The organism is Meridianimarinicoccus aquatilis (assembly GCF_004358675.1).
In the GTDB taxonomy this organism is placed as follows: Bacteria; Pseudomonadota; Alphaproteobacteria; order Rhodobacterales; family Rhodobacteraceae; genus Meridianimarinicoccus; species Meridianimarinicoccus aquatilis.
Map to the genome: position 1 here is coordinate 112,774 of NZ_SMZO01000002.1, position 55,440 is coordinate 168,213.

At 57.0% G+C, this 55,440-nt stretch carries 56 protein-coding genes and 2 tRNA genes (1 of these 58 only partly in view); 38 read left to right on the forward strand and 20 right to left on the reverse strand.

Going from position 1 to position 55,440, the window contains the following annotated elements:
* Window positions 1-85 precede the first annotated feature (85 nt).
* The 3 genes from E2L05_RS01455 to E2L05_RS01465 all read left to right on the forward strand — a co-directional run bounded on the left by E2L05_RS01455 (window position 86) and on the right by E2L05_RS01465 (window position 1,710).
* Window positions 86-679 (forward strand): uracil-DNA glycosylase family protein, encoded by a 594-nt coding sequence (locus E2L05_RS01455; RefSeq protein WP_208016206.1) that lies wholly within the window; start codon window positions 86-88, stop codon window positions 677-679.
* A gap of 32 nt (window positions 680-711) precedes the next feature.
* Complete coding sequence (kdsA, locus tag E2L05_RS01460; RefSeq protein ID WP_133341113.1) at window positions 712-1,545, forward strand: 3-deoxy-8-phosphooctulonate synthase; 834 nt, start codon at window positions 712-714, stop codon at window positions 1,543-1,545.
* Window positions 1,546-1,635: 90 nt separating this feature from the next.
* A tRNA-Gln gene (locus E2L05_RS01465) sits at window positions 1,636-1,710 on the forward strand.
* A gap of 463 nt (window positions 1,711-2,173) precedes the next feature.
* On the opposite strand, the gene E2L05_RS01470 is transcribed toward E2L05_RS01465, so the two are convergent.
* A complete protein-coding gene (locus E2L05_RS01470; RefSeq protein WP_133341114.1) occupies window positions 2,174-2,599 on the reverse strand; it encodes an Lrp/AsnC family transcriptional regulator in 426 nt (141 codons plus the stop codon).
* 128 nt (window positions 2,600-2,727) lie between these two features.
* Between E2L05_RS01470 and ctlX the strand changes: the two genes are divergently transcribed.
* Window positions 2,728-3,666, forward strand: a complete 939-nt coding sequence (gene ctlX / locus E2L05_RS01475) for a citrulline utilization hydrolase CtlX (RefSeq protein WP_133341115.1) — start codon at window positions 2,728-2,730, stop codon at window positions 3,664-3,666.
* A 10-nt stretch (window positions 3,667-3,676) separates the two neighbouring features.
* The gene (locus tag E2L05_RS01480; RefSeq protein WP_133341116.1) at window positions 3,677-4,726 is read left to right on the forward strand and encodes an ornithine cyclodeaminase; all 1,050 of its coding nucleotides are present in this window, start codon (window positions 3,677-3,679) and stop codon (window positions 4,724-4,726) included.
* 489 nt (window positions 4,727-5,215) lie between these two features.
* On the opposite strand, the gene E2L05_RS20665 is transcribed toward E2L05_RS01480, so the two are convergent.
* From E2L05_RS20665 to E2L05_RS01490, 3 genes are all read right to left on the reverse strand, one after another.
* Window positions 5,216-5,368 (reverse strand): hypothetical protein, encoded by a 153-nt coding sequence (locus tag E2L05_RS20665; protein WP_165971662.1) that lies wholly within the window; start codon window positions 5,366-5,368, stop codon window positions 5,216-5,218.
* A 417-nt stretch (window positions 5,369-5,785) separates the two neighbouring features.
* Window positions 5,786-5,860: transfer RNA gene (locus tag E2L05_RS01485), tRNA-Asn, on the reverse strand.
* A gap of 26 nt (window positions 5,861-5,886) precedes the next feature.
* Window positions 5,887-6,837, reverse strand: coding sequence for an MBL fold metallo-hydrolase (locus tag E2L05_RS01490; protein ID WP_133341117.1), 951 nt, complete (start codon window positions 6,835-6,837; stop codon window positions 5,887-5,889).
* Window positions 6,838-6,879: 42 nt separating this feature from the next.
* Between E2L05_RS01490 and E2L05_RS01495 the strand changes: the two genes are divergently transcribed.
* Window positions 6,880-8,199, forward strand: a complete 1,320-nt coding sequence (locus E2L05_RS01495) for an ATP-binding protein (protein ID WP_133341118.1) — start codon at window positions 6,880-6,882, stop codon at window positions 8,197-8,199.
* Between the two features lie 37 nt (window positions 8,200-8,236).
* Here the strand turns inward: E2L05_RS01495 and E2L05_RS01500 are convergent, their stop codons facing one another.
* On the reverse strand, window positions 8,237-8,815 hold the full coding sequence (locus tag E2L05_RS01500; protein WP_133341119.1) for a YcbK family protein: 579 nt from the start codon (window positions 8,813-8,815) through the stop codon (window positions 8,237-8,239).
* Window positions 8,816-9,123: 308 nt separating this feature from the next.
* Here E2L05_RS01500 and E2L05_RS01505 point away from each other — a divergent pair, with 308 nt between their 5' ends.
* From E2L05_RS01505 to E2L05_RS01520, 4 genes are read left to right on the forward strand one after another with little or no spacing between them, the layout of a single operon-like run.
* Window positions 9,124-10,725: a L,D-transpeptidase family protein gene (locus E2L05_RS01505; protein ID WP_133341120.1), complete on the forward strand. Its 1,602-nt coding sequence runs from the start codon at window positions 9,124-9,126 to the stop codon at window positions 10,723-10,725.
* 34 nt (window positions 10,726-10,759) lie between these two features.
* On the forward strand, window positions 10,760-11,851 hold the full coding sequence (lpxD, locus tag E2L05_RS01510; RefSeq protein ID WP_133341121.1) for a UDP-3-O-(3-hydroxymyristoyl)glucosamine N-acyltransferase: 1,092 nt from the start codon (window positions 10,760-10,762) through the stop codon (window positions 11,849-11,851).
* A gap of 31 nt (window positions 11,852-11,882) precedes the next feature.
* Window positions 11,883-12,143, forward strand: a complete 261-nt coding sequence (locus E2L05_RS01515; RefSeq protein ID WP_133341122.1) for an acyl carrier protein — start codon at window positions 11,883-11,885, stop codon at window positions 12,141-12,143.
* Complete coding sequence (locus E2L05_RS01520) at window positions 12,140-13,348, forward strand: beta-ketoacyl-[acyl-carrier-protein] synthase family protein (protein ID WP_133341123.1); 1,209 nt, start codon at window positions 12,140-12,142, stop codon at window positions 13,346-13,348. Before E2L05_RS01515 ends, E2L05_RS01520 begins: the two co-directional genes overlap by 4 nt.
* A gap of 23 nt (window positions 13,349-13,371) precedes the next feature.
* Here the strand turns inward: E2L05_RS01520 and E2L05_RS01525 are convergent, their stop codons facing one another.
* Both E2L05_RS01525 and E2L05_RS01530 read right to left on the reverse strand, forming a co-directional pair.
* Window positions 13,372-13,962 carry an invasion associated locus B family protein gene (locus E2L05_RS01525; protein ID WP_133341124.1) on the reverse strand — a complete coding sequence of 197 codons (591 nt, stop codon included), beginning with the start codon at window positions 13,960-13,962 and terminating at the stop codon, window positions 13,372-13,374.
* A gap of 340 nt (window positions 13,963-14,302) precedes the next feature.
* Window positions 14,303-15,619: an HlyC/CorC family transporter gene (locus E2L05_RS01530; protein WP_133341125.1), complete on the reverse strand. Its 1,317-nt coding sequence runs from the start codon at window positions 15,617-15,619 to the stop codon at window positions 14,303-14,305.
* Window positions 15,620-15,910: 291 nt separating this feature from the next.
* On the opposite strand from E2L05_RS01530, the gene E2L05_RS01535 reads away from it, so the two are divergent.
* The 3 genes from E2L05_RS01535 to E2L05_RS01545 are packed head-to-tail and all read left to right on the forward strand — an operon-like array spanning window position 15,911 to window position 20,328.
* On the forward strand, window positions 15,911-16,999 hold the full coding sequence (locus tag E2L05_RS01535; RefSeq protein ID WP_133341126.1) for a TRAP transporter substrate-binding protein: 1,089 nt from the start codon (window positions 15,911-15,913) through the stop codon (window positions 16,997-16,999).
* Between the two features lie 58 nt (window positions 17,000-17,057).
* Complete coding sequence (locus E2L05_RS01540; RefSeq protein WP_133341127.1) at window positions 17,058-17,954, forward strand: TRAP transporter small permease subunit; 897 nt, start codon at window positions 17,058-17,060, stop codon at window positions 17,952-17,954.
* Window positions 17,955-17,970: 16 nt separating this feature from the next.
* Window positions 17,971-20,328: a TRAP transporter large permease gene (locus tag E2L05_RS01545; protein ID WP_133341128.1), complete on the forward strand. Its 2,358-nt coding sequence runs from the start codon at window positions 17,971-17,973 to the stop codon at window positions 20,326-20,328.
* Window positions 20,329-20,484: 156 nt separating this feature from the next.
* Here the strand turns inward: E2L05_RS01545 and E2L05_RS01550 are convergent, their stop codons facing one another.
* The 3 genes from E2L05_RS01550 to E2L05_RS01560 form a co-directional block, all read right to left on the reverse strand.
* Entirely contained in the window at window positions 20,485-21,321 is an 837-nt protein-coding gene (locus tag E2L05_RS01550; protein ID WP_133341129.1) for an arginyltransferase, read from the reverse strand.
* A gap of 92 nt (window positions 21,322-21,413) precedes the next feature.
* On the reverse strand, window positions 21,414-21,869 hold the full coding sequence (locus E2L05_RS01555; RefSeq protein WP_133341130.1) for an RDD family protein: 456 nt from the start codon (window positions 21,867-21,869) through the stop codon (window positions 21,414-21,416).
* A gap of 57 nt (window positions 21,870-21,926) precedes the next feature.
* The gene (locus E2L05_RS01560) at window positions 21,927-22,310 is read right to left on the reverse strand and encodes a DUF2852 domain-containing protein (protein ID WP_133341131.1); all 384 of its coding nucleotides are present in this window, start codon (window positions 22,308-22,310) and stop codon (window positions 21,927-21,929) included.
* Between the two features lie 178 nt (window positions 22,311-22,488).
* Here E2L05_RS01560 and E2L05_RS01565 point away from each other — a divergent pair, with 178 nt between their 5' ends.
* On the forward strand, window positions 22,489-25,284 hold the full coding sequence (locus E2L05_RS01565; protein WP_133341132.1) for a [protein-PII] uridylyltransferase family protein: 2,796 nt from the start codon (window positions 22,489-22,491) through the stop codon (window positions 25,282-25,284).
* A gap of 1 nt (window position 25,285) precedes the next feature.
* Window positions 25,286-25,561, forward strand: coding sequence for a hypothetical protein (locus E2L05_RS01570; protein ID WP_133341133.1), 276 nt, complete (start codon window positions 25,286-25,288; stop codon window positions 25,559-25,561).
* A gap of 6 nt (window positions 25,562-25,567) precedes the next feature.
* Here the strand turns inward: E2L05_RS01570 and eda are convergent, their stop codons facing one another.
* Together eda and edd are read right to left on the reverse strand one after the other, a co-directional pair.
* Window positions 25,568-26,212, reverse strand: a complete 645-nt coding sequence (eda, locus tag E2L05_RS01575) for a bifunctional 4-hydroxy-2-oxoglutarate aldolase/2-dehydro-3-deoxy-phosphogluconate aldolase (RefSeq protein WP_133341134.1) — start codon at window positions 26,210-26,212, stop codon at window positions 25,568-25,570.
* A gap of 16 nt (window positions 26,213-26,228) precedes the next feature.
* Window positions 26,229-28,058: a phosphogluconate dehydratase gene (edd, locus tag E2L05_RS01580; RefSeq protein ID WP_133341135.1), complete on the reverse strand. Its 1,830-nt coding sequence runs from the start codon at window positions 28,056-28,058 to the stop codon at window positions 26,229-26,231.
* Window positions 28,059-28,222: 164 nt separating this feature from the next.
* On the opposite strand from edd, the gene E2L05_RS01585 reads away from it, so the two are divergent.
* Together E2L05_RS01585 and E2L05_RS20670 are read left to right on the forward strand one after the other, a co-directional pair.
* Window positions 28,223-28,759, forward strand: coding sequence for an RSP_2648 family PIN domain-containing protein (locus tag E2L05_RS01585; RefSeq protein WP_133341136.1), 537 nt, complete (start codon window positions 28,223-28,225; stop codon window positions 28,757-28,759).
* Window positions 28,760-28,926: 167 nt separating this feature from the next.
* The gene (locus tag E2L05_RS20670; RefSeq protein ID WP_164686272.1) at window positions 28,927-29,091 is read left to right on the forward strand and encodes a hypothetical protein; all 165 of its coding nucleotides are present in this window, start codon (window positions 28,927-28,929) and stop codon (window positions 29,089-29,091) included.
* A 79-nt stretch (window positions 29,092-29,170) separates the two neighbouring features.
* On the opposite strand, the gene coaD is transcribed toward E2L05_RS20670, so the two are convergent.
* Together coaD and E2L05_RS01595 are read right to left on the reverse strand one after the other, a co-directional pair.
* Entirely contained in the window at window positions 29,171-29,674 is a 504-nt protein-coding gene (gene coaD, locus E2L05_RS01590) for a pantetheine-phosphate adenylyltransferase (protein WP_133341137.1), read from the reverse strand.
* A 109-nt stretch (window positions 29,675-29,783) separates the two neighbouring features.
* A complete protein-coding gene (locus E2L05_RS01595; protein WP_133341138.1) occupies window positions 29,784-30,221 on the reverse strand; it encodes a CBS domain-containing protein in 438 nt (145 codons plus the stop codon).
* A 174-nt stretch (window positions 30,222-30,395) separates the two neighbouring features.
* On the opposite strand from E2L05_RS01595, the gene E2L05_RS01600 reads away from it, so the two are divergent.
* Window positions 30,396-31,892, forward strand: a complete 1,497-nt coding sequence (locus E2L05_RS01600) for a CoA-acylating methylmalonate-semialdehyde dehydrogenase (protein ID WP_133341139.1) — start codon at window positions 30,396-30,398, stop codon at window positions 31,890-31,892.
* A gap of 63 nt (window positions 31,893-31,955) precedes the next feature.
* Here the strand turns inward: E2L05_RS01600 and E2L05_RS01605 are convergent, their stop codons facing one another.
* Window positions 31,956-32,549: a lytic transglycosylase domain-containing protein gene (locus E2L05_RS01605; RefSeq protein WP_133341140.1), complete on the reverse strand. Its 594-nt coding sequence runs from the start codon at window positions 32,547-32,549 to the stop codon at window positions 31,956-31,958.
* 330 nt (window positions 32,550-32,879) lie between these two features.
* On the opposite strand from E2L05_RS01605, the gene E2L05_RS21305 reads away from it, so the two are divergent.
* The gene (locus tag E2L05_RS21305) at window positions 32,880-33,017 is read left to right on the forward strand and encodes an AraC family transcriptional regulator (protein ID WP_133341141.1); all 138 of its coding nucleotides are present in this window, start codon (window positions 32,880-32,882) and stop codon (window positions 33,015-33,017) included.
* A gap of 404 nt (window positions 33,018-33,421) precedes the next feature.
* Here E2L05_RS21305 and E2L05_RS01615 read toward each other — a convergent pair whose 3' ends face one another.
* Window positions 33,422-34,261, reverse strand: a complete 840-nt coding sequence (locus E2L05_RS01615) for a Rossmann-like and DUF2520 domain-containing protein (RefSeq protein WP_133341142.1) — start codon at window positions 34,259-34,261, stop codon at window positions 33,422-33,424.
* A 183-nt stretch (window positions 34,262-34,444) separates the two neighbouring features.
* On the opposite strand from E2L05_RS01615, the gene ltnD reads away from it, so the two are divergent.
* The 7 genes from ltnD to E2L05_RS01650 are packed head-to-tail and all read left to right on the forward strand — an operon-like array spanning window position 34,445 to window position 40,698.
* Window positions 34,445-35,350 (forward strand): L-threonate dehydrogenase, encoded by a 906-nt coding sequence (ltnD, locus tag E2L05_RS01620; RefSeq protein WP_133341143.1) that lies wholly within the window; start codon window positions 34,445-34,447, stop codon window positions 35,348-35,350.
* A gap of 1 nt (window position 35,351) precedes the next feature.
* Entirely contained in the window at window positions 35,352-36,614 is a 1,263-nt protein-coding gene (gene otnK, locus E2L05_RS01625) for a 3-oxo-tetronate kinase (protein WP_133341144.1), read from the forward strand.
* Window positions 36,611-37,261, forward strand: a complete 651-nt coding sequence (otnC, locus tag E2L05_RS01630) for a 3-oxo-tetronate 4-phosphate decarboxylase (RefSeq protein WP_133341145.1) — start codon at window positions 36,611-36,613, stop codon at window positions 37,259-37,261. Before otnK ends, otnC begins: the two co-directional genes overlap by 4 nt.
* A complete protein-coding gene (locus E2L05_RS01635) occupies window positions 37,261-38,022 on the forward strand; it encodes a hydroxypyruvate isomerase family protein (RefSeq protein WP_133341177.1) in 762 nt (253 codons plus the stop codon). The genes otnC and E2L05_RS01635 overlap by 1 nt, the downstream gene beginning before the upstream one ends.
* Window positions 38,023-38,069: 47 nt before the next feature.
* The gene (locus tag E2L05_RS01640; protein ID WP_133341146.1) at window positions 38,070-38,909 is read left to right on the forward strand and encodes a transketolase; all 840 of its coding nucleotides are present in this window, start codon (window positions 38,070-38,072) and stop codon (window positions 38,907-38,909) included.
* Complete coding sequence (locus tag E2L05_RS01645; protein WP_133341147.1) at window positions 38,906-39,943, forward strand: transketolase family protein; 1,038 nt, start codon at window positions 38,906-38,908, stop codon at window positions 39,941-39,943. The genes E2L05_RS01640 and E2L05_RS01645 overlap by 4 nt, the downstream gene beginning before the upstream one ends.
* The gene (locus tag E2L05_RS01650; protein WP_133341148.1) at window positions 39,943-40,698 is read left to right on the forward strand and encodes an SDR family NAD(P)-dependent oxidoreductase; all 756 of its coding nucleotides are present in this window, start codon (window positions 39,943-39,945) and stop codon (window positions 40,696-40,698) included. Before E2L05_RS01645 ends, E2L05_RS01650 begins: the two co-directional genes overlap by 1 nt.
* Here E2L05_RS01650 and E2L05_RS01655 read toward each other — a convergent pair.
* Window positions 40,688-41,386, reverse strand: coding sequence for a GntR family transcriptional regulator (locus tag E2L05_RS01655; protein WP_133341149.1), 699 nt, complete (start codon window positions 41,384-41,386; stop codon window positions 40,688-40,690). The two genes, E2L05_RS01650 and E2L05_RS01655, sit on opposite strands and share 11 nt — an antisense overlap.
* Before the next feature lie 221 nt (window positions 41,387-41,607).
* Between E2L05_RS01655 and E2L05_RS01660 the strand changes: the two genes are divergently transcribed.
* From E2L05_RS01660 to E2L05_RS01680, 5 genes are all read left to right on the forward strand, one after another.
* Entirely contained in the window at window positions 41,608-42,624 is a 1,017-nt protein-coding gene (locus E2L05_RS01660) for a TRAP transporter substrate-binding protein (protein ID WP_133341150.1), read from the forward strand.
* A gap of 109 nt (window positions 42,625-42,733) precedes the next feature.
* Window positions 42,734-43,546 carry a TRAP transporter small permease subunit gene (locus tag E2L05_RS01665; RefSeq protein ID WP_133341151.1) on the forward strand — a complete coding sequence of 271 codons (813 nt, stop codon included), beginning with the start codon at window positions 42,734-42,736 and terminating at the stop codon, window positions 43,544-43,546.
* A complete protein-coding gene (locus E2L05_RS01670; protein WP_133341152.1) occupies window positions 43,546-45,141 on the forward strand; it encodes a TRAP transporter large permease in 1,596 nt (531 codons plus the stop codon). Before E2L05_RS01665 ends, E2L05_RS01670 begins: the two co-directional genes overlap by 1 nt.
* Before the next feature lie 13 nt (window positions 45,142-45,154).
* Window positions 45,155-46,195, forward strand: coding sequence for a Gfo/Idh/MocA family protein (locus E2L05_RS01675; RefSeq protein ID WP_208016208.1), 1,041 nt, complete (start codon window positions 45,155-45,157; stop codon window positions 46,193-46,195).
* Window positions 46,192-47,112 (forward strand): DMT family transporter, encoded by a 921-nt coding sequence (locus E2L05_RS01680; protein ID WP_133341153.1) that lies wholly within the window; start codon window positions 46,192-46,194, stop codon window positions 47,110-47,112. The genes E2L05_RS01675 and E2L05_RS01680 overlap by 4 nt, the downstream gene beginning before the upstream one ends.
* A 30-nt stretch (window positions 47,113-47,142) precedes the next feature.
* Here E2L05_RS01680 and denD read toward each other — a convergent pair whose 3' ends face one another.
* Both denD and E2L05_RS01690 read right to left on the reverse strand, forming a co-directional pair.
* A complete protein-coding gene (gene denD / locus E2L05_RS01685) occupies window positions 47,143-48,108 on the reverse strand; it encodes a D-erythronate dehydrogenase (protein ID WP_133341154.1) in 966 nt (321 codons plus the stop codon).
* 22 nt (window positions 48,109-48,130) lie between these two features.
* Window positions 48,131-48,730, reverse strand: coding sequence for a LysE family translocator (locus E2L05_RS01690; protein WP_133341155.1), 600 nt, complete (start codon window positions 48,728-48,730; stop codon window positions 48,131-48,133).
* Window positions 48,731-48,996: 266 nt separating this feature from the next.
* Here E2L05_RS01690 and E2L05_RS01695 point away from each other — a divergent pair, with 266 nt between their 5' ends.
* The 6 genes from E2L05_RS01695 to E2L05_RS01720 all read left to right on the forward strand — a co-directional run bounded on the left by E2L05_RS01695 (window position 48,997) and on the right by E2L05_RS01720 (window position 54,156).
* The gene (locus E2L05_RS01695) at window positions 48,997-49,755 is read left to right on the forward strand and encodes an SDR family oxidoreductase (protein WP_133341156.1); all 759 of its coding nucleotides are present in this window, start codon (window positions 48,997-48,999) and stop codon (window positions 49,753-49,755) included.
* 11 nt (window positions 49,756-49,766) lie between these two features.
* A complete protein-coding gene (locus E2L05_RS01700; protein ID WP_208016209.1) occupies window positions 49,767-50,684 on the forward strand; it encodes an NAD(P)-dependent oxidoreductase in 918 nt (305 codons plus the stop codon).
* A gap of 115 nt (window positions 50,685-50,799) precedes the next feature.
* Window positions 50,800-51,534 (forward strand): SDR family oxidoreductase, encoded by a 735-nt coding sequence (locus E2L05_RS01705; RefSeq protein WP_133341157.1) that lies wholly within the window; start codon window positions 50,800-50,802, stop codon window positions 51,532-51,534.
* A 4-nt stretch (window positions 51,535-51,538) separates the two neighbouring features.
* Window positions 51,539-52,267, forward strand: coding sequence for an SDR family NAD(P)-dependent oxidoreductase (locus E2L05_RS01710; RefSeq protein ID WP_133341158.1), 729 nt, complete (start codon window positions 51,539-51,541; stop codon window positions 52,265-52,267).
* Between the two features lie 49 nt (window positions 52,268-52,316).
* A complete protein-coding gene (locus E2L05_RS01715; RefSeq protein WP_133341159.1) occupies window positions 52,317-53,060 on the forward strand; it encodes an SDR family oxidoreductase in 744 nt (247 codons plus the stop codon).
* A 136-nt stretch (window positions 53,061-53,196) separates the two neighbouring features.
* Window positions 53,197-54,156 carry a 2-hydroxyacid dehydrogenase gene (locus E2L05_RS01720; protein WP_133341160.1) on the forward strand — a complete coding sequence of 320 codons (960 nt, stop codon included), beginning with the start codon at window positions 53,197-53,199 and terminating at the stop codon, window positions 54,154-54,156.
* Window positions 54,157-54,326: 170 nt separating this feature from the next.
* Here the strand turns inward: E2L05_RS01720 and E2L05_RS01725 are convergent, their stop codons facing one another.
* Window positions 54,327-54,890 carry a tetratricopeptide repeat protein gene (locus E2L05_RS01725; RefSeq protein ID WP_243721829.1) on the reverse strand — a complete coding sequence of 188 codons (564 nt, stop codon included), beginning with the start codon at window positions 54,888-54,890 and terminating at the stop codon, window positions 54,327-54,329.
* Between the two features lie 447 nt (window positions 54,891-55,337).
* Between E2L05_RS01725 and E2L05_RS01730 the strand changes: the two genes are divergently transcribed.
* A protein-coding gene (locus E2L05_RS01730) for an NAD(P)/FAD-dependent oxidoreductase (protein WP_133341161.1) crosses the window boundary here: on the forward strand, window positions 55,338-55,440 show its 5' end (the start). It continues 1,163 nt past the right edge of the window; the window shows 103 of its 1,266 coding nt (coding positions 1-103); it begins with the start codon at window positions 55,338-55,340; the stop codon falls past the right edge of the window.

Here is a 55,440-nt window from a genome sequence, read left to right on the forward strand (position 1 = left end):
GGTTCCGTTTGGGGGTGCGTAGCCTTGGCGCACACGGCTGGCAAGAGTGTGGAAGGGCCTGCGACGGCGCGCTATGTATCGCAACATGAATACGCCGCTTGCCTACCGCATCCGTGCTTGCAGTCTGTGCGCAGACCGTTTTGCTGCCACCGCAACCCGCCACTCGCCAAACCCAGTGGTCTGGTTTCAACCCGGCGCGCGCATTTTGATCATCAGCCAAGCTCCCGGTTTGCGGGTGCACGAATCTAACACGCCATTCTGGGACCGCTCTGGCGCGCGACTGCGCGATTGGATGGGGATCGAAGAACCGGCGTTTTATGATCGGTCAAAGGTCGCGATTCTCCCTTCGGCTTTTTGCTTTCCGGGGTATGATGCGGGCGGCAGCGATCTACCTCCGCCGCCCATCTGTGCGCAAACATGGCACCAAGCTGCGCTGGACGAGATCGGCCCAGTTCCCTTGCGCTTTCTGGTTGGCGGATACGCGCATCGCCGATACCTGGGCGGACGCAAAGGCGTGACGGACACCGTTCGCGATTGGCGTGCCCATGCGCCTGATACATTTGTGTTGCCGCACCCGTCGTGGCGCAACACAGCGTGGCTCAAGCGCAACCCATGGTTTGACAGTGACGTGTTGCCAAGCCTGCGGGAGCGGGTGGCACAGGTGTTGTCAGGATGCTAACCATTGGCAAGAAACAGCAAGGATCGCGGGCGATGAAAGACGTTGAAATCGGCAACATAACGGTTGGCAATGACCGTCCTCTCACGGTGATTGCAGGGCCATGTCAGTTGGAAAGCTACGATCATGCCATGATGATCGCGCGCGCCATGAAGACGGCCTGTGCCGCTGCTGGTGCAAGCTTCATCTTCAAAGGCAGCTTTGACAAAGCCAACCGGACTTCGCTTTCAGGCAAGCGCGGGCTTGGGATAGAAGCAGGGCTGGAAGTGCTCGCGGCCGTAAAGGCCGAGTTGGGCGTTCCGGTCCTGACCGACATCCATTCGGCCGAGCAATGCGCGCAAGTTGCGGCATCTGTTGATGTTATGCAGATACCTGCCTTTCTGTGCCGTCAGACGGACCTTCTGATTGCTGCTGGCGAGACGGGCGCAGCAATCAACATCAAGAAGGGCCAGTTTCTTGCCCCATGGGACATGGCGAATGTCGCTGCAAAGGTTGAATCGACTGGAAACCAACGTTTGCTGCTGACTGAACGCGGTGTGAGTTTTGGCTACAATACGCTTGTAGCTGACATGCGCAGCCTGCCGACAATGGCCCGAACGGGCTGGCCGGTTGTGATGGATGCGACCCATTCGGTGCAACAACCCGGTGGGCAGGGCGGGTCTTCGGGCGGCCAGCGCGAGTTCGCGCCGGTTATGGCCCGCGCGGCAGTCAGTCTTGGCATTGCAGCTGTATTTATAGAAACGCACGAAGCGCCGGATACTGCGCCGTCTGATGGTCCGAACATGATTCCTTTGGATCAGATGCCCGCATTGGTTGAATCCTTGATGTCGTTTGACCGTCTGGCGAAGGCAGATCCGCTGCGCGTGTGAAGTCCAGAGAGCGTGGTTGAGAAAACATGACAAAAATCGCGTTCGGCCCCTTGCGCTCGTTCGGTTGGGGCCGTAATACCGCCCGCACGTTGGGGTGTAGCCAAGCGGTAAGGCATCGGTTTTTGGTACCGTGTATCGTAGGTTCGAATCCTACCACCCCAGCCACTTATTTCCGTCGTTGTGATGTTCGGTCAAAATTGGAACCTAACCGGTCCAACTTGCAACCTTGATCGGGATAGACTGGGTCTGGGGTCAAAATTCCCACGTTCTGAATTCAAGCGACCGCGCGCTCAGCATAAATTGCGCAGCCTTACGAAAATCACAAACCTCTACCGCCCTGAGCCCTTCAAGCAACCAATTGAACCTGCAGAGGCGCTCCCACACCACATAAATCGCTAAGTCTATCATCGGTACGTCACTCGCGGCCCTAAGTCGCCATTGGTCGCTTCGATCGCCGCTGCATTGCAGCTTTCCCGAAGCAGACATTGACCCGTTGGCGCAGCATTTCGACGTACTGGATGGCGGCTTTGCGGACAAAGTGCCACTTCGCTGCAGCTGCGCCAATGACGGCTTACACTCGAATCTGTCGAAGAACTGAGCAAAAATCACATTCAAGGCCTGCTGATTGTCATACCGAGCTAAGAAGTATCGAAGTCTCACTGTTTGTGATCCCTGGAATTCCCCGCACTTCGCGGAGCACTCGATCGAAATCACTGAGGCTTTCTGCGCTAAGCTGCGCAACCAAATCCCAGTTTCCGTTGGTTGAATGCAATTGATGAAGCGCTGCTATACCGCGCAAGCTGCGTATCACTTGGGTTGTCGATTGACCTGACACCTCGATCATCATGATGGCTTGAACCCCATTTGGCCCGCTATCTTCGCGGGCGCGAATGGTAAATCCCAACACCGCGCCGCTATCCAATAATCTGTCCAGACGTGTCTGCACGGTAGCACGCGACACCTGCAGCAGTGTTGCGAGTTTCGAGATGGGTGCCCGGCCATCTTCGCGCAGGATCGCGATCAGTTTGCGGTCAAGGTCATCGTAGATATGCATGGCAAAATTTGTAATCAAACATAGCAGAATGCTCAATATGAATATAAATATCGAATGTATTGAGTCTGCAAACTGCCATCACGGCAGTCTATGTTTTCTGTGCAACCCGCAGCACAAGGCTCGTTTCCATGCCCCGTTCCTCTGTTCAGGCACCATCGTCGGTCGCCATGATCCGCCCGCATCATTTCACGCCCAACACGTTGACGGCGCGGGACAACCACTTTCAAACCGACGGTGGCGCAGACGCCTCAAGTGTCGCCCGAACCGCGCTGGACGAAGTGACCCGCGCCGCCGAGGCACTAAAGAATGCGGGGGTGCGGGTGCATCTGTTCGAAGACGAAGGCACGGCGACACCGGATTCTGTCTTTCCGAACAACTGGTTTTCGACCCATTCCGGCGGGCATGTGGCCATTTATCCAATGTATGCGCCCAACCGCCGCGCTGAACGGCGGCAGGATGTGCTGGAGATGTTGAAACATACCTACCGTGTCCAAGATATCATTGATTATTCCGGCCTGGAGCAAGACGATCTGTTCCTCGAAGGGACCGGAGCCATGGTGATAGACCATTTGGAACGGGTCGCCTATGCAGCACGATCCAAACGCACCAGTGAAATACTGCTGGAACGCTTTTGCACTCACTTCAACTACGAACCCGTGGTGTTCGACGCTGTGGATGCCCAAGGCCAGCCAATTTATCACACCAACGTTTTAATGTGCATCGGGACCGATTTTGCAATGGTCGGGCTGAGCGCGCTTCCCGATACCGTTCGTCGCCGCGATGTGGCCGAGCGGCTACGCAGGGGCGAGCGGGACATTGTGGATCTGACCCACGCGCAAATCGCTAATTTCGCAGGCAATGCCATCGAATTGCAGGGACGGGATGGGCTGATTTTGGCCTTGTCGTCCCGGGCTTTGCGCTCGCTGGAGCCTGCGCAGATCAAAACGCTGGAACGCCATGTCTCGCTGCTGCCGCTGGACATTCCAACCATCGAACACGCCGGCGGCTCTGTCCGCTGCATGATTGCCGGGCTGCATCTGAGCGCGCGCTCCCCTCAAAACGCCTGACGAGGTTCCCATGTCTCTTACGCCTTCCAAACGCGCCTATGTGCCCTTTGTCTCGGTCGAACATATGATGGGGCTCGTGCATCATATCGGCATCGAACAGGTGTTGACCGATCTGGCCAGCGAGATCGAGGCCGATTTCCGCCGCTGGCCCCTGTTTGACAAAACGCCCCGCGTAGCGTCGCATTCCGATGTGGGGGTGATCGAGCTGATGCCGACCTCGGATGGCGAAACCTATGGGTTCAAATACGTGAACGGCCACCCCAAGAACACTGCCGAGGGTCTTCAGACCGTGACCGCCTTTGGCCTGTTGGCCGAGGTGGAAAGCGGCTATCCTACCTTGCTGAGCGAAATGACCCTTTTGACGGCGCTGCGCACTGCGTCGACCAGCGCCATGGCCGCCAAACATTTAGCGCCCAAAGGTGCGCGGACCATGGCGATGATCGGCAATGGGGCGCAATCTGAATTTCAATGCCTTGCGTTCAAAGCGATTTGCGGCATTAACACAGTGCGGCTTTATGACATCGACGCCTCCGCCACAAAGCGCTGCGCGCGCAATCTTGCGGCCCAAGGGCTGACAGTGGTGGAGTGCCGTTCTGGTCAGGAGGCGATGGAAGGCGCACAGATCATCACGACCTGCACGGCAGACAAACAATATGCGACGATCCTCACCGACAACATGGTCGGTAGCGGCGTGCATATCAACGCGATTGGCGGTGACTGCCCCGGCAAGACCGAACTACACCGAGATATTTTGCTTCGCTCGTCAATTTTTGTCGAGTACCCGCCTCAGACCCGGGTGGAGGGTGAAATCCAGCAGTTGGAGCACGACCACGCCGTGACCGAACTTTGGAAGGTCATCGAAGGTCAGGTAAGCGGACGCACGGATGACAGGCAAATTACCTTGTTCGACAGTGTGGGCTTTGCCATCGAAGATTTCAGCGCCCTGCGTTACATCGCGAAAGCGGTAAAAGGCACCCCATTCTTCACACAGCTCGACATGATCGCCGACCCTGACGACCCCCGCGATCTGTTCGGGATGCTTCAACGAGCGAAGCCATAAAACCAACAAGCTCTTACCAAGCAGCGTGGGTAAAGTTCAAACCAACAACAAATCCGGACCTTCATTTGAAGTGCAGCATTAGTCACAATGGGCTCAAAGCCGACCTCGGATGCGGCGCGGCATTTTGTGATATAGCGCGGCGTCAACGTCGGGTTGTCGATGTGGGAGGGTGTGAGTGGCGGACAGAAGAAACTGTCAAGCAAACACTAAACTTCCCGGCCATTCGCGCGCTTCGCCCTGCTTAGACCAAGGGGCGCATCGGCACGCGATAGCATATTGGTGGCAGAAGGGAATGGGCTGCTGCTTTCGGAGGTTCTAGGGCTGAGGCAGTGGGCCACTGCGGCGCTTGAAGTTGGGGCGAGTTGGTTGCAACCAGTTTTGCTGCTAGCAAAGGACAGGGGGCTGATCTCGATTGAGGACTAGACCAAGTTCATTGTTGATTGCCTGAACCGCGATTTCACGTACATGTCGATGGACTCTCAAACCTTGTTAACTCAGGCAAAAACCGAAGGGTTCAACGGTCGTGGCGCTGTCAAGCGGATGCTGGAGGTAGTTGGCGGGAAGAACGCTGATTTCGAAACCAACCTTGGCGTCGCTGCCACGTTCCTCGACCTTGTTTTCCACTAGACCAAGCAGGAGCATCTGCGAGACCGCTACGCAAGTATGGCCTTGGAGGCATTTTGTGCTCCGCGTCAGGACAAGGCTATCGAAGTGATAAAGGCACTTTCTGGCAGGTTTCCGTTCGCGTATTCAATTTGATTGAGCACGCATTCTGGTGGCTTGTCGGTCGCACCGTGGGAGTGCCGAACTTTCGACAACAAGTGGAAAAAGCGAAGAAATCTCAATTTGTTCGTCCTGTTGCTTTTCCTCCTGCCATGCGCGCTCGGGCAACAGAAAGGGTCAGGCTCCTAGGCTCATGCTTCCCGAACTAAAGTGTAGGACTACGTCGCTGATCTCGTCGAAAACCGACAGCGCCAATCCGAGCAGCGTTTTCTGTACTTATTCTGTACTCGAAATGAAAAAGGACTTAGCGGGCGAGCGCTAAGTCCTTGAAATCTTTGGCTCCGGCGGTAGGGATCGAACCTACGACCAATTGATTAACAGTCAACTGCTCTACCGCTGAGCTACGCCGGAACACGAGGGGGCTATAGCAATGCGTTTCAGGAGCGTCCAGAGGCTTCTGTCGTTTTTTTGTCGTCTTTTTTGATCAACGTGAAGATAGCGGCTTCACCGGGGTCTGGATGTGCCGAAACAAGACCGCGACCGCGCAGGTCAACAAGATGAGCCAGTGCATTGCGCGATGCGGCAGCCAAGAGGGCAGGTGGGATGTCGCCGTACACGATAGCTGTTACTTCGTGCAGAGTTCTCGCGCCGCGGGCCAAAGCCGTGAGCACATCTTGTTCACGGCTTTTACGATGCGCGATTAACTCGGCGATGCGTATGGCGGGGGCAGTGACAGGCGCGCCGTGACCCGGATGCAAAATGCGCGGACCCAATCGGGCCAGCTTTTCACATGAAGCGAGAAAGTCGGTCATGTCGCCATCGGGGGGCGAGACGAGCGAGCTTGACCAACCCATGACGAGGTCGCCGCTGAAAACGCAGTCGCCCCATTCAAAGACCATGTGGTTACCCATGTGCCCCGGTGTCCAATGTGCGGTGATGCTCCAGTCGTCGCCGGTCACCACGTTGCCGTCGGCGAGTTTATGGTCCGGCGAAAACTTGGTGTCGACACCTTCACCGCCGCTGGTAAGGCCGCGTTCGGCCAGCTCTACCATAATAGTGCTACGTCCTGCACTGGCAGGGCCATACGCCAGAATTGGCGCGCCGGTGGCGTCAGACAACGGCTTGGCAAGCGGCGAATGATCCAGATGCGCATGGGTGACCAAAATATGCGTGATCCTTTGCTCTGGCCCGATTGCGTCCAGCACTGCGGCAAGGTGAGCCGGATCATCCGGCCCCGGATCGATCACAGCCAGCCCACGCCAGCCCAGCAGATACGTGTTCGTTCCGGGCCCGGTCATGGGCCCCGGGTTGCGCGCCACTACCCTGCGAAGTCCTGGTGCTATCCCTTCGGCACGACCCGGCGCCGGATCAAACTCGTTTGGCTGCATTTCGCGCTTTCCCCCTTGCGATCAACGTGGTCTGCTCATTGCATGCTTGCTGCTTTTCTCAAACACTGGATGCCGCGTAGTCTTTACGGACGGGCTGCACTGATCCTTCTGCTTCCGGTGCTCACGTTGCAACTGGTTGTGTCCGTCGTTTTCATTCAGCGTCATTTCGAAGGGGTGACTGCGCAAATGACGCGAAATGTTCTGATTGAAACGCAGTTCTTAGTTGGACAGATAAACCAAGCTGAGACCCTTGAAGACGCATTGAAAATCGGCCGGGATCTGGGCGGTGCGCTGCAAATTGGCGTGATAACGCCTGCACCGGACAATCGCGGCGATCAAAGAGTCTTCTACGATCTTTCTGGCCGTGTTGTATCCGAAATTTTGCGCGATCGCCTTCCCGGCATGGAGAGTATTGATTTGCGGTCCGATACGCGACAAGTGCGCGTCGTTGTCGACACCCTTTGGGGGCGGGTCGAATTGCGCCTGCAACGAAGCCGTGTATCGGCCTCGAATCCCCATCAGCTGTTGGTGTTAATGATCTTTACCGGCATCTTGATGACGATGATATCCTTTATCTTTCTTCGCAATCAGCTGCGACCTATCCGTCGTCTGGCGCGCGCCGCTGATGCTTTCGGGAAGGGCCGACATGCAAATTACCATGTGGCCGGCGCGATGGAAGTGCGCCAGGCGGGGGCGGCCTTTTTGGACATGCGAGAGCGGATAGAGCGTCAGATCGAACAACGTACGCTGATGCTGTCGGGGGTTAGCCACGATTTGCGCACACCGCTGACCAGATTGAAGTTGGAGTTGTCGATGATGGACGACACGCCCGAAGCCGAAGCGATGCTGCGCGATGTTCGCGACATGCAGCGGCTTGTGGATGAGTTCTTGGCATTTGCGCGGGGGGACGCTTTGGATGATCCGGTTCCCACCGATCTCACAGCGTTAGTCAAAAAGGTCATCGAAGATATGGAACGCAGCGGTCACACTGTTGAACTTGAAACCGCCGTTGAAACCGGTTTGATCGATGTGCGGCCCATGGCTGTTACGCGCGCTCTTGAGAATTTGCTCGGCAATGCGGTGCGGTATGGCACGTGCGCCTGTGTCCGGATTGAAATGCTTTCCGGCGCTGTGCGGATCAGGGTCGAAGATGATGGGCCCGGTATTCCGGCTGAAAAACGCATAGACGCTCTGAAACCGTTTAATCGGCTCGATCCCGCACGGAACCAAAACAGTACAACAGGTGTCGGGCTTGGTTTGGCTATCGCGTCTGATATTGCGCGAAAGCATGGAGGGCGACTTCAGCTTGGCGAAAGCGCCCGCCTTGGCGGGTTATGCGCGGACCTTGTTTTGGCAGTCTAGCGTCATATTCGATGGCGCTAAATCTGATTTTCAGCGGTCAGCCGGTCCAGCTTCTGGTCGGGCCGCAATCCATGTGTACGAAATTCGAGCGGTAGTATTTGCCAACGCCCCCAGCCGAGCAGGCTTGTGCGGCTGCTGCCATTTGCTTGACCGAACGGCTTTTCAATCGCAGGTCTGCCGCTTGGCCTTTCATGTGAAGTGAATTGCGCGCTGCGCCGCCAGACCGACTGCGAAGCATAGCGTTTGTGTGGGGGGTGCGGTATCCGCTCAGCAGAAGGTACGGCTCATCCACATCCATTAGGGCGTGGGAGGCTGCCATGATATCAATCGTGCGCGTATCAATATTGGTTGTCGCGTTGTCGCGCCAATCGCGCATGAAATGATTGATCTCTTTAAGGGCGGGTTTCACATACTTGCCATCAACCCAGTAGATCATGTCGATGGACTCTCCGGTGCGCCCGGAATACATTTTTATTCGGCGAACATCGCCGCCGCCACGCAGAAAGCCGAAGATACCAGCTTGCGCAGGTGCTGCGGTTACGGCTGTGGCCGCAAATGCAGAAAGAACACCGCGACGTGTCAGGCGCACTGCGCCTGTCGATCTTGAAGAAGTCATGCCTGTACTGCCTCGTCTGTTTGCCGAATTTTACGGCTGTTTTAAGAAGCATCCCACAAAACGGCTTTTCGCACAAGGTTAACTGAACTCCAACCGGCTTGTTCCGCATCGCAGACTTGACAGGAACGTGATCGGCGTAAACCTGCCGATCTGGGCGGATGACGGCTGAAACCTGCCGAATTTTTAGGCGGCTTGCGTTGCGGGAAGGTGACAGCGGATTGTTGCAGACGGGTAAGGTGTTGTTTGGGATTGGTGGCAAATACTGAAGCCGTGATACTGAAAGACATGGATATGAGAAGGATAGAACGATGATACAGGCACTTGCCCGACGGCTCTCAGTGGTGGCACTTGCCAGTTTCCTTTTCTCCGCAACACCATTGGTTGCACAATCTGGTGGCGGTGCGCTGCAGCAGGCCATCGCTGGTGAAGTCGCGCGGGACGCCGCATTGCGCGAATTTTATGCATCTCGCAATTACGCGCCGATCTGGGTCAGCGGATCCGGGGCCGACAAACGCAGAACAAAGGCCCTGTTTGATGCGCTTGGCAAAGCCGGTGATCATGCACTGCCTGCGGCGTCGTACCGTGTCGATGATCTGACCCGGGCGGTGCGCGCAGCGTCCGGCGTGAGTGAACGCGCCAAGGTTGAAGTTGCATTGTCTCGCGCCTTTTCTGACTACGCTCAAGACGTACAATCCGGTGTTCTTATACCGTCGCGCGTGACTTCCGAGATTGACCGCGCCGCGCCGCGCCGGGGGCAGGCGGCAACATTGGCCGCATTCGTCAAATCGTCGCCGTCGGGGTTTCTCCGCGCGTTGCCGCCTCAAACTGACCAGTACGAGCATTTGATTAAAGAAAAAGAGCGGCTTGAAAAGGTCATCGGAGCCGGCGGTTGGGGGGCGAAAGTCAGCGGGGGAACTTTGAAGCCGGGGATGTCGTCGGCTCAGATTCCTGTGTTGCGCGCGCGTCTTGCGCGGCTGGGTTATGGTCGGGCTTCAAACTCTGCCGCGTATGACGCCGATTTGCAGCAAGAGGTTGCCAAGTTCCAGCGGGATCACGGCCTTTCGCCTGATGCCGTGGTTGGCCCCGGAACAATGAGTGAGCTGAACAAGACCGCGGCAGAGCGTCTGTCTCAGGTCGTCGTCGCTATGGAACGTGAGCGTTGGATGAATTTCCCGCTTGGGCGACGCCATGTCTGGGTGAATATTCCCGACTTTCACGTAAAGCTAATTGAAAACGGCCGCGTCACTTTTGAAACACGGTCAGTGGTTGGCCAGAACCGCAGAACGCACCGCACACCTGAATTCTCGGATGTGATGGAATTCATGGTGATCAATCCAACGTGGAATGTCCCTTACTCGATTGCCACCAAAGAATACTTGCCGATGCTCAAGAAAGACCCGAATGCGGTGTCCCACCTGCAGTTGCTGGACAAGAACGGGAACCGGGTTTCCCGCGCATCGGTTGATTTTGCAAGCTACAGCTCATCCAACTTTCCCTACCGGCTAAAAGAGCCTCCCAATGATGGAAATGCGCTTGGGTTGGTAAAGTTCATGTTCCCCAATACTCACAACATCTATCTGCATGACACGCCCTCAAAATCCCTTTTTGCGCGTGGTCAACGCACGTTCAGTCATGGATGTGTGCGTTTGGCTGACCCTTTCGATTTCGCCTATGCGCTGCTGAAAGGTCAATCCAGCAACCCGAAAGCTACGTTTCAAAAGCGGCTTTCGACCGGGCGCGAAAGCGTTGTGATGCTGGAAGACCCGCCCCGCGTTCACTTGGTGTATCGGACAGCCATCGGACAACCGCGCGGTGCGGCACACTATCGGCCCGACATTTATGGCCGGGACGCTGCGATCTTTTCCGCGTTGACCAAAGCCGGGGTTTCGCTTCGCGCAGTGGGCGGATAACCTGCGTCACAGTCCCTGAATTGGCGGAGCCGTGATGCACATACCCCTTTCACAAGTCGCAACTGCGCTTGATGCGCGGATCGACGGTAATGCGGAACTTGAAATTACTGGCGCGGCCGAGCCAGCGCAGTGTGCTGCGGATCAACTCGCGTTGGCAATGTCGCCCAAATACGCCGAAGGCCTGGCCAAAGGCCAAGCCCGCGCCGCTATTTTGTATGATGGCGCTTCGCGTGAGGAGTTTGGACTGGAAGCCGCGTTGTTTGTGGCGAGGCCAAGACTGGCAATGGCGCATCTGTCGAAGTTGTTTGATCCTGGGCCGCAGATTGCGCCGGGGATCCACCCCAGCGCGGTTGTCGATCCTACTGCCAAGATAGGCGAAGATGCGCGCATCGGGCCTTTGGTTGTGATTTCGGCAAATGTCACAATCGGGGCACGGGCGCGCATTGCGGCGCATGCCAGCATCGATCACGGCGCAACGATTGGCGACGACATCTTGATGCATTCCGGCGCACGGGTGGGCGCGGGTGTGACGATCGGGGATCGCGTGATCTTGCACTACAACTCTGTTGTGGGCGGCGATGGCTTTGCGTTCGTAACGCCCAAGCCATCTTCGGTGGAAGTGGTGCGTGCGACTATGGGCGCAGAAACTGAACTGGAACACCAGAGCTGGACGCGGATTCACACGCTTGGCACGGTTGTTATTGGCAATGATGTCGAACTTGGCAGCTGTTCCTGCATCGATCGGGGCACAATCCGGGCCACTGTTGTGGGAAATGGCACAAAGATCGACAGCCAAGTTCAGATCGGACACAACACCACCATCGGCGAAGACTGCCTGTTGTGCGGTCAGGCTGGCGTTGCCGGCTCGGTTCAGATTGGTGACCGCGTCGTTCTTGCCGGTAAGGTGGGTGTTAACGACAACATATTTATCGGCGACGATGTTGTTGCGGGCGGCGGCAGCAATATTGTCAGCAATGTACCGGCAGGTCGCGTAATATTTGGCTATCCGGCGATAAAGATGACCACGCACATGGAAACTTACAAGGCGATGCGCCGTTTGCCCCGTTTGTTGAAGGACGTTGCGGCATTGAAGAAAGCGGTTCCAAACACGGATAAGAATGACTAGATCGCCAAAGAGACTGGCGGGAGAATGACGGATGAGTGTGAAGGACAGGGTGACCCGCATTATCGCGGACCAGGCGATGATGGAAACGGCCGAAGTCACACCAGATAAAACGCTGGAAGACCTTGGTATTGACAGCCTCGGGTTAGTAGAGAGCATCTTCGCCATCGAAGAGGAGTTCGACATTCAGGTCCCATTCAATGCCAATAACCCTGAAGAAAGCGACTTCGACATCTCCAGCGTTGCGGCAATCGTTGCAGCGGTTGAATCGCTGGTCGATCAGCAGTCGGCATGAACCGCGTCGTCATAACCGGGCAGGGCACAATCAATGCGATTGGCGGCTCTGTTAGTGAAACTCAGGAAGCCATGCGCGAAGGGCGCTGCGGGATCGGGCCACTTGATATCCGTGATGTTGACCGGTTGGCGATCAAGATCGGTGGTCAAGTGCTTGGCTATGATCCTGAGGCGCATTTCAATCGTCAGCAAATTGCCCTCTACGATCGCTTTACCCAGTTCACGCTTATCGCTGCCAAAGAAGCGATCACGCAATCCGGTCTGAGTTTTACAGGGGAATTGGCGGCGCAAAGTGGTGTGGTCCTTGGCACCGCAGGTGGCGGAATGCAGACCTCGGATGAAAACTATCGGTCTGTTTATGAGGACGGAAAGAACCGGGTGCATCCGTTTGTCGTACCCAAGCTCATGAATAATGCTGCCTGCAGTCACGTCTGTATGAATTACAACCTAAAGGGCCCGAGTTTCACAGTCGCCACGGCGTGCGCGTCATCGAACCATGCGATGGGCCAAGCGTTCCACATGATCCGGGGCGGTGCGGCCAAAGTGATTATCACTGGCGGGTCTGAATCCATGCTGTGCTTTGGTGGGGTCAAGGCATGGGAGGGGCTTCGCGTGATGTCACGCGATGCGTGCCGCCCATTTTCCGCCAACCGCAACGGGATGGTGCAGGGCGAAGGCGCTGCGATTTTCGTGTTCGAAGACTACGACCATGCAAGAGCGCGAGGCGCCGATATTTTGGCAGAGGTCATCGGCTTCGCAATGACGTCGGATGCAGCAGATATCGTCATGCCTTCAAAACAGGGCGCGTCGCGGGCCATTGCCGGTGCAGTACGTGACGCCGGGGTCGCGTTGGAAGACGTGGGTTACATCAACGCGCACGGCACGGGCACGGCGGCGAATGATAAGACGGAGTGCGCGGCAGTAGCGGACGTTTTTGGCGCTCATGCAGATAAACTGATGATGTCGTCGACAAAATCGATGCATGGCCACGTGATTGGCGGCACGGGCGCGATTGAGCTTTTAGCCTGCACCATGGCCCTGCGGGACGGGGTCATTGCGCCCACTATCGGCTATGAAGAACCGGATCCTGAATGCGCGCTTGATGTCGTCCCGAATGTCGCCCGCGATGCAAAGGTTGATGTGGTGTTGTCCAATGCTTTTGCATTTGGCGGGCTGAATGCTGTTTTGGCTTTGCGCCGACACTGACGCCTGCGCAACGCCAATTGTTCTTATTCCAAGCCGACGACGTCCAGCATGGAAAAGGCAGCGGTAAACCCGTTCAGGGAAACAGCGAGTTCAACGACTCGGTCTGGCGCGGCCGCAGGAACAATCGTCAGCAATGCTTGTGAACCAGACTTCATTTGGTTCAATTCCTCGGGGGTCAGTCCGAGCTGCACAACACAACCCTGACGTGTGCAAAGCTGGAATGGATAAACTTTTTCTGTACCCTGATCGATCGAAAGGCGCATGTTTTGCGTCAGGAGTGTTTCCAGCGGTGTAACGATAGTTGCACCGGCGGGAACCCCTTCGCGCCCTACGGGGAACAGGTTGATTTCAGCCGTAGGGTTCCCGTCGACCGTGCTCAGCAATTGGTTCATTTCGCAGGGGTCGACTTGTCCGGACTCAACCCGAATACATCGAACGGTCCAATCGCCGAAGGTGCCCAATGTGTATGGCGCGCCCGGCTGTGCGTCTTCTCGGCTTGTGGCGACTTGCGGCGGAGTGTTCTGCTGCGCCGCAACTTGGTTGGCAGAGGCTACGAGCCCAAGGCCAAGCAAAATAGCAAAACTCAACGAAGACGTGTTTTTTCTCACGGACATGCAGCTTTCCCGCCTAAAATCGTGGCAGTGAAAGGCGTGCCTCGTTGGCAACGCCAATCCCTGTAAAATTAAAAAAGGGTCCTTAAGGACCCTTTTTTGTTATGTTTTTTTCTCCCCGTCGGACCGGCCGACTTATTGTGAGGTCACGCTAAGGCGACTCGCTGCACCCGTCAACAGGCTTTTATTGGTCGAATGCGACGATCCCAAAAAAAGACCGCACCCAAGGGGCGCGGCCAGTCCAACAGGGAGGGAACACCACGAGCCACAAGGAGTCTCGTGATTACCTGACACTAACGAGATGGCGTAAACAATTCGCTACCGGTCCGCGCGCGGACCAGTCTTAGTTGCGCGGTGTTGCACCGACAGGAGAGATCTTCAGGCGCGTGATCCGGTTGTTTTCGCGTGCGGTCACTTCGAAACGGAAGCCTCGGAAGATAAAGACCTGTCCCACGCGCGGGATCATCTGTGCTTCGTGGATGACGAACCCTGCAATGGTGTTCGCGGCTTCATCCGGCAGTGACCAATCGCGTGCACGGTTCAGGTCGCGAATGGTCATTGCGCCATCCACGAGGAATTTTCCATCGCTGGATTTCACGATCATCTGGTCGGCACTGGAGTCGAATTCATCCGTGATTTCACCGACGATCTCTTCCAGAATATCCTCAAGCGTGATCAACCCCTGCAAGTCACCATATTCATCGACGACCAAAGCAAAATGCGTATGCCGTTTCAAAAACTGGCGCATTTGATCATCAAGGGTCGATGTCTCGGGAACAAAATAGGGCTTGCGCGCAACCGACATGATATCGAAGTCCAGCAATCCGGCGTCGCCGCCAGTGTCGATCCGGTCATGTACGGCGCGCAAAAGGTCTTTTGCATGGATCACACCGATGATGTTTTCCGGATCGTCTTTATAGACCGGAAGGCGCGTGTGCGGAGATTGCAGTGCTTGCGCCACAACATCTGGGGCAGGGGTATCAGCATCAATCATTTCGATGCTGGATCTGTGGCGCATGATCTCTTCGACGGTCCGATCACCCAGATCGAGCGCGCCCAGCAGTCTGTCACGGTCTTCTTTCTCAAACACGCCTTCGGAATGGCCAAGTGTCAGGGTGCCGACAATTTCTTCTCGGATCGACAGAACGTTGCGGGTTGGGTCCACCTTCACCCCGAAAAGGCCCAGAACACCGCGCACGATCAATCTGACGACAGCCACAGGCGGGGCCATTGTTCGCACGATGATCCGTATAACCGGGGCCGCCAATGCCGCAGCCTTTTCGGAATTCGAGATAGCGTAGGTCTTGGGAAGAACTTCGGCAAAAACCAGAACGAGAACGGTCATCACCAGCGTCGCGGCCGCGACACCGCTCTCTCCCAGTGTGCGGGTGAACAGGGCTGTTGCCAGAGACGTGGCAAGAATGTTGGCGATGTTGTTGCCAAGCAGAATTGACCCGATCAAGCGTTCACTGTCTTCGGTCAACTTTAGTGCGATTCCAGCCCCGCGTGATCCATCATCAGACATGCTGCGCAGTTTGCCGCGCGATGCAGCGGTCAGCGCCGTTTCGGACCCAGAAAACATGGCCGAACAAATCAAGAGCAAGAAAATCGCCGATGCTGTCATCCAAAAGGCGGTGTCGAACACTTCTCCCGTTTCCATAGTCACACTTTCCCCATGCTTTCGCGTTGTTGTCGTTATGGGCGCGCGCCTCGTGTCCTGCAAGGCGTCGGATTGTGTGCCTGATACAAAGGCATTTGTCTGGAAATTCAACATTAGTGAAGCTGTTCGCGTGTTGCGGGGCCTTTGCGCAAGAAAACTACGGTTTCCCTATGGTTATAAGCCACTTTGTTTCATTTCGCGTTTGCGCTTGCCGGGCAAATCGCTAGTGTCGCGACACCGTAACTGTCTGGTAGAAAATCACCGGGCAGTCCAAAAACTGGGAGGTTATATATGGATCGTCGGTCATTCCTGAAAAATTCCGCGCTTGGCGGTAGTGCCGTCGCGGCTACATCGCTGGCAGCACCCGCAATTGCGCAAGGCACGCGCACTTTAACCATGGTGACCACATGGCCACGTGGTCTTGCCGGGGTTTGGGATTCCGTTGAGCGGTTTGCACAGAACGTAAACGACATTTCCGGTGGTTCGCTTGTGATCGAACCAAAAGGCGCGGGCGAACTTGTTGGCGCATTGGAATCGTTTGATGCAGTCACAGCCGGTCAGGCCGACATGTATCACGGTGCCGACTATTACTGGACAGGCCAGCATCCGGCTTGGGCATTTTTTACTGCCGTGCCGTTCGGCATGACAGCGCCCGAGCTGATGACGTGGTACTACGGCCAGGGCGGTATGGCAAAGCACCATGAGCTTGGCGAGATCTTTGGCGTGAAGCCATTTATTGCCGGCCAGACAGCGGCGCAGGGCGGCGGCTGGTATCGCCGTGAAATGAAAACACCCGAAGATTTCCAAGGCCTCAAGTTCCGGATGCCGGGTCTTGGTGGTCAGGTTCTCAGCGCAATGGGCGCATCGGTTCAGGTGCTTCCGGGCGGCGAGATCTATCAAGCCTTGTCCACTGGGGCGCTTGATGGCACCGAATGGATTGGCCCTTGGTCTGACGAACGTCTTGGCCTGCAGGAAGTCTGCGACTTCTACTACCCAGCAGGATTCCACGAACCGGGTGCAGCCCTGTCTGTCGGCACAAACCTGGATGTGTTCAACAGCCTCACGCCGACACAGCAGCGGGCGATTGAAGTGTCCGCAGGCGAAGCGCATCAGCACAACTATGCGCTGTTCATTGCCAATAACGGCCCTGCGCTGCAGCGGTTGCTGGATGGCGGCGTGAAAACGTATCAATTCTCCGATGATATTTGGAATGCGTTTGGTGCGAAGTCGCAAGAAGTTCTTGGTGGCTTTATGGATGATGAAATCTTCGCTGACGTGCACGACCACGCAATGGCAGCTATGAAATCTTCGTCGAACTGGATGTCGCAGTCGGACAGTGCATACACGGCACAGCGCAACCGCGTGTTGGCCAGCCTGTAAATTGTCTTGGGCCCGTCCCTGCAATGGGGCGGGCCACCCCTGATCTTCGGAGGATGAGATGCTCGACGGCATCCTTTGGCTTGTCACCAACACCGCGATGGGCCTGTACAATATCGGATACGCGATCACCCATCCTGCGCTTTGGCTGAACTGGGCCGAACCGCAGGCTATTATGCGTTTCGCCTATTACGGCGGCTCTGTTGAGCTTTTCTTTGCTATCTTCGTACTTGTCCTGATCCTGACAGCGGCGGGGTTGGCATACAGGCCAATTCTTTGGGGCTTTGTCCGCGGCGCAGAGGCGTTGGGGAATTCTGTCGGCCGCGTTATGGCTTGGGCAGGGTTGCTAATGGTGTTGCAACAAACGCTGATCGTCTTTTTGCAACGCATCTTTCTGGTCTCTGATATTTCGATTGGGCCATTCGGAACAGTGTTCACGAAATCACTCAGCTGGTATTCTGAAGAGTTGAAACTCTACAATGCGATCGTCGTCGCGCTGTGCTGTGCCTACACCTTCATCCAAGGCGGTCACGTGCGCGTTGATCTTGTCTATGGTGCCGTGTCGCGTCGGACCAAAAAGATCATCGATATGATCGGAAGCCTGATCTTTATGATGCCAGTGCTGATCCTCACATGGATGTACGCCTGGTTTTTCCTGTGGCGGCACCTGATCACGCCCAAAATCTCCGCGTCTGATACAGTTGACGCCTTGCTTCGCAAGTCCCGCGTCCTGCGCTGGAACGTGGAAACATTCGGATTTTCGCCCAACGGGTTCAACGCCTACTTCCTTTTCAAGCTGCTGATCGTTGCGTTCGTAGCGATGATGCTGCTTCAGGCGCTGACCTTCTTTTATCGAAATCTTCTTGAACTGATCGAAGGCGAGGAAGCCGACGGAAAGTTCCACGATGCCGACGTGCTGGGCGATGAAATCGCCGAACGCACCGCCGACATCCACTAACGCGAAGGGCGTACCCATGCTATTCGGTTTGGACGGGGTCGAAGTCGGCCTGATCATCGTTTTCCTCAGCCTTTTCAGTGGAATCATGACGGGCTTTCCAGTTGCTTTCGCCATTGGCGGGGCCGGTATTCTTGCGTTTGGCATCATTGCCGCGCTCGACAGTGCTGGTGTGCTGATACATCAGGCGGTCGACACAGGGTCCGACGCATATCGCGCGCTCCTGGCGGATGGGGTGAACCCGTCGGTCATTTCACAATTCCGATTTCCGGATCTGCCCAGGGTGGAAACACCGGTTTTTCCCGGCGGTTGGGAAATGGCGATGGATCGCAACCTTTCCTTTATCGTCAACCGGATGAACGAACGTGTGTTCGCAGGGCAAAGCATCGAAACGCTGCTGGCAGTTTTGATGTTTGTCATGATGGGCATCACGCTTGAACGTTCTCGCATCGCGAATGATTTGCTAACGACCATGGCGCGCGTTTTCGGCCCATTGCCGGGCGGTTTGGCTGTGTCAGTGGTTGTGGTCGGGGCCTTTTTGGCTGCGTCCACAGGGATCGTGGGTGCCACTGTGGTCACTATGGGGCTGTTGTCGTTGCCGACCATGTTGCGGGCCGGGTACTCACCGCAACTTGCCACCGGGGTCATCGCGGCGTCCGGCACGTTGGGGCAGATCATTCCGCCATCTATTGTGATCGTTTTGCTGGGCACGCTAGCGGGGGATCTATATTCCGCCGCGCAAGAAGCCCGCGCGCAATCACTTGGCTGTTCTGACGCGCTGACGTATTTGGGCAAGCCGGCCGTGGTGTCGGTCGGGACACTGTTTCAGGCCGCGATTTTGCCCGGCGTTCTACTTGCAGTGCTTTATGCAGTCTATGCACTGGCTTTTGCGCTTTATGATCCTCGCCATGCACCGTCCGTCGTTGTCGATGGTGACGATTCAGGAACTCCAGTTACCCGGCGCGAGTCGCTGACATGGTTTGCCGCCGCGCCTGCAATCCTCATTGGCGGTGCGATCTTGCTCGGGCAAGCTGGGATCATTGGCTCCCAAAGCCTTATCGTTGACAGTTTTACAGACGCCTCCGAGGGAGCATCGCTGCGAACCAACGTGTCTGAACAATGCCAAGTCGCGATGATTGGCCTTCACGGACAAGAGGCGTGGGACACGGCCGTAGCCGAACAGCAAGCAATCGTAGATGGTGGGGGGCAGACCCTGAGCGTTGAACGCACGCCGGAAGAAATCGCCGCCCTGCGCGCGGAATTGATTGTCTCGGCGCCGGTTCTTAGCCCGCAGTTGGTCACATTGTTCGTTATCCTTGCTTTGGTGTTGACGACGGCGCGCGGCGTTGCCCCAACCGCAGATCCTCGCCCTTTGCTGATCGGTATGGGCGGTGTCATGGCGGCCTTTGTCGTGGATTGGCTGTTGATCGGTCCCGAAATGACCGAGGGGCGGGCCTTTCTGCTGTTGCTGATCCCAACGCTCGTCGCGCTTTATGGCGTGCGCACGGCGATGCAGCGTTTGGCGGGGAATGAACTGCTTCGCGTGGTGTTCCCGCCGCTCATCCTTATTGTGGCCGTGCTGGGGTCTATCCTTGGCGGCATCACTAACCCTACGCCCGCCGCGGCCTTGGGGGCGTCAGGTGCGATCATGTTGGCGGCCTATCGCAAGCTGAAGGATGAGCACCGGTCAGGCAAAATGATCATTCAGACTGCGTTTGCACTGGTCATCATGATCCTTGTCGGAGTGAATTTCGATCTGCGGATGTCGCGAGCAGAAGTTGCCTTCGAAGAATACGTCGCCTTCGTCACGGCCCAAGTCGCGTATCACTTTGCGATTTTCGGGATCCTGTACAGTTGCTGGGTGTTGTTGCGCGGTGGGGTCTTGGGACCGGTGGTGCGCGAAACGGCAAAGGTGACATCTATGGTGTTCACCATCTTGATCGGCTCGCAAGTGTTGAACCTTGTCGTGATCTCGTTCGGGGGGGAGCATTATATTCAGCAGTTCTTGCGCAGTTTCGACAATGAGATGGTCGTGTTCCTGCTGGTGATGCTGGTGTTGTTTATCCTTGGGTTCGTGCTCGATTTTCTTGAGATCATTTATATCGTGGTCCCCATTGTGGGTCCGGTGATTTATGGCGGGACGATGGACCCGAAATGGGTCACCATCATGATCGCAGTGAACTTGCAGACGTCGTTCCTGACACCGCCCTTCGGATTTGCGCTGTTCTATCTGCGGGGGGTGGCGCCGCCTGAGGTCACGACCAAGCACATTTATCAAGGCGTGCTTCCGTTTGTGATGATCCAGATCTCTGGCCTGTTGCTGCTGTGGCTGTTCCCCAGCGTGGTGACGATTGTTCCGAACCTCTTGGGTGGTTAAAGCCGCTGGTCCCGTGCTAACGGATAAGGCCCCCGAGTTGCACCACACATGCAGCTCGGGGGCCTTTCAGTTTAATAGCACTTGCTCAAGCGGGTCTCACTTTCAGATCGCGCTAAACGCAGCGAAATCGTGCCAGTCAGAACGATTTGACGGTGATCAACTGCGGTTGGTCATCGTATCGGGAAGAGAGATGCGGGCGACTTGCTCTGCGATCGGATCTACTGACAGAGGGTGCGTTTCGGTGTCATGGCTGGTCGGATCCCCGATGTCTTGCCAAACACCGCCCTTGTAAATCTCCAACGCGGAAAAGCCCGCCTTGTACCCCATCTTCGGGCTTCCTGGCACCCAGTAGCCCAGATAGACATAGGGAAGTTTCGCCTCGCGCGCGATTTCAATATGATCCAAGATCACATGTGTGCCCAAACTGCGGCGTGATGCGTTTGTGTCGTAGAAAGAATAAACGAGGCTCAGCCCATCATCGAGCATATCGGTCAGGCAAACTGCCGCAAGCTCGCCACGCGCAAGATCATGCTCGGGCGGATAATCGTATTCAATCACCCGCGACTTTACCGGGGTTTCTTCAACCATCGCGGCAAATTCAAAAATGTCCATATCCGCCATGCCACCAGTTGCGTGGCGACTGTCCAGATATCGACGGAAAAGCGAAAACTGTTCTTCGGTAGCCCAAGGTGAATTGACTTGCCGTATCAGGTCCGCGTTGCGGGATGAGGTCCGCCTTTGGCCGCGGGACGGCTCAAAATCTGCCACTCTGATCCGTGCCGACATACACGCGGTGCAATCAGCGCATGAAGGGCGGTACAAAACATTCTGCGACCTGCGAAACCCTTGTTTTGAAAGGGCATCGTTCAGTGTTTCCGCGAACTCACCTTGCAATGCCGTAAACAGCTTCCTTTCCATCCTGCCCTCTAGATAGGGGCAGGGTTGCGGCGCAGTCACATAGAACTGCGGAGCAATTGGAAGCGTGTGGCGCATTGTTTCTCCCTGAGTCGAAGGGGAAGGTAGCAATGCATTGCAAGCAGGCCAAGCCCCGAGGAGTTATCTTAGTGTCACATTCCGTAATCAAGCTAAAATACTGCGGCGCGGTTAATTGCCGAAGTGCCTAGTAAATGATCGTGAAGCCCTTGGCTGCGGCTTCCGGTAAGCATCAGAATGATCGACACGGCCTGCAGTACGAAGATGGCCATCATAACCATGTAGGCCCCAGTATGAAGGAACGAGGTTGGCAGATCAAAACGGTCGCCAGACCGCGTGCGCATTTCAACTGACAAAAGCCGCATGCCGGGCGTGGCCGACCATTTTGCCAAAGACGCGACGCGGTACACGAGGCTGACCAGCAAGAACAAACCGGCAAAAAAGAAAAGCCCAACAAACGCCGTGAATGGGATCGCGACCAAGCTGATCAAGGTGATCAGGATTGTGTCGATGATCCATGCAAAAAAGCGCTTCGTTGTTGTATCGCTGTAAAATTCCGGATGATCGTCCGGATCGGGGAGGCGCCAGTGCGCGTCTGTCTGTGTCATTTTCTTCCGTTTCATCAGCGCCGCGGCCCACAAGGGGCCGCAGCGGGCAGGTTACACTCAGGCGCCCTGCGGGTGGGTTGCGTCGGCATGGCGACTGCGGTCTTCCATAAACTGGTCGAACTCGGCTTTGTCTTTTGCATCACGCAGTCGCTTGAGGAAGTCCTGGAAGCTGTCTTGTTCTTCTTCCAGACGGCGAAGCGTATCGGCTTTGTAGGCATCGAAAGCGCTGTTGCCAGACGATTTGAAGGCGTGGTGTGCGCGGCGTGCGCGTGATTTGCAGGGTGTGAACATTCGTTTGCTCCAGATCATATAGGCAAGAAGGCCAAGGCCAACGGGCCAGAAAAAGATAAAACCAGCGATCATGGCCGCGATCCAGGCGCCTTTTCCGCGCTGATCGAGCCAGGTTTCTGCGGCCGAGGGCCAAGTTGCGACAGTGCTCATCGGTGTCTCCGTTTCGGGTTATGTGAATGTCTTTCACATTACGAAAGATTGGCATTGGGGCGCGCGGCTTCAAGGGGCAATGTGAAAACTATTTACATTTTTTTCGCGACCTGCGCTTTGGTCCCACAGACATGCGGGAAAGATTGACCCTGCTGTGTGTGGCGCTCATGGTAGCGGGATGAACTTTTCAGATCGTATAACCCGCTGCCCCATACCTCACGACTCAAATCGCGCGGCGGATGCGCTTGCCCATCTTGATTGGGCCACCGGCGAGGTGCGTGATCTTTTGGCGGGGACGGCGGGGTGCAGCCCGTTTCTGTCTGGTCTGATGGTACGGCAGGCGGCATGGCTTGAGGGTGCGCTTGACGGAGATCCGAATGCGGCCTTGAACGCCGCGCTGGCCGAGCTGAAGCCCGGTGGGGCGAACGAAGTGGGGCCCGCGCTCAGAATTGCCAAGCAGCGCGTGTCATTGCTCGCTGCGCTTGCGGATCTCGGTGGTGTGTGGTCGCTGGACGAGGTGACAGGTGCACTGACTGATCTTGCTGATCTGGCGACGGATGTCGCGATCAAGACTGCACTGATGCCAGACCTGTCGCGGGGCAAACTGCCGGGGCAAAGCATGGACGATTTGCCCACAGCAGCTGGGCTTGTGGTGCTTGCCATGGGTAAAATGGGCGCCGGCGAGTTGAATTATTCGTCCGATATCGACTTGATTTGCCTGTTCGACGATACGCGCTTTGATGTCGTCGATTTACCCGAAGCGCGGGCCATTTTTGTCAAGGCAGTCCGTCGGGCAATGGCACTTTTGTCTGACCAGACGGGGGAGGGGTATGTCTTTCGAACTGACCTGCGGCTGCGCCCAGATCCGTCCGCGACGCCCGTTGTTCTGTCTTTCGCCTCTGCTGAACGATACTATGAGGGGCTTGGCAGAACTTGGGAACGACAGGCTTATATCAAGGCCCGCCCAGCTGCCGGTGATCTCGTGGCCGGAGAGCGCTTCCTCACAGAGATCCGCCCGTTTATCTGGCGCCGTCATTTGGATTTCACAACCGTTCAGGACGCTCAGGAAATTCGCCAGAAAATTCGGGCGCATAAATCACATCTGGGAAGTGGGCTGGATGGGCGAAACGTGAAGCTTTGCCCTGGCGGTATCCGTGAAATTGAGTTCTTTGCACAAATCCGCCAGTTGATCGCCGGCGGCAGAGAGCCTGCCTTGCGCGTGCGCCCAACCCGTACGGCGTTGCGTCTTTTGGTGGAGCATGGCTGGGTGAAGGCGGATGAGGCCGCGACGCTGGATGCGGATTATGTTCGGCTGCGCGAAATCGAACACAGGGCGCAGATGGTTCAAGATGCTCAGACACACCACCTTCCGCGAAGCGCTGATGAATGGCAGCGCATTGCGGATTTCACAGGTGGGGGCGATGTGGACGCGCTGCGGCACGAACTGCGGGAACTGATGGACCGAGTCCACGAAACGACCGAAGACTTCTTTTCCCCGAATGAACCCGCCCCCGCGATCCCCATGAGCGAGACTGCCGAACGTCTTGTTCAAGAGTGGCAAAAGTACCCCGCGCTCAGATCGAAGCGGGCGCGCGGACTTTTCGAACGGATATTGCCACGCTTGATGCAAGGCTTTGAGCGGGGCCCGCGACCTGATGAGGCCATTATTCAATTTGATGGTTTTCTCAAGGGGTTACCTGCTGGAGTTCAAGTGTTCTCCTTGTTTGAAGCTAACCCCCAGCTCATTGATTTGATGGTTGATGTCTCGTCTACAGCGCCCGCCTTGGCGAGATACCTGTCCGAGAATCCCGGCGTTTTGGATGCGGTGATTGGCGGAGCGTTCTTTGAGCAGTGGCCGGGGCTTCAGGTGCTGTCAGGCGATCTTGAACATAAGCTGAGCAGCAGCGAACTGGATTATGAACGCCAACTGGATACGGCGCGTTATTGGATGAAGGACTGGCACTTTCGCGTCGGTGTTCATCACTTGCGTGGATTGATTGGACCACCTGAAGCAGCTCAAGAATATTCTGATCTGGCTCAAGCCAGCGTCGCGTCCATTTGGAATGCCACATGCGCCGATTTCGCCGTGCGCTATGGCGCGCTTCCCGGGCGAGGCGCGGTTGTTTTGGGGATGGGCTCGTTGGGCGCGAGGTCGCTTGGGGCGCGCTCTGATCTTGATTTGATCGTGATTTACGATGCCGACCCTGACGAGAATTCTGATGGTCCGCGGCCCTTGCCTGCGCGCACCTATTACGCCCGCCTTACAAAAGCGCTGATCACCGCATTGTCTGCCAAGACGGCAGCTGGCGCGCTTTACGAGGTTGATATGCGATTGCGTCCGTCCGGTCGGCAGGGGCCCGCTGCGGCGAGTTGGACCTCTTTTCAGAACTATCAACGGAGCGAAGCGTGGACATGGGAACATCTGGCCCTGACCCGTGCACGCGTGGTGGCCGGTTCAGCAGAGTTGGCGACCGATGTTGAAGAATTTCGTTTGGAAGTGTTGGCGGAGCCGCGCGCCCATGAAAAGCCGTGCCGCGATCTGGTCGATATGCGTAAGCGCTTGGCAAGCGCCAAGCCGCGTGCAAACAAGTGGGATGTTGGAAACGGGCCTGGCGGACTGCAAGATATCGAACTTTTTGCGCAGCTTTTGGCGCTGGTTCACGGCGCGCCCGATCGTCAGGTGCCGGATCAACTGCGGCTGGAATGTTCATTGGTCGATACATCTGCGCGCGAAGTTCTGATCAAAGCGCACGATCTCTTGAGCCGGATCAAGGCGGTTACACGGCTGCTGACGGATCAAGCACTGGATCCCGCAAAGCTGGGTCATGGTGGCCGCGCCATGTTGTTGCGGGATACCGGCAAGCCAGATCTGGACGCCCTTGAAAGCGCCATAGCCTCTGCAACCGTTAAGGCCGCCGCGATTATTGACGCGGTGCTCGCGCCGTATGTCGCGCCTGCACAGCAAGAGGAATAAGATGCGTAAACCTTTTGACCCAATCGACCCCAAAGGGATGATCGCGGAAAGCTATGTGATCGACGGAATTGACGCTGGGCAATGCCGGTCAATCTTTCTTGATTGGGCGCTGAGCACGGAAATTGGGCCAAATGGCACTGCGCCTTTGATCACCGAGTTGCTCACCCGGCACGGTCAGGCAAACCCGTCGCATCCCATGACCGAGGTCCTGCGCGAAGGTCTTGCCTGCCCGGCGCGCACGGGGCGCCGGGGCGGCCGCGCGAGCCGGGTGGGCTAAGCAGGATCAGCTTGCCGTCAAAGCAGCAGCTTCTGCGGCAAGTTTCGTAATGCCGTCCCAATCGCCTGCGTCGACCAGTGCTTTGGGGGATACCCAAGAGCCACCTACGCAAACGGTGTTGGGCAGGCTCAGGTAACTTGGGGCATTTGCCAATGAGACGCCGCCCGTTGGGCAGAACGTAATCTGCGGAAGGGGTCCAGACAGCCCTTTGAGCGCAGGCACGCCGCCAATCGCCTCGGCCGGGAAAAACTTCTGAAAGCTGTACCCACGTTCCAACAGCGCCATGGCTTCTGTTGCCGTGGCGGCACCGGGTAGCATGGCCAAGTCCATTGCTTCGCACGCATCAAGAAGCCGATCAGAACTGCCCGGCGATACACCAAAGGTTGCCCCGGCATCCTGTGCGCGGCGTGCGTCATCAGGTGTCAGCAAGGTGCCCGCACCGACAACCGCGCCGGGAACGTCACTCATGGCCTTGATCGCGTCAAGCGCTTGCGCCGTACGAAGAGTGATCTCAAGCGCGTAAAGTCCGCCGGTAACCAGGGCGTGGGCAAGATCGCGGGCTTTTCCCGCGTCATCGACCACAATCACTGGAATGACAGGGGCTTTGCGGGCCACGCCCAACAGGCGTTCGCTTGCGGTTTCAGGTGTCATGTCTACGCTATCCTTTTCAGGCGATTTCAGGGTCTTCATAAGGAACGACAACGCTCGCTCCTGCGCTGGCCGGGCCGACCACATCGCGGAAGGCCGCAAACAGTTCGCGGCCCAGTCCAAACGCATTCCCGGACAGGTCGGGCGTTGCCGCTTGTCTGTCATCGACGCCTTCGGCTAAAACTTCAAGCACACCTGCCTCTGCATCAACTCGGATCAGGTCGCCATCCTGGATCTTGGCCAATATCCCGCCTTCAGTCGCTTCGGGAGCCACGTGGATGCAGGCAGGCACCTTGCCCGAAGCGCCAGACATCCGGCCGTCGGTCACAAGCGCGACCTTCAATCCGCGATCCTGAAGAACAGCAAGCGTTGGCGTCAGGCTGTGCAGCTCGGGCATCCCGTTGGCGCGCGGCCCCTGAAAGCGAACAACAACGACTGTATCTGTGGTGAACTCGCCCGCCTTGAAGGCAGTTTTGACCGCCTCTTGATCCTGAAACACACGCGCTGGCGCTTCGATCACACGGCGTTCTGGCGCAACAGCGGAAACCTTCATCACGCCACGACCCAGGTTGCCAGAAAGCTGCTTCAAGCCGCCGGACTTCTGGAAGGGATCAGATGCCGGGCGCAGGATCTTTTCGTTTAGCGACGCTTGCGGCCCGTCCACCCAGTCAAGACCAGCATCGGTTAGCTTCGGGTCTTTGGTATAAAGATCAAGCCCCTCGCCTGCCACAGTCTTGGCATCCGGGTGCAACAGGCCGTTTTCCAGCAATTGCCCGATCATGTACCCAAGACCACCCGCCGCGTGGAAGTGGTTCACGTCTGCCAAGCCGTTTGGATAGACTTTGGCCAAAAGTGGGGTCGCTTCCGAGATATCTTCAAAATCCTTGAGGTCGAGAATGACACCTGCGGCGCGTGCCATGGCGGGCAAGTGAATGACCAAGTTGGTGGACCCACCCGTAGCCATAAGACCCACAAGCCCGTTCACAAAGGCGCGTTCGTCAAGGATATCACACACCGGGCGGTAATCGTTTCCAAGAGCCGTGATCGACAGCGCACGCTCTGTGGCGGCGCGTGTCAGAGCATCGCGCAGTGGGGTGTTTGGGTTTACGAACGACGCACCGGGAAGATGCAGGCCCATGAATTCCATCAACATCTGGTTGGTATTCGCGGTGCCATAGAATGTGCAGGTGCCCGGCCCATGATAACTGGCCATTTCCGCTTCCATCAGCTTGTCACGGCCAACTTCGCCGGTTGCGAATTGCTGGCGCACTTTGGCCTTTTCGTCATTCGGCAATCCGCTCGTCATTGGCCCGGCGGGGACAAAGATGCCAGGGATGTGCCCGAAAGTTGCGGCGGCCATCACAAGACCCGGCACGATCTTGTCGCATACGCCAAGGTACGCAGCTGCGTCGAATGTATTGTGAGACAAAGACACGCCCGCCGCGAGTGCGATCACGTCGCGGGAAAACAGGGACAATTCCATGCCGGGCTGCCCTTGGGTGACACCATCACACATGGCTGGAACACCGCCTGCGACTTGTGCTGTGCCGCCGGCGGCTTGCGCCGCTGCGCGGATTTGCTTGGGGAAATCTTCGAACGGCTGGTGCGCAGAAAGCATATCGTTATAGGCAGTCACAATGCCAATATTGGGGGCGCGGCCGCCAGCAAGGGCATCTTTCTGATCCCCCATTGCTGCATAGGCATGGGCCTGATTGCCACATGTCAGGTGCGCGCGGGCAGGGCCTGCATCCCCGGCACGGCGCATTCTGTCCAGATACTCGGCGCGGGATTTGTGGCTGCGTTCACGGATGCGGTCTGTGACCCGATCGATTGTGGTATTCAGTGTCATGTCGTTCCCTTGTTCGGTCAGACTGAAGTTACGCAGAGTATACGATGTTAGCGATACCACTTCTACTGGAAAACGCCCGGTGTGAAAAAAACGTCCGTGGTTCGTTTGTTGTAGCGCGCGTGTCACCATGGCACGGTTGAGCGTGCGAACTGAGGTGGGGTGTGATGCGCGTTTTGATTGATGCCTGTGTGCTGTTTCCGACAATCCCACGATTGCTGTTGCTGGGGTGTGCTGACGAAGGGTTGATCGTGCCAATCTGGTCCGCACGGATCCTTGAGGAATGGCGTCGGGCCGTTATCCGCGTTCATCCAGAGCAGGCGGCCATTGTCCAAGGTGAAATCGCCATGGTGCAAACGGCGTATCCGGGCGCAACTGTCGTGACGGATCAAGCGTTGGAGGCGGGATTATCATTGCCCGACGACAACGACCGTCATGTGCTTGCTGCTGCAATTGCAGGCGGTGCCGACGCTCTTGTGACGCGGAATTTACGTGACTTTCCGGGAAGGACGCTTGCGCAGTTTGGTATCATACCTCGTGCCCCCGACAGCGTGTTGTTGGAGTTTGCGCGATCACACCCCGATGTCATGCGCCGTCTTGCGAACAAGTCGTTATCGGGAATGGTAGGCGCTGCCGATATAACCCCCCGTAGTGCTTTCAAGCGCGCGGGGTTGCCGAGATTGGCGAAAGCTATTTTTAGTTAACGGTAACGTCACGCGATAAGCTTCAGAAATTAAAACACTTAACGAAATTTACTTTGGTATTCCGCCTTGCGTCACGCGCAATGCCGCACTGCGGCATTGGCTATTGTTTGCGGTCACATCGCGCCCCATCTTCGGTTTGTTGCAAACACAAACCCAAAGGGGAAAACATGATTTCGTTTCTTACATCCGTTCGTGCCGCGTCACGCAAACGCGCGCAGTACAATCGCACTCTGGCCGAGCTTCAGACCATGTCGAATGGCACGTTGCTTGATTTTGATTTGGCGACGAACGATCTGTCACGGCTTGCACATGATGCTGTCTACGGCAAATGACTTTCGACAACGTGTCGAAACGTCGGCCAGACAATGTGATACCTTTCTAGAAAGGGCGCCCCAATCCGGAGCGCCCTTTTCATTTGGCTCTTTGAGAGAACTTTGCCTGCAACGCTGCTTCGACTTCGGGAGTGACGAATTTCGAAACGTCGCCGTCCAGACGGGCGATTTCCTTGACCAGCCGTGATGCAATCGCCTGGTGTTGCGCTTCTGCCATCAGAAAAACTGTCTCGATCTTGTCGCTGAGGGCACGATTCATGCCAACCATCTGAAATTCATATTCAAAATCGGACACTGCGCGCAGACCGCGAATGATCAAGGACGCATCCACATCTCTGGCGCAATCAATCAGGAGATTTTCAAACGGGTGTACAACGACGTCGCATCCAACCGATCGGCCTTCGCCTTCGAATTGGTTTCGAATGATATCCACCCGCTCTTCCAAAGAGAAAAGCGGGCTTTTATCCCGGTTTATGGCAACACCGATGACCAACCTGTCCACCAGAGCAAAGCTGCGGCGGATGATATCTGCATGACCCAGTGTCAGGGGGTCGAAAGTCCCCGGATACAATCCGATACGCATGGTCCTGACTTTGCCTCCCCGCAAAACACGTTTTTGCACGCAACAATATTACGACATCGGTTGCAAGAGTGGGCTGGGTCGGTGCGCCATTTGGCCCTTGGGTGAGGGGCTAGAACCCCATGATCATGCCCTGAAGGGCGTCTTTTTCCATTTCCAAATGGGCAAGTTGGGTTTTGACCACGTCGCCGATCGAAAGCAGTCCGACCATTTTGCCATCTGCGTCCACGACGGGCAGGTGGCGAAAGCGCCCTTCGGTCATTTTGCGAAAGAGATCATCGCTGCTATCTTCAAGCCCGCACGAAATCGGATTTGCTGTCATTATAGTATCGACCGTCTGGCCCATGCAGCTTGCGCCCTTTGAGCCGAGTTCCCGCACAATGTCTCGTTCGGAAACGATACCCTCAGCGCGGTCGCCATTCGTTGAGACGATGACAGCACCGATGCGGCGGCTCGACAACAGCTTTGCTGTCTCTTCTACCGACGATCCGGGGGCAACGGTCACCACATCTGTCGTGGCCTTTGACTGCAAAATCTGTTGAACGCGCATGGTTTGCTCCTCCTCATTGTTCTCAAAGCTCTGGCAAACAAGGTCAGTCCGTGCAGGTTGTTCTGTCAAGAACAATAACCGTGTTGCGATGCTATGCCCTTGCGAACCATGCGGCTTTACCTTCCCCGCCGCACGCGCCTAGATAGGTTGAATATATTCGGGAGGATCGAAATCATGCACGCTATCGGACACTATATAAACGGGGGGCAGGTCGTCGGCACGGGGCGAAGGGCGGATGTGTTCAATCCGGCAACAGGCGAAGTTCAGGCGCAAGTTTCTTTGGCCAGCAAGGCCGAAATGGACAAGGCGATTGCCGATGCAGCGGCTGCGCAGCCCGCATGGGGCGCGACCAACCCGCAAAAACGCGCACGGGTGCTGATGGAATTTGTGCGCCTCCTCAACCGGGACATGAACAAACTGGCCGAAGCGTTGAGCCGGGAGCACGGTAAGACGCTGCCAGATGCGTGCGGCGATGTGCAGCGCGGTCTGGAAGTGGTCGAGTTCTGTATCGGCGCACCGCATCTGTTGAAGGGTGAGTTTACCGATAGCGCCGGCCCCGGCATCGACATGTATTCCATGCGTCAGCCTTTGGGTGTTGTCGCCGGTATCACGCCATTCAATTTCCCAGCGATGATCCCGATGTGGAAGATGGCACCCGCATTGGCGTGTGGGAATGCGTTTATCCTGAAACCGTCGGAACGCGACCCGTCTGTTCCGATGATGCTGGCCGAGCTGTTGTCGGAAGCCGGTTTGCCCGATGGTTTGCTGCAAGTCGTGAATGGCGACAAAGAGGCGGTCGATGCGATCCTCGACAACGAGACTGTTCAAGCGGTTGGGTTTGTGGGTTCAACGCCGATCGCGGAGTATATCTATTCGCGCGGCTGTGCGAACGGCAAAAGGGTGCAGTGCTTCGGCGGGGCCAAAAACCATATGATCGTCATGCCCGATGCCGACATGGATCAAGCGGCTGATGCGTTGATCGGGGCAGGGTACGGCGCTGCGGGCGAACGCTGCATGGCTATCTCGGTTGCGGTTCCCGTGGGCGAAGACACGGCTGACCGTTTGATCGAAAAACTGGTGCCACGGATCGAAAAACTGAAAGTCGGGCCGTACACGGGCGGCGCCGACGTGGATTATGGGCCTGTCGTCACGGCTGCTGCCAAGGAACGGATCGGAAGCCTTGTACAATCTGGCATCGACCAAGGGGCCGAATTGGTTGTTGATGGGCGCGACTTCAACCTTCAAGGATACGAGGATGGGTTTTTTGTCGGCCCGCATCTGTTTGACCGTGTGACCACCGAAATGGACATCTACAAGCAAGAGATTTTCGGTCCGGTTCTATGTACCGTGCGGGCCAAGACGTATGACGAAGCTCTGTCCATGGCGATGGACCACGAATACGGCAACGGGACAGCGATCTTTACGCGTGACGGGGACGCAGCGCGCGATTTTGCCAGCCGCATCAACATTGGTATGGTCGGCATCAATGTGCCGATCCCGGTGCCTTTGGCGTACCATACGTTTGGCGGTTGGAAGAAATCGGGCTTTGGCGATCTCAATCAGCATGGCCCCGATTCTTTCCGTTTCTACACGCGAACCAAAACCGTTACAGCGCGCTGGCCGTCTGGGCTGAAAGAAGGCGGCGAGTTCCATTTCAAGGCGATGGACTGAAGCGGCAAAGGGCGGTGCGATGTGCCGCCCAAACTCGCTTTCTGGAAACTCTTATCGGCTTGTCTAGCCGGAAAACCCCATGATCTTGCGCACGTAGTTCTGTGTCTCCCGATAGGGCGGGACACCGCCGTGGTTCCGGACGGCGCCGGGGCCTGCATTATACGCAGCCAGCGCAAGCTGCCATGACCCGAACGTGTCGTATTGCTCGCGCAGATATCGCGCGCCGCCTTCGAGGTTCTGCATGGGGTCATAAGGATCAACGCGCAGATATTTCGCTGTGCCGGGCATCAACTGAGCAAGGCCGATTGCACCTTTGTGCGAAATCGCCAAAGGGTTCCATGCGCTTTCTTGCTGGATCAGGCGCACGAACAAAACCTGCGGGATGCGATGCTTCCGCGCCAGTTCTTCAGCCACTGGCAAGTAAATTCCGCGATATTGTGACGTACTCGCGCGGGGCAATGCCAAGCTTCCCGAGAAATCTGTTTGGGGTACAAGGCGCGAGGAATATTCGTACTGAGACGCAGACCTCCGGTCGAGCACGGCAGTCTGTTTGCTGAAGATGGCCGAACGCGATTTGCTAGACACAGTTGCGTTTTCTGCCAGTGCTGCGCCGCACGTAAGCGCCGCAAGGCACACGATTCCGACTACTTTGCGCATTGTTGCCTGCCTCGGATAATACCTGTTTTGCCGTGATCCATAGCCGTTTATTGCCCGCAACGCCAGAGTTTGACAGTCCCGTTCATCCGCTGCGTATAGAACGTCAAGCAAATCTGGCTTTTTGCGACAAGGTCCGGAGAGGGAGGGCGCGATTGGCCGAGCAGCCCTGCGGGTGCTTGGTACTATTTCGGCGTCATTCGAGCTTGACCATTTTTAGGCATGGAACTGACGGTCGGTATTTTTCCGGCACCTCGATAACGACCGCGCCGGCCGCAGGTCCTATTTGGGAATCCTGCAGGAGGCTCGGTTCGATTTGGCCTGCACACAGCTTTGGGAATCGTCGGTAAAGTCATCGACGTCGCTATGATGGCCGGGTTCGGGAGCCCGCAGACTCTTGTCCGCGCTTTTCGCCGGTTTATGGGCCTGACCATCGGCCAATCGGCACACTCAAAATGGCGGCGATCATGAGGGTTTCCGCCTGGTGGCGGGGCGCAACGCACAGTCTGTCGCGTGACAAAATTTGTATCGGTTGGCAACGTCCGGACACTCCAGTCGGTTTGCGGCTTGAACGCTGCACGATGTTGGAGACTACCGTCCACCCGCTGTTACCAGTGCTTGCAAGGCACCGGTCGCCTCGGCACTCAGATCGTTCGTTTTCGCTACCTCAACGAGGCACTGGGTCAGTTTCCGTCTCCAGTTGCTCGAAATGCCGCCGAAGGCGCTGGCGCGCAAATTATGCCAAGGCGGTGCTATGCTCTGTCTCACTGGACGTGAGCGCACCGTGGGATATTAAACATATACTGGATGAAAGCGGTTTTGCAGCTTGATTTAGCATATAGCGGGGCAGGTCCACGCACGGTATCTGGCGATCCTCAGTCTTGCGTTTGTGTGGTGCCATGTTGCTTTAGTCGCCGCGCCATTTGGCTCAGCATTGCATAGAGTTGCGCAGCGTCCGGGTGCCAATCTGCGACCTTTTCTTCCTGAACGTGTAAAACGCTTGTGTCACCCCGAGCGGCGGGCCCCGTGAGTGCGCCTGCAGGCCCAAGCCGAGCTACGCTCTCACTGGTCCCTCTGAGCAACGTGTCACCAAGCTTCTGGGCAATATCTTCCGGGACACCGGATTCGGCCCATGCTTCGCGGGCAATGGCTTGAAGGACCGTTGTGAAGTTGTTCGAAAAGACCGCAGCCGCATGATAAATTGCTTTGTTGTCGGCATTGATGGTGAAGGGAACGCCTTCAATCGCTGCGACCAGGTCGGTCACAACAGGCACGGCATCTTCTGTGCCTTCAATGGCGCAGCAGGTGCCCGGAAATTGTTGCTTTGCAATAAGCGGGTCTGCAAAGCTCAGAACCGGGTGGCAACTTGCGATTGGCCAGCCGAGATCGCGTAGCGGTGCCAAAACACTTGATGGCAAAAAACCACTGCAATGCATCGCAACGCGGGCCGGCGCCGCCGAGCCAAGGTGCTGGGCAAGGTCTTGCGCAACATGGCCGATTTGGTCATCTGGGACTGACAATATCCAGATATCTGCGGGCCCCATGTCTTTCAGGTGCGATACTGCTCGGCCTGTGCCGATGGCCGCAGTTGCCGCTATCGCGCTTGCTGGGGTGGCGCTGTAAACGTCGCCGACCTCATAGTCCGGTGCGCCGCTTACAAGAGCCATCAGCGTCCGCCCAACCCTTCCCGGACCAATGATGTTCACCTGCTGCATATTTGCTTCCCTTTGTTTCAGTACCTCATGTGAAAACGTGACGCGTCAAGTTGCGATCTGCCTGTCATGAACTGTGAGCGCGAGGCCAATGCGCGGGACGTGATCCCTGCCAGCGGGACGTTTTGTGAAGAGAGTTGGCTTGCCGGATTGTTTGGTATACCATTTTTCAAGGATGGGGGAGGAATGCCGATGGCGAGCAGATCAGTGGCGATATTTGGCCTTGGCGCCATGGGGTCCGGTATGGCCGGAGCCTTGTTGAAGGCGGGCTTGAAGACGCACGGTTTCGACATCAACCAAGCTGCGGTCGAGGCGTTTCAGGCCAAAGGCGGGGCAAGCGGCGATATTGCCGATGTGGCTGACACGTTGGATGCAGTGGTTATTGTTGTTGTGAACGCAGCGCAGACCGAAGCGGTGCTGTTTGGCGAGGATGGCATCGCGGACAAGCTGATCAAAGGCACCGTAATCGTGGCTTGCGCAACCATGGCCCCCGAAAGTGCCCGCGATCTGGCTCAGCGGTGCAATGCCATGGGCTTGCTATACCTTGACGCACCGGTGTCGGGTGGAACGTTGCGGGCGGGTGATGGCACATTGTCCATTCTGGCGTCCGGCAGCGCCGCGGCGTTTGAGCGGGCAGGCCCGGCGCTTGAGGCGATGTCATCCAATGTCTTTGCCCTTGGCGACGCAGTCGGCGCTGGGTCATCCATGAAGGCAATTAACCAGATGCTCGTTGGGGTCCATATCGCCGCCATGGGCGAGGCCATTTCCTTTGGTGTTTCGCAAGGGGTCGCCCCCAAGCAATTTCTGGACGTTATTCAGCAATGTGCTGGAACAAGCTGGGCTTTGGAAAGTCGCGCGCCACACGTTGTGTCAGGGGATTACACACCGCTGAGCGCGGTGGATATTTGGCTTAAGGATCTGGGAATCGTGCAAGACATCGCGAAGAGCGCGCAGTTCGATGCGCCGCTTACCGAAGCAGCGCTCAAGCAATTTACCGAAGCGTCGGCTGTCGGCCTGGGACGCGAAGACGACGCGGCGATTGCAAAGCATTATGCCCGGCGGGCTGGTTTGACACTGCCGGGTGATGGCTGAGATGACGACAATCTTTGGGGCGATTGCCGATGATTTCACTGGCGCCACAGATCTTGCGGGATTGATGGCCCGAAGCGGCGCGCGCGTGTCCCTTCGGGTTGGGGTGCCAGAAGGGCCAGTCGAAGACCCCGCACCGTTCGAGGTGGTTGCCCTAAAGATAAGAACCTGTCCTGTGGCGGAAGCCCAAAGCGCGGCACGCGCAGCGATGGCGTGGTTGCGCGCCGCTGGGGCAGATCGAATTTACTGGAAATACTGCTCCACATTTGATTCGACGGCAGAGGGCAATATTGGCCCTGTGGCCGAAGCGCTCATGGCCGACCTCGGCGCCACGCAGACGATTTATTGCCCGGCCTTTCCCGAAAACGGGCGAAGTATTTTTATGGGCAATCTCTTCGTTGGAGAGCAGCCCCTGGCGGAAAGCCCGATGAAAGATCATCCGCTCACCCCGATGTGGGATAGTAATCTGATGCGTCTTTTGACCCCTCAGGTGAATGGGCAGGTGGGGCTGGTGTCGCGGCTGACAGTCGCTCGAGGCGCAAAGGCCGTGCGCGCGCATCTTCGCGACTTGGCTGAGCAGGGCAAAGCCCATGTAATTGTCGATGCCGTGGCTGATGCGGATCTTCAAGTCATCGCTGAGGCCTGTTGCGACATGCCACTGGTTACAGGCGGAAGCGCGTTGGCGATGCCGCTTCCTGCCTTGTACCGAGAACAGGGGCGGCTTGCATCGACCACTGGGCACACGGCACATCGCGCACCTGCGGGCCGGGCTTTGGTCTTGTCGGGGTCCTGCTCGGCCATGACGCAAACACAAGTTGCGACCTTTGAAAAAGATCATCCAAGTTACAAACTTGACCCAGTGCAATTGGCCAGCGACGGTGTCGCCCCGGCCTTGGAATGGATGTCCGCGCAAAGCGGCACGGCCATGGTTTATGCCACCGCGTCGCCTGACCGCGTGCGTAAGGCGCAAGACACGCTGGGGCACGATCGTGCCGGCGCAATTGTTGAAGAGGCACTGGCCGCTATAGCCCTTGCTGCGCGGGATTGTGGCGTTTCGCGCCTTGTGGTGGCGGGCGGCGAAACCTCAGGTGCCGTCACTCAGGCCTTGGGTGTTTCACGGCTGGACGTTGGCCCCGAAATTTCGCCGGGCGTGCCGTGGTGTTTTGCCAACAGCGCCGGGCATGACATGGCGTTGGCTTTGAAATCCGGAAATTTTGGTGACGGCGCATTCTTTGCGACCGCGCTTCGGAAACTGGAAGAATTATGAGCGCCGAGGCGCGCCTGCGCGAGTTGATCTGTACGTTGGCCAAATCCATGTTTGACCGGGGCCTGACCGGCGGATCGACGGGCAACATATCTGCGCGAACACAGGATGGTGGTCTATTGGTGTCGCCGACCGGGTCCAGCTTTGGCCGGCTTGACCCCGGTCGACTGTCGCGGTTCGACGCGCAAGGCCTGCACGTTGATGGGGATGCCCCGACCAAGGAAATGCCTCTGCACACAGCATTTTACGACACACGCAGTGCGGCGGGCGCCGTGGTGCATCTGCACTCTTGCCATTCGGTGGCGTTGTCCATGCTTCCGGATGTGGACCCTGACAATTTCCTTCCCCCCCTAACGCCCTATGCGATCATGAAACTCGGTCGGGTGAAGCTGTTGCCCGTGTTTTTGCCGGGAGACCCCGCCATGGGCGAGGCTGTGCGCGGGCTTGCGGGAAAGCGATCTGCGGTGATGCTGGCCAACCACGGGCCAGTCGTTGCCGGCAAGGATGTAGAGGCAGCAAGCAATGCCATAGAAGAATTGGAAGAGACGGCGAAACTGGCAATGCTAACCCATGGAATGGCGCGGCGCGGGCTTGATCCCGCGCAGGTGCGTGCAGTGGTCGACCGCTTTGATGTGGAGTGGGATAGTTGATCCGGCTTTCAGCCAATCTGGGTTTTTTGTGGGCTGACAGGCCTCTGCCGATGGCCATACGGGCGGCAAAGTCCGCAGGGTTTGACGCTGTTGAATGTCACTGGCCTTTCGATGTTCCGGCGTCTGAAGTGGCCGCTGCCTTGACCGAAACTGGCTTGCCAATGCTGGGCTTGAATACACGGCGGGGACAACCGGGTGAGAACGGACTCGCCGCGTTACCCGGCAGAACCACCGAAGCGCGCGCCGCTGTAGACGAAGCACTGGCCTATGCCGACGCCATTGGGGCCGCCAATGTGCATGTGATGGCGGGTTTCGCGGCGGGCCCGGAGGCAGAGAAGGCGTTTGTAGAAACGCTGGGATATGCCTGCGAGCAGGCGGGGGACCGCACTATCCTGATCGAGCCGCTGAACCACTATGACGCGCCGGGTTACTTCCTGCAAACCACGACACAGGCCGAAGCGATCATGGATCAGGTCAGCGCGCCCAATCTGAAGCTGATGTTCGATTGCTATCATGTGCAACTGATGGAGGGGGATGTCTCCAACCGGTTGGAGCGTCTTTTGCCGCTGATCGGTCATGTGCAAGTGGCTGCCGCCCCCGATCGCGGCACACCGGATCACGGGGAACTTTGCTACTCGCATATTTGGCAGGTGCTGGACCGGATTGGTTGGGCGGCGCCGGTGGGCGCCGAGTACAAGCCGGGCGGCGACACGGATCTGACGTTGAGCTGGATGGCCGCGGCGCGCGGTGATCGGGACTGAAGCTAAGCGCAGACAGGCCGTCACATAGCTTCGGGGAGGAAGCGACAATGGGAGCAAGCGGATCCAATGTAAGCCTTGCGCGACGGGCCTGGGCGATCAGGCGCAATGCGCTGCTGATGGGGGAAGTGCAGGGGCAGGGGTATATCGGTCAAGCGCTTGGCGTGGCTGATGTGCTGGCTGTGTCCTATTTCCACGCGCTGCGCTATCGCCCGGACGATCCTGAATGGGAAGGCCGCGACCGGTTCTATTTGTCCATCGGGCATTATGCCATCGCGCTCTATTCTGCGCTGATCGAAGCGGGCATCTTGCCTGAAGACGAAATAGGCACCTATGGAATGGATGACAGTCGCATGCCCATGTCCGGCATGGCGGCTTACACGCCTGGCATGGAAATCACGGGTGGCTCGCTTGGGCATGGTCTGGGGATCGCCGTGGGGGCGGCGCTTGGGCTTAAGCGCAAGGAAAACCCCGCCTTCGTCTATAACATGCTGTCAGATGGTGAACTTGGCGAAGGGTCCACTTGGGAAGCGGTCATGTCGGCGGTTCAATGGAAACTCGACAACCTGATCGCCATTGTGGATTTCAACAACCAGCAGGCTGACGGGCCGACGACGCAAGCCTTGGCGCAAGTGCCCGAGGCGGCAAAGTGGTCGGCATTCGGCTGGTTTGCGCAAAGCGTCGATGGCAATGATCTGGATGCTGTGGTCGCGGCGTTTGACGCCGCCCGCGCTCATGACGGCCCGCAACCGCGCGTGATCATCTGCAACACCAAGATGTGCAAAGGCATCCCGTTTTTGGAAGACCGGGAAATTACGCATTTTATCCGGGTGGAACCGGACGAATGGGCAAAGGCCCTGTCAATTCTCGATGAGGAAAAGCCGCAATGACACAGCCTGAATTGTCCCGCCGCCGGTCGAAATACACGCCGCGAGTTGCGCCGGAGGGGGCCAAGCTTGCAACGTCAGCAATGATAGCCTCGCTGGATAGCGAAGGCCGAGAGACCAGAGCGGCCCCATTTGGCCATGCCTTGGTCGATCTTGCAAAGGACCGCCCTGATATCGTCGGGCTGACTGCGGATCTGTCGAAATATACCGACCTTCATGTCTTTGCGAAGGCGTATCCCGACCGGTTCTATCAGATGGGCATGGCCGAAGCCGTGATGATCAGCGCGGCAGCAGGGTTGGCGCGCGAAGGGTTCACGCCTTTTGCCACGACCTATGCTGTTTTTGCGTCGCGGCGGGCCTATGATTTTATCATCATGGCAATTGCAGAGGAAAATTTGCCGGTCAAGATCGTCTGCGCGTTGCCGGGGCTGACCACGGGCTATGGTCCAAGCCATCAGGCGACCGAAGATCTGGCGATCATGCGCGGCATGCCAAACCTGACCATTATTGACCCGTGTTGTGCCACTGAAATCGATCAGGCAACGCGCGCAATCGCGGATCATCCCGGCCCGGTTTATATGCGGCTCCTGCGCGGGCAGGTGCCTGATGTTCTGGGCGAGTACGGCTACAAGTTCCAACTGGGCAAGGCGCAGATGGTGCGGGACGGAAAAGATGTGCTCTTCGTCTCGTCGGGCTTCATGACAATGCGGGTTTTGGATGCGGCGAAGGCGCTGCAAGCCGATGGGGTGGATTGCGGCGTTTTGCATGTGCCGACGATCAAACCGTTGGATACCGCCACCATCGTGGCCGAAGCTGCAAAGGGCGGGCGATTGGTGGTCACGGCAGAAAACCACTCGGTCACAGGGGGGCTTGGCGAAGCTGTTGCCGCGGCTCTTATGCGCGCCGGTGCTTACGTGCCGTTTCGACAGATAGGTTTGCCAGATGCGTTTCTCGACGCAGGCGCCTTGCCAACTCTACATGACCAATATGGCATATCGGTCGCGGCTGTCACCGCGTCGGTAAAGGGATGGCTGTGATGAAACTGCTTCAAGGCAAAGTCGCGATCATTACAGGCGCTGCCAGCGCGCGTGGATTGGGCAAGGCCGCAGCGACGCTGTTTGCCGAACATGGCGCGCGCGTGGCGATCCTTGATCTTGATGCACAAGCGGCCGCTGCGGCTGCGGCAGATCTGACGGGGTACGGACATGTCGGTTTGGCTTGCGATGTCACTGACAAGAATGCGTGTCTTGAAATGGCGGAACAGTTGATCGGAATGTTTGGGCAGATAGATGTTCTGGTGAACAATGCGGGGATCACCCAGCCCCTGAAACTGATGGATATCGCGCCCGAGAATTATGAGGCCGTTCTGGATGTGAACCTGCGGGGAACGCTGTACATGTCACAAGCGATGACCCCCCATTTTAGGGCTCTTGGAAAGGCAAGTATCGTGAACATGTCCTCTGTGTCTGCGCAGCGGGGAGGCGGCATTTTTGGCGGCCCGCATTATTCAGCCGCCAAGGCCGGAATACTGGGGCTGACCAAAGCGATGGCGCGCGAAATGGCGCCCGAAGGCGTGCGGGTAAATGCAATTTGTCCGGGGTTCATCGACACAGATATCACCGCAGGTAAACTTACCAAGGACATGCGCGCGCAGGTACTGGCGGGCATACCGATGGGCCGGGCCGGCACTGCGCGGGATGTTGCGGGATGCTGCTTGTTTTTGGCGTCAGATCTGTCCGGCTATGTCACCGGGTCAGAGATTGACGTCAACGGCGGGTCACTCATTCACTAAGCGATGTTTCTGTTGTGCCATCCGTTGTCAGCGGGGTGCCTTTCCGTTCTTGCGTGAGAAGGTCCACAATGTCGTCGGTCAACTGACACAAATGCCGGTCAATCGCAGCGAGTGTCTGGTCCACATCGCGGGCTCGCAGTCCTGTCAGAATGTCTGTATGATGTTCGACAACCCGTTCTCGGTTCCGGCGTTGCATTGCTGACAAGTACCGCGCGCGCCACAGTCGCGACAGGAAAGTCGAGTGGATTTCGGCAAGTGGAACGTTATGCGCCGCCTCGGCGATAGCGCTGTGGAAACTCATGTCCACTTCGAACATCTCAAGCGGATCAGCAGAATGAAAGCGGTCGGCCATGTCATCGACGATGCGCTGAATCTCATCAAGCTCGTCTTCGGTCGCCCGTTTGCAGGCAAGTTCGGCCGACAGCTTTTCGATTGAAATCAAAACCTCGGTGTCGTCGGAAATTTGCTTCAAGGTTGGCACCGACACAATCGGGCTGCGTGCAGGGCGAAGTTCCACCAGTCCTTCGGTGGCAAGCATCCGAATGGCTTCGCGCAGAGGTGTTCTGCTGACACCCAATTGGGCTGCATTGTCCCGTTCCTTGATTGATGCACCCGGCAGCAGCTTTCCAAGCAGGATATCGCGGCGCAGATGGTCTGCAATTTTAGCGGCTAGGTTTTCTTCGTTCATGGGGCAGGTGCCGGGCCTTGTCGCAGGTCCGGTAACAAGGCGTATGCTCAGGCCGTCTGCGAAAAATTCTTGTTAATTTTGGTATACCGATAAGCGTTGATTGTCGAGATAGCACAGGCTAACGTTCGTTTGGATGGTATACCATCTGAGTTCGCGCCAGTGGAGGGGTGCGGGTACTAAGGAACGGCGATAGCAAAATCGCCAAGGGAGGAAATAAAAATATGAACATGAAAACACTACTGTCATCTGTTGCGGCGCTCACTGTTGCGGCGGCTCCGGGGTTTGCACAAGATGTGACACTTCGGATGCAGACACACTACGCGACCGAACATCCAACCGGACAGCTTTTGGCCCAGTTCATCGACGACGTGCAGACAATGTCTGATGGCGGCATTGCCATCGAAATGTTCTATTCGTCTTCAGTCGTTGCGACCGTCGAAACATTCGACGCGGCGATCAATGGTATTCTGGACTGCGACGCTACCGGCGGTGCCTATCAGACCGGCAAAAACCCGGCGTTCCAGTTCGTCGGCGATATCATGGGCGGCTATGACACGCCCTGGCAGCAGTATAGCTGGCTGTACTACGGTGGTGGCTATGATGCCGCGCAAGAACTTTACAACTCGCAGGGAATGCAACTGATCGGCTGGTCCATCTATGGCCAGGAATCGCTGTCATCGTCCACCCCGATCGCTGGGTTCGAAGACGTAAAAGGCTGGAAGTTCCGGTCCCCGCCAGGCATGGAAACCGAGATTTTCGAAGAATTGGGCGCATCCCCAATCGTGATGGATTTCACCGAGATCTTTACCGCACTTGAAACCGGGATCATCGATGGCGCCGATGCATCAGGTCTGGCGAATAACGTCGGTCTTGGCATCTATGACATCGTGAAACACGCGACATATCCGGGCTTTCACTCCATGCCGTCTGACCACTTGGCTTGTAACCAGTCGGTCTGGGAAGGCCTGACAGAAACTCAGCGCCGGATCATCGACACCGCGTGGCAAAAACTGTCCTTCCAGGTGGCCTTGGCCAATGAAAAGGCCAATGCAGAAGCGGCCGCAAGCCTGACCGCCCAAGGCGTGACGCTGTATGACTGGTCGGCAGAAGATCGGGCTGAGTTCCGCCGTGCAGCGCAGGTTGCATGGGCTGATTGGGGAACGCGCAGCCCAGAAGCCGGTGCCTTGCTGGAAAGCCACAAAACGTATCTGACGCAGCTTGGCCTGATCAGCGAATAATCTGCCAAGTGCCTTGAATAACTGAAGGAACGTGGTGGGCCCAAACAGGGCCCGCCAAGTCCGGCGCGGGTTTGCGATGCCCGTCGGCAACCATGCGGGGAGGCAATGGATGCAACAAAAATCACTCTTTTTGGGGCGTTTCCGACAACCGGTCAAAATGGCCATGATCGCCTTTTGTGGCATCACACTTCTGCTTTACGTCTTTCTCATCCTGCAAAATGTCTTCGTTGAAGATGCTTACGGCATGTACGAGATGATCCGCCCGGCTGGGCGCCCGTTGGTTCAGGTCACGTTGATCTGCTTTGGCGGTGCTTTGCTGTTTGCGTCACTATTCCTCTCGGACACGAAGGGCGGCATCGAAACAGAACCAGACGGTTTTTTTGACATCGTTTCCGTTGTGCTTGGTCGGCTAGCGATGCTGATGACGGCATTTATCGTGCTGGTGATGTTCTACGAAGTCGTGTCGCGCTATGTTTTCTCTCGTCCAACGCTTTGGGCCAATGAGCTTTCGCTTTGGATCGCGGCGTTCGTTTTCCTGCTGGCAGGGCTTTATGCCATGCAACAGCGAAGCCATATCCGAATTTATATCATCTACGACATGATGCCCCGCTGGGCGCAAAGGGCGGCTGACTCGATCTCTGTTCTGTTGATCGTCGCGTTCACCTTTGCGCTTATCTGGGGGGGCTACACCGATGCCGAGAACCGTTTTCTTCGGATGGAAACGTTTGGCACTGCGTGGGATCCGCCCATACCCGGCATCGTGAAACCCGCCCTTCTTATCATCATCTTGCTGGTGTGCATCCAGGCTGTGTCCAACTTGTTCGCGGATTGGAACAAGGCCCCTGAAACTCACACACCCGCCGACGAAATCGATGACGCTGAAATTGAAAACATCCGCCGGACCCTTGAGGACAAGAACTGATGGTTGATATCGGGACCCTGTCGCTGATCCTGCTCCTTGGGATGTTTGCGCTTTTGGCTATTGGTATGCCGCTTGGATTTGCGTCTGCATTTCTTGCCGTTGTGACACTGGCACTTAAATTTCCGCCTGACCTTCTTTGGGGGGATTTCGGCCGTGGGCCGCTGTCCGTTCTGGGGCAGGCGGTGTATCGTCAGATGACGAACTATGTTCTGATTTCAGTGCCATTGTTTATCTTCATGGCCGCGCTTTTGGAACGTTCGGGTATCGCTCGAGATATGTATTCGTCTCTGAATGTCTGGATGAGCCGGACGCGCGGGGGCATTGCGATCGTTACCTCAATCATGGCGGTCATTATGGCGGCCATGTCGGGCATTATCGGCGGTGAAGTCGTTCTGCTAGGCTTGATTGCATTGCCGCAAATGTTGCGGCTTGGGTATGACCGCAACCTTGCCATCGGCACCATCTGCGCGTCAGGCTCGCTTGGTACGATGATCCCGCCTTCCATCGTTTTGATCTTTTATGGGCTGGTGACGGAAACCTCGATCAAGGCGCTTTTCACGGCGTCCTTTCTACCGGGGTTCATGCTGGCCTCGTTCTTCATCTTGTACATCATCATCCGCACACGGATGAACCATTCACTTGCACCGCTTCCAGAACCCGTGCCGGGCGAGCCGGAAGGCGGCGAGAAGGGGCTGATGTTCCTTGGCTTTCTGTCGCGCTTTGCGATGTGGGCGACGGGCGTGCTGTTCTTGCGCGCGGTGCTGTTCACGATCACGGGCGACAATGCGGTACGAGAGGGCGTTGATCCCATCCCACTGGGCATGGTGTCTGACATTCCTTGGATCGTTGGAGCGTTCGCGATTTTCGCAGTGATAGTTTTCTTTGTCGTTGGCCGGGAGCGCACGGCTCAGGGCTGGGAAATGGGCAAGGGTCTGATCGCGCCCATCGTCGTTATCGGTGTGGTTCTAGGGTCGATCTATGGCGGTATCACTGGCATCACAGAGGCTGCGGGCATGGGAGTCGTCGCTGTCTTTGTCATCGGGTTGATCCGCCGTGAAATGACCTTTGATATTGTATGGGACAGCCTGATCCGAACATTGAAGTCTACTGGCACGATCATCTGGGTCACCATCGGCGCGGCTGCGCTTGCCGCGGCCTACACCCTGGCGGGCGGTCCGACATTTGTCGCCAACCTGATTGTTGGGGCCGATATGCCAACCATGAGCATCATCCTGGTGATGATGTTGGTCTTTTTGATCATGGGAATGTTCATGGATTGGGTCGGGATCGTCTTGTTGATCATGCCTGTTTTCCTGCCCATCGTGGTACGCCTTCCAGCGGAAGAGATCGGGTTTTTGTCGAGCATCGACGCCCGTTACATTCCGGTCTGGTTCGGTGTGGTGTTCTGTATGAACATGCAGGTCAGCTTCCTGTCGCCTCCGTTTGGTCCAGCGGCCTTCTATCTGAAATCCGTCGCACCACCCGAGATTTCCCTGACGGATATCTTCCGGGGGTTTCTGCCATTCATCGCGCTACAACTTTGCGCTTTGGCGGTGCTGCTGATCTGGCCGCCGATTATTACAGTCTTCCTGTGACGTGCGCGCGGGCATGATGCGAAGGCTGCCACTCTGCGTTGTGGGCGGCGGTTCCATCGGACAACGGCACATAAATTGTGCCCAAGCGTCCAGCACGGTTGATCTGACGGCCGTGGTGGACTCGAATAGTGATCGCAGGGCTGAACTTGCGGCGCGCGGGCTTAAAGTTGTCGCATCGTTGGACGATGTGCCGTCATCCACCCGAGCGGCAATCGTCGCAACGCCGACACAAAACCACGCTGCGACAGCAACCGCGTGTCTGGACCGCGGTTTGGCGACATTGGTTGAGAAACCAGTGACAGAGACGGTGCAAGAGGCAAAGGCCCTGTGCCGCAGGGCCGATGACCTTGGGGTTCCGCTTTTCACTGGGTACCATCGGCGCTGCCATCCTTTTGTTGCGGAAGCCCGCGCCCGTCTTATAGTGCTGGGGGAGTTGGTGGCCGTGCAGGGTATTTGGTGCCTGCGCAAACACGATAGCTATTTCGATGAACCATGGCGCAAAGTGACCGGGGCAGGGCCGATACTGACCAATCTCAGCCACGAGATTGACCTGATGCAGTATTTTGCCGGGCCAATCACCGAAGTGACAGCGATTTGTAGCCATGCGGCACGTGGTTTAGCGGTGGAAGACACTGCCGCATTGAGTTTTCGCTTTGCGAACGGGGCTTTGGGAAATTTCATGTTGTCTGATTCAGGCGCATCGCCGTGGGCATTTGAAGCGGCAACTGGTGAAAATCCTGCTATCGCCGTACGCGGGGGGGACCCTATGCGGTTTGTTGGAACTGAGGGCGCGATGGGGTTTCCGTCACTGACGATCTGGGGCGGTGCGGACGAAACGCAGACGGACTGGCGTTTCCCTTTGGTCCAAATGGCAGCGCCAAATTTACCGCGAGTCGATGGGATCGCCGCACAGCTTGAGCGTTTCGTCGCCGCAGCTGGCGGGGCAGCGGATGACGTTCTTGCAACGGGGCAGGATGGACTTGAAACGATGAAAGTGCTGGATGCTGTGCAACGTGCGGCGGTGAGTGGACGCACAGAACAGGTCACTTTATGACAAGCACTGTCGCCCCCCGCGTCGAAAATACGGCATTTGCGCTGATGGCGATGGCCGCAGCGGTCTTTTTCTTCACCCTTATTGATACATCGGCAAAGTGGCTGGTGCTGGCCGGTCTTCCCGCAATTCAGGTCGTGTTCGTGCGATACGCGGTTCATTTCTTGATGTCGGTCGTGATCTTTCTACCTCGGGACGGGGTTCAGGCGCTTCATTCAAATTCACCCAAGTTGCAGGCGCTGCGATCTTTGTTCTTGTTTTCCAGCACAGCCCTCAATTTTACGGCGCTGAAGTTTTTGCCCATCACTGTCACCACGACGATCATGTTCACGGGACCGATCATCGTGACCCTGCTGGCGATTCCGGTGTTGAAAGAGAAGGTGGGTATTCACCGGATCGCGGCTGTGTGTATTGGCTTTTCGGGCGTTATTGTGGTCATGCAGCCTTGGGGTACTGGCTTCCACCCGGCGATGTTCTTGAACCTTGGGGCGATCAGTTGTGCGGCAATGTACTTTGTCATGACAAGGCTTTTGGCCGGTGTTGAAAGCAACGCAACCAGCCAGCTTTGGGCGTCGGGTCTTGCAACAATCTGCCTTGTGCCGTTCGCGTTGAGCAATTGGATCTGGCCGCAGGCTCCGGCGGATTGGATGTTCTTTCTATTGGTCGGCATATTCGGCGGCACGGGGCACATACTTGCCACGACAGCGCACCGGATGGCCGATGCGTCGATCCTCGCGCCGGTTGTGTATATCCAGATATTCTTTGCAACTGCGGTCGGGGTCTTGATCTTCGATACATGGCCAACAATTTGGACGTTGGTTGGCGGGCTGATCATCATCGCCGCAGGAATTTACATTTGGCACCGCGAGCGGGTTAACAATCAGGATGCCGCGATGATCGCCAAAATCACACCGAAATAGGGCGGGCTGCGCTGCCCGCCCAATCGCTGATCAGACCGCTGGCTTGTCATCTTCCAGATAATAGCGAACGTTATCTTCGAAACTTTCGTCCGACTTCAGTCCAAGGGCCTCGGCCCGCTCGGCATGAATGTCCCATTTCCAACCTGACACAATGCGTTTGATGTCTGGCTGGGCTTCCCACTTGATCAATTTGGCCGGACCGTCACCCACAACGGCCGTCATGGCGTCAATCAATTGGCTGATGGACCAGGTGCGCCCCGGCATCTGCATGACGCGGTTGCCGCCCAAGTCGGCGGCATCGAGGTTGGCGGCTTTCACGAGGTTCTCAACGCAGCGTCGCGGACTTAGATAGTAATGAAGGAAATCGGGCTCGACGGGGCAAACCGCCGTCTGCCCATTCAAAGGCTCGCGCAGGATGGACGACATGAAACCAGAAGCGGCCCTGTTTGGCTTTCCCGGACGGATCGAAATGGTTGGAAGCCGAAAGGCCCGGCCATCCACAAACCCTTTGCGCGAATAATCGTTGATAAGGATTTCACCAACCGCTTTCTGGCCGCCATACGACGTCTGCGGATTGGGGTAGGAATGATCCCCTAGTGGGTCCGGAATATCGCCGCCATAAATCGCAATAGACGAGGTGAAAACCAATACCGGAGTTGTGCCAAGTGCGCGGCAACGTTCCAGAACGTGATAGGTGCCGAACATGTTGATCGCCATTCCGGCGTCGAAGTCCTCCTCGGCATGTGCAGACACAATCGCGGCCAAAAGATAGATCACATCGGTATCTTCGGTGATAACCTGCGCAACAGATTGTGCATCTGCGATGTCACAGCGTGCTGCGCTCACCGGGAAACTGGCGTCAACAAGTGGCGGATCATTTATGTCAGCTAGTGTAAGTCTTGTGATGGGCCGACCGCGCAAACGGCCTTCTGCGGCCAGCGACTGAGCCAGTTTTTGGCCAACGACGCCGCCGCCGCCAATGATCAAGATGTTCATGCTTGGTCCTTTTCTGGGTCGATCATGAGTGTGTCGTTCCCGCGTAGACAGCCAGCCCAACCGCTGCGAGCAGACTGGCGGCCATGGCGAAGTTTATCTTGCGCTGCGTGGGCGCGGAAAGGTTGAGCCGGTTCAGGCTGACCCCAAGCCAAAGCCAAGCCAGATGGATCGGTATCCATATCGCATTTAAAATCAGCGCTTTGGTGATAAGTTCTAGTGTGAGGTTCTCTGGCGCGAAGGGAAAGCCGGTGAAGAGGCTTGTGTTGACCACATAGGCTTTGGGGTTGATCACCTGAAGCAATATGCCAGCACCAATCCCTGGCACTGAACGCGTTGCGGCAAACCCAATTTTCGATCCCGCAAACGCAATGCGCGCCGCCAGATATATCAAATAGATCAGGGAGGCGCCCATCAGGATCCACCGCACCGCCGGCACTGCCAAAAGAACGGCGGACAGCCCTGTCACGACGCAGAGCGCGACAATGTTTGTGCCGATGAACAGCCCGCCGACATAGCGCAATCCAGTTCGAAACCCAAAGCCTGCGCCGACCCCCGCAGCCGATAAAACACCGGGGCCGGGCGTGATGATCAAGAACAGAACGGCCAGCGCAAACGTAATCACTGGTCCTGCCCTGTTTTCGGGTTCACCGGCCCGGCCTGGTTTGCAAGGTCAGTTTGAGTTTTGGATCGGCAACAGGTCTTTCCATCGCAGCCACGGGCAGTATCGGGATCGAGCCGCCGCGCGCGGCAAGGGTCCATGCGCAAGGCAGCGGCGATTAAGGCGAGAGGCATGGCAGTCCTTGCATCGGTGTGGGTTTGGTATACCATTTTATCAAGGCGGCGGGACGGAGGATTGTCAATGCCCGTGCCAAGACGGGAGACAGCAGTATGAACCTTTTCGATCTGACAGGGCGCACAGCCTTGGTCACAGGCTCTTCCATGGGGATCGGCCGAGCCCTTGCGCACGGGTTAGCGGATGCCGGGGCACGTATCGTGATGAACGCGCGTGATGCCGATCGGCTTGAGGAAGCCGCCGCAGACCTCCGCAATCGGGGCGCCACCGTGGATACACTGGCCTTTGATGTTACCGATGCCGAAGCGGTTCAGGCTGCAGTTAACGCATACGAAGACACGCGGCCGATCGACATTCTTATCAACAATGCCGGCATGCAGCATCGCGGGCCGCTAGAAGATTTCGATGTCAGCGCCTTTGACCGTTTGATGCGCACGAATGTGAACTCAGCGTTTTATGTCGGGCAATCGGTTGCAAAGCACATGATCCCACGCGGGGAAGGTCGGATAATCAACATTGCATCCGTGCAAAGTGCGCTCGCGCGTCCCGGCATTGCGCCTTACACGGCATCCAAGGGGGCAATCACCAACCTGACCAAGGGCATGGCGACCGACTGGGCGCGCCACGGGTTGAATTGCAATGCCATCGCACCGGGATATTTCGACACCCCGTTGAACGCTGCATTGGTAGCTGATCCGGCGTTTTCCGATTGGCTTGAAAAACGCACCCCTGCGGGCCGGTGGGGCAAAGTAGAAGAACTGGTCGGCGCGGCAATCTTCTTGTCTGCGCCCGCGTCCACCTTCGTCAACGGTCAAACAATTTTTGTAGATGGCGGAATAACGGCAAGTCTTTGAGGGATAAGATGATGACAAAAGCAACAGTTGGGTTTTTGGGGCTGGGCTACATGGGCCACGGCATGGCGAAGAACCTTTTGCAAAAAGGGCACCCGCTTGTCGTAAAGGGCAATCGGAACCGAACGCCGGTCGATGGTCTTGTCGGACTGGGCGCGACCGAGGCGGCGAACCCGCGCGAGATGGCCGAGCAATGCGACATCATACATCTGTGCCTGTCTAATTCACCTCAGGTCGAAAGTGTTTTTCGGGGCGCGGATGGAATTTTGGCCGGGGCGCGTGATGGGCTGATCGTGGTCGACACAACGACGGCGGATCCAACATCGACCATGGTTTTGGCGAAGGAACTGGCGGCGAAGAATGGTCACTTTGTCGATGCCCCGCTGGGTCGGACCCCGAAAGAAGCAGAAGCCGGGACACTTGATGCGATGGTGGGATGCGATCCCGCGATCTTTGACGAGATCAAGCCGGTGTTGGAATGCTGGGCCGGCAACATCACGTATGTGGGGCCCACGGGAAGTGGCCACAAAATGAAATTGCTGATGAATTTCATTTCTATGGGCTATGCCTCGCTATATGCCGAAGCGACGGTTCTTGGCGCGGCGGTTGGTGTTCCGCCGGCCAAAGTGCGGCAAGTGATCGGGTCCAGTCGGCTGTCGAACGGGTTTTTTGATACGTTCATGACCTATACGGTTGACCGGGAAGAGGTGCACAAATTCACCATCTCGAACGCGGCAAAAGACCTGAGATATCTCAACGCGATGGCTGATGACGCAGGGTTGATGACGGTCATGGCCGGGGCATGCAAACAGTACTTCGCGCATGTGGAAGCGTCCGGAAATGGCGGCGATTTCGTTCCCAAACTAGGAGATCATGTCGCCCGTTTGAATGGGCTTGATATGGAACTCGAAGCCGCGAAGGGGCGCGACTAAGGGCGCTCGGCAGCCGTGCGGTAAGCGCAGCGCAACGGCGTTCTTGTGAATAACGGCTTGCATTTGGTATACCAAGTTGCGAGCCTGCGGAAAAACGCTCTTGGGAGGGGCTCAGATGCCTTCGATAATTATTACTGGCGCAGGCAGCGGCATTGGCCGCGCCACAGCACACGCATTTCTGGACGCAGGCTGGCGCGTCGGCCTGGTGGGGCGCCGCCGCGAGGCGCTTGAAGAAACGGCTGATGGGCGAGATGCGACGCTCATTCTTCCGTGCGATGTCACCGACGAGGCAGATGTGGACGCTGCTTTTGACAAGGCGTTGCACGAGTGGGGACATGTAGATGCTTTGTTCAACAATGCGGGTGTCAGCCTAAAGGGCGCACCGATTGATGAACTGGCGGTGGACGATATTCGCCATGTGGTCGATGTGAACGTGATGGGCGCGGTCATTGCCGCGCGGGCTGCGTTTCGGGTCATGCGCCATCAAGACCCGCAGGGTGGCCGTATCATTAACAATGGGTCGATTTCGGCATATGTGCCGCGCTGGGGATCAACCGCCTATACTGTTTCAAAGCATGCGATCACTGGTTTGACGCGCACCATTTCGCTGGACGGACGGGCCTTCGGCATTGCTTGCGGACAAATCGATATTGGGAACGCCCTCACCGATATGGCGCGTGCAATGACCCAAGGTGTTCCGCAGGCAGATGGGGCGATGGCGGTAGAGCCGGTTATGGATGTGAGCCATGTGGCGTCTTCCGTCCTGAACATGGCAAGTTTGCCGTTGGACGCAAATGTTCAGTTCATGACTGTGATGGCGACGAACATGCCGTTCATCGGGCGGGGCTGATCAGATGGATTTCCAAGGTCAAACCGCTGTCGTCACAGGCGGCGCGCAAGGTATCGGGTTTGCAGTTGCCGAACTGTTGGCCGCAAAAGGCGTCACCGTGGCAAGTTGGGACGTGGACCGACACAACGCAACAGCGATGGAAACGCTCGGCGGCCTCGCCGTGACGTGCGATATAACTGATCTGGCGTCGGTACAGGCGGCCTATGACGCGACCTGCGACAAGGTCGGCACACCCACGATCCTTGTGAACAGCGCAGGGATCGCAGGGCCAAATGCGCCGGTTGCAGATTATGACGTCGCGGCGTGGCTCAAAGTGATCGAAGTGAACCTGACCGGCACATTCTATGTCAACAAGGTCTGTGTGCCGGGTATGCGCAGCAAGAAATATGGGCGCATTCTGAATGTGGCGTCTGTCGCCGGCAAGGAAGGTAACCCGAACGCATGCGCCTATTCGGCGTCCAAGGCAGGTGTAATCGGGTTGACCAAATCATTGGGCAAAGAACTTGCGGACATGGATATCGCAGTCAATTGCGTGACGCCTGCCGCAGCAAAAACCCGGATCTTCGACCAGATGAGCCAAGAGCACATCGATTATATGTTGTCCAAGATCCCGCGTGGGCGTTTTTTGGACGTGGCAGAGGCGGCGCGCATGATTGTCTGGGCCGTGTCTTCGGAAAATTCATTTACCACCGGGGCCGTGTTCGATTTGTCTGGCGGTCGTGCGACCTACTAATCGCTGGTTGAGTTTAGGCAATTATGCATAAGGGCGGGAGAATACGATAATGGGGCGACTGGACGGAAAACGCGCTTTGGTAACCGCAGCGGGGCAGGGGATTGGCCGCGCATCGGCATTGGCCATGGCCCGCGAAGGGGCGCAGGTCTTCGCCACAGATTTGAACCCGGAATTGCTGGAAGGCCTGAGCGACGAGGGCATCACAACGTTTGCGCTGGATGTTTGCGATGACAAGAGTGTGCAGGCGGGCGTCGCAACGGCGCAGCCGGACGTGTTGTTCAATTGTGCCGGGTTCGTGCATCACGGTACGGTAGTGGATGCGACACAAGATGAATGGGACTTTGCCTTTAATCTGAACGTGCGATCCATGGTGCGCACCATACAGGCGAGTTTGCCGGGAATGCTTGAACGCGGTAGCGGCTCCATCGTCAATATGTCTTCGGCTTGTTCGTCGATCATAGGTGCGCCAAATCGGTTCATCTATGGCACCACGAAAGCGGCAGTGATCGGTCTGACCAAATCGGTGGCAGTGGATTATATTACCAAGGGAATTCGCTGTAATTGTATCTGTCCGGGAACCGTCGAAAGCCCAAGCTGGCATGACCGGGTGAAAGCCTTGGCTGAGGAAGTTGGGTCCTATGGCGAAGCCTTGAAACTGTTCGTATCACGGCAGCCAATGGGCCGGGTCGCCACCGCAGAAGAAATTGCCGCGCTGGTTGTTTATCTGTCCAGCGACGAGTCGGCATTCACCACAGGACAACCGCACGTCATCGATGGGGGATGGTCCGGGTGAGGCCAGACAGGGCCGTGCGTTGCCGCCCGATAGAAAGATCAACGGCCCGCTACTCCGCGTAGTGCGGCCGGAACATGATGCCGGTGCTCTTTGAAGAAGTGCGGCACAAATGGCAGAAAGTCGTAAGGAACATAAGATGACAGACAAGCCGAACCTGCTGGTGGTCAGCCGTGTGATGACAGCGCCGATGCAAGCCGCCCTTGAAGCTGATTTCACAATTCAACCGCTGTTCGAACAAGAGGATCCACAAGCGTGGCTGGCAGAAATTGGTGCGGATATTGCCTATGTTCTGACGGATGGACATTGGGGCGTTCGACCAGAGGTGATGCAGCACCTGCCGAATGTGAAGATGATTTCGTGCTATGGCGTCGGCTATGACAACATTGATGCGGTGACCTGGAACTCTCGCGGGGCCGTCGTCACCCACACCCCCAATGTTCTGAACGCGGAAGTGGCCAATACAGCCATACTGCTGTGGCTCGCGACCAGTCGCCGTTTGGTTCGGGACGATCGCCACGTACGGGATGGAAAATGGCCGGATGGGGGGGCTCCGTTGACCCGCTCTGTGGATGATCGCAAGGTCGGGATTCTCGGGCTTGGGCGGATCGGGTTGGAACTTGCCCGGCGCATCGCGGTGTTTTCACCTGAAATCAGCTATCACACACGCACTGAAAAACCGGACGTACCCTATCGCTATTACGCGAATTTGACAGAGATGGCGCGGGATGTGGACGTGATGTTCTGCATAACACCGGGTGGCAAGGCTACCCATCACTTGGTGAACCGTGATGTGTTGGATGCACTAGGGCCCGAAGGCACGCTGATCAATGTTGGCCGCGGACCCGTCGTAGACGAGCAAGAGATGGTCAAGGCGCTGCAGGACGGCCGACTTGGCAGCGCAGGACTTGATGTGTTCGAATTTGAACCGCAGGTTCCGGCGGCTCTGTTTGCCATGGATCAGGTCACGTTGCTGCCCCATGTGGGCAGTGCGACCGTCGAGACGCGGCGCGCGATGGGCGATCTGGCGGTCAACAATCTCAAGCAGTTTCTTGCAAATGGCACGACCATCAGCCCGGTGCCGGAGTGTCAGCCATAGTAGGGTGAAGGCTGGCATGACCGGGCGAACTTTTCCGGTGATGCCGCCCAAAGGCTAGGCCCTTGTGCCGCGCAATCTGACCGAACCACGTGTCGGGCGTCTGTAGACGTGGGGATCAGGTGCCGAGCCTTGAACAAGGCAGTGGCCGGTCGTTCGGCAAACTGGACGCCTTAAAATAGGGGGCCATACTTCCAATTATCCGCGTCTGGGGTCACTTCATCCAGATCATAATCTGCGCCTTGCAGGCGTTTGGCGATTGCAAGACCTTCGCTTGCAGCGTCGTCAACGTAGCGTCGCCCAAGCGCTTCGTCTTGAGCAGTGCCATGCCCGCGCATCAGATTCAGGCCGTGATTGAACTTTCCGACCGGATCCCCGGCCTCGGCGGCACGGCGATCCCATTCTGCCGACGCATCGGGGTTGTAGTCGCCGCCCATAGCATTGTTTTCAAGCTGGCTCATCCACGTCATCGCTTTTGTGTAGCCCGCCTCGGCACAGCGTGTGGTCAATGTTCGGGACAACTCATGGTCAGTGTTCTTGGTTGCGTTGATCCCCAAAGAGCATGTGACAGAGTCAATGACCCCCATCTCGATCTTGCGTTGCAACATGGCAATACCCGTATCCTCTGGATTGAGGATGCCAAATTCGTCTTCGATTTTCTCTGCCGGGTCTGCGTGACATACGCCCGCTATTACCAGCATGCCGCATACGCAAAGTGGTCTTGCTAACGTCATCATGCCTGATCCTTGGTGTCGCATTTCGTTATTGAAGTGGGTCAACGTCCCAGATGCCGAAGTCGGCTTATGCGCGACTATAACAGGCTTTCTTTAAGTTTGCACTTTTCAGCATCAGCGCATGATTTTAGCGGTCTTCGCAACCGTGGCGGACATGATGGAGCGTGCTTAGGCGAGGTGTTTCCATGGGTTTTGACGAACATCTCCCAACGCGCATAGTCGCTGTGCGGCCTGGCCGCCGCTGTTCAGACTGCCGCGTGTGCGGCCTGAAAATGGCGGTGTCTTTCTCCGTCGGTGAGACGAGGAACCACCCTGATCAAGCGGCACCTTAACACATCACCCGATCCGAGCCGGTTGGTTGCAGAGTAAGACTTGTAAAGCAGGCCATTGACCGCGCCGCATGTCTGCGTTTCATAAGTGTTGGGTATTAACGATCGGCTAAGGGTGACTATGGATAAAGAGCGGATCGTTGTCGTTGGGGCAGGCATCGTGGGGGTGTCAGCGGCTCTTTGGCTACAGCGCGATGGGTTTGACGTGACTTTGCTTGACCGCG

Excerpts from the sequence above, each read along its gene's own strand:
- E2L05_RS01495 (WP_133341118.1), top strand. The coding sequence starts at position 6,880 with ATGCTTGCTGCTTTTCTCAAACACTGGATGCCGCGTAGTCTTTACGGA.
- E2L05_RS01645 (WP_133341147.1), top strand. The coding sequence starts at position 38,906 with ATGACACAGCCTGAATTGTCCCGCCGCCGGTCGAAATACACGCCGCGA.
- E2L05_RS01505 (WP_133341120.1), top strand. The coding sequence starts at position 9,124 with ATGATACAGGCACTTGCCCGACGGCTCTCAGTGGTGGCACTTGCCAGT.
- E2L05_RS01525 (WP_133341124.1), bottom strand. The coding sequence starts at position 13,962 with ATGTCCGTGAGAAAAAACACGTCTTCGTTGAGTTTTGCTATTTTGCTT.
- E2L05_RS01585 (WP_133341136.1), top strand. The coding sequence starts at position 28,223 with ATGCGCGTTTTGATTGATGCCTGTGTGCTGTTTCCGACAATCCCACGA.
- E2L05_RS01605 (WP_133341140.1), bottom strand. The coding sequence starts at position 32,549 with ATGCGCAAAGTAGTCGGAATCGTGTGCCTTGCGGCGCTTACGTGCGGC.
- coaD (WP_133341137.1), bottom strand. The coding sequence starts at position 29,674 with ATGCGTATCGGATTGTATCCGGGGACTTTCGACCCCCTGACACTGGGT.
- ctlX (WP_133341115.1), top strand. The coding sequence starts at position 2,728 with ATGCCCCGTTCCTCTGTTCAGGCACCATCGTCGGTCGCCATGATCCGC.
- E2L05_RS01660 (WP_133341150.1), top strand. The coding sequence starts at position 41,608 with ATGAACATGAAAACACTACTGTCATCTGTTGCGGCGCTCACTGTTGCG.
- E2L05_RS01470 (WP_133341114.1), bottom strand. The coding sequence starts at position 2,599 with ATGCATATCTACGATGACCTTGACCGCAAACTGATCGCGATCCTGCGC.
- E2L05_RS01550 (WP_133341129.1), bottom strand. The coding sequence starts at position 21,321 with ATGCGCCACACGCTTCCAATTGCTCCGCAGTTCTATGTGACTGCGCCG.
- E2L05_RS01665 (WP_133341151.1), top strand. The coding sequence starts at position 42,734 with ATGCAACAAAAATCACTCTTTTTGGGGCGTTTCCGACAACCGGTCAAA.
- E2L05_RS01705 (WP_133341157.1), top strand. The coding sequence starts at position 50,800 with ATGCCTTCGATAATTATTACTGGCGCAGGCAGCGGCATTGGCCGCGCC.
- kdsA (WP_133341113.1), top strand. The coding sequence starts at position 712 with ATGAAAGACGTTGAAATCGGCAACATAACGGTTGGCAATGACCGTCCT.
- E2L05_RS20665 (WP_165971662.1), bottom strand. The coding sequence starts at position 5,368 with ATGCTCCTGCTTGGTCTAGTGGAAAACAAGGTCGAGGAACGTGGCAGC.
- E2L05_RS01500 (WP_133341119.1), bottom strand. The coding sequence starts at position 8,815 with ATGACTTCTTCAAGATCGACAGGCGCAGTGCGCCTGACACGTCGCGGT.
- E2L05_RS01640 (WP_133341146.1), top strand. The coding sequence starts at position 38,070 with ATGGGAGCAAGCGGATCCAATGTAAGCCTTGCGCGACGGGCCTGGGCG.
- E2L05_RS01515 (WP_133341122.1), top strand. The coding sequence starts at position 11,883 with ATGAGTGTGAAGGACAGGGTGACCCGCATTATCGCGGACCAGGCGATG.
- E2L05_RS01680 (WP_133341153.1), top strand. The coding sequence starts at position 46,192 with ATGACAAGCACTGTCGCCCCCCGCGTCGAAAATACGGCATTTGCGCTG.
- E2L05_RS01725 (WP_243721829.1), bottom strand. The coding sequence starts at position 54,890 with ATGATGACGTTAGCAAGACCACTTTGCGTATGCGGCATGCTGGTAATA.
- E2L05_RS01570 (WP_133341133.1), top strand. The coding sequence starts at position 25,286 with ATGCGTAAACCTTTTGACCCAATCGACCCCAAAGGGATGATCGCGGAA.
- E2L05_RS01670 (WP_133341152.1), top strand. The coding sequence starts at position 43,546 with ATGGTTGATATCGGGACCCTGTCGCTGATCCTGCTCCTTGGGATGTTT.
- E2L05_RS01555 (WP_133341130.1), bottom strand. The coding sequence starts at position 21,869 with ATGACACAGACAGACGCGCACTGGCGCCTCCCCGATCCGGACGATCAT.
- E2L05_RS01600 (WP_133341139.1), top strand. The coding sequence starts at position 30,396 with ATGCACGCTATCGGACACTATATAAACGGGGGGCAGGTCGTCGGCACG.
- E2L05_RS01560 (WP_133341131.1), bottom strand. The coding sequence starts at position 22,310 with ATGAGCACTGTCGCAACTTGGCCCTCGGCCGCAGAAACCTGGCTCGAT.
- E2L05_RS01615 (WP_133341142.1), bottom strand. The coding sequence starts at position 34,261 with ATGCAGCAGGTGAACATCATTGGTCCGGGAAGGGTTGGGCGGACGCTG.
- E2L05_RS01700 (WP_208016209.1), top strand. The coding sequence starts at position 49,767 with ATGACAAAAGCAACAGTTGGGTTTTTGGGGCTGGGCTACATGGGCCAC.
- otnC (WP_133341145.1), top strand. The coding sequence starts at position 36,611 with ATGAGCGCCGAGGCGCGCCTGCGCGAGTTGATCTGTACGTTGGCCAAA.
- E2L05_RS01535 (WP_133341126.1), top strand. The coding sequence starts at position 15,911 with ATGGATCGTCGGTCATTCCTGAAAAATTCCGCGCTTGGCGGTAGTGCC.
- E2L05_RS01595 (WP_133341138.1), bottom strand. The coding sequence starts at position 30,221 with ATGCGCGTTCAACAGATTTTGCAGTCAAAGGCCACGACAGATGTGGTG.
- E2L05_RS01540 (WP_133341127.1), top strand. The coding sequence starts at position 17,058 with ATGCTCGACGGCATCCTTTGGCTTGTCACCAACACCGCGATGGGCCTG.
- E2L05_RS01565 (WP_133341132.1), top strand. The coding sequence starts at position 22,489 with ATGAACTTTTCAGATCGTATAACCCGCTGCCCCATACCTCACGACTCA.
- E2L05_RS20670 (WP_164686272.1), top strand. The coding sequence starts at position 28,927 with ATGATTTCGTTTCTTACATCCGTTCGTGCCGCGTCACGCAAACGCGCG.
- ltnD (WP_133341143.1), top strand. The coding sequence starts at position 34,445 with ATGCCGATGGCGAGCAGATCAGTGGCGATATTTGGCCTTGGCGCCATG.
- E2L05_RS01720 (WP_133341160.1), top strand. The coding sequence starts at position 53,197 with ATGACAGACAAGCCGAACCTGCTGGTGGTCAGCCGTGTGATGACAGCG.
- E2L05_RS01650 (WP_133341148.1), top strand. The coding sequence starts at position 39,943 with ATGAAACTGCTTCAAGGCAAAGTCGCGATCATTACAGGCGCTGCCAGC.
- edd (WP_133341135.1), bottom strand. The coding sequence starts at position 28,058 with ATGACACTGAATACCACAATCGATCGGGTCACAGACCGCATCCGTGAA.
- E2L05_RS01480 (WP_133341116.1), top strand. The coding sequence starts at position 3,677 with ATGTCTCTTACGCCTTCCAAACGCGCCTATGTGCCCTTTGTCTCGGTC.
- E2L05_RS01675 (WP_208016208.1), top strand. The coding sequence starts at position 45,155 with ATGATGCGAAGGCTGCCACTCTGCGTTGTGGGCGGCGGTTCCATCGGA.
- lpxD (WP_133341121.1), top strand. The coding sequence starts at position 10,760 with ATGCACATACCCCTTTCACAAGTCGCAACTGCGCTTGATGCGCGGATC.
- E2L05_RS01655 (WP_133341149.1), bottom strand. The coding sequence starts at position 41,386 with ATGAACGAAGAAAACCTAGCCGCTAAAATTGCAGACCATCTGCGCCGC.
- denD (WP_133341154.1), bottom strand. The coding sequence starts at position 48,108 with ATGAACATCTTGATCATTGGCGGCGGCGGCGTCGTTGGCCAAAAACTG.
- E2L05_RS01520 (WP_133341123.1), top strand. The coding sequence starts at position 12,140 with ATGAACCGCGTCGTCATAACCGGGCAGGGCACAATCAATGCGATTGGC.
- eda (WP_133341134.1), bottom strand. The coding sequence starts at position 26,212 with ATGACACCTGAAACCGCAAGCGAACGCCTGTTGGGCGTGGCCCGCAAA.
- E2L05_RS01710 (WP_133341158.1), top strand. The coding sequence starts at position 51,539 with ATGGATTTCCAAGGTCAAACCGCTGTCGTCACAGGCGGCGCGCAAGGT.
- E2L05_RS01715 (WP_133341159.1), top strand. The coding sequence starts at position 52,317 with ATGGGGCGACTGGACGGAAAACGCGCTTTGGTAACCGCAGCGGGGCAG.
- E2L05_RS01530 (WP_133341125.1), bottom strand. The coding sequence starts at position 15,619 with ATGGAAACGGGAGAAGTGTTCGACACCGCCTTTTGGATGACAGCATCG.
- E2L05_RS01455 (WP_208016206.1), top strand. The coding sequence starts at position 86 with ATGAATACGCCGCTTGCCTACCGCATCCGTGCTTGCAGTCTGTGCGCA.
- E2L05_RS01545 (WP_133341128.1), top strand. The coding sequence starts at position 17,971 with ATGCTATTCGGTTTGGACGGGGTCGAAGTCGGCCTGATCATCGTTTTC.
- E2L05_RS01490 (WP_133341117.1), bottom strand. The coding sequence starts at position 6,837 with ATGCAGCCAAACGAGTTTGATCCGGCGCCGGGTCGTGCCGAAGGGATA.
- E2L05_RS01695 (WP_133341156.1), top strand. The coding sequence starts at position 48,997 with ATGAACCTTTTCGATCTGACAGGGCGCACAGCCTTGGTCACAGGCTCT.
- otnK (WP_133341144.1), top strand. The coding sequence starts at position 35,352 with ATGACGACAATCTTTGGGGCGATTGCCGATGATTTCACTGGCGCCACA.